This window comes from Myxococcales bacterium, assembly GCA_012517325.1.
Taxonomy (GTDB): Bacteria; Lernaellota; Lernaellaia; order Lernaellales; family Lernaellaceae; genus JAAYVF01.
Map to the genome: position 1 here is coordinate 1 of JAAYVF010000106.1, position 51,087 is coordinate 51,087.

Annotated in this window: 42 protein-coding genes, 1 tRNA gene and 2 pseudogenes; 26 read left to right on the forward strand and 19 right to left on the reverse strand. The window is 61.6% G+C overall.

Features of this window, described 5'->3' with window-relative positions; genetic code table 11:
* Both GX444_18130 and GX444_18135 read right to left on the reverse strand, forming a co-directional pair.
* The coding region (locus GX444_18130) for a hypothetical protein (protein NLH50499.1) at nucleotides 1-177 on the reverse strand (177 nt) is incomplete at its 3' end.
* A 574-nt stretch (nucleotides 178-751) separates the two neighbouring features.
* Entirely contained in the window at nucleotides 752-1,834 is a 1,083-nt protein-coding gene (locus GX444_18135) for an EamA family transporter (GenBank protein ID NLH50500.1), read from the reverse strand.
* A 191-nt stretch (nucleotides 1,835-2,025) separates the two neighbouring features.
* Here GX444_18135 and GX444_18140 point away from each other — a divergent pair, with 191 nt between their 5' ends.
* On the forward strand, nucleotides 2,026-3,747 hold the full coding sequence (locus GX444_18140; protein ID NLH50501.1) for a hypothetical protein: 1,722 nt from the start codon (nucleotides 2,026-2,028) through the stop codon (nucleotides 3,745-3,747).
* Nucleotides 3,748-3,805: 58 nt separating this feature from the next.
* Here the strand turns inward: GX444_18140 and GX444_18145 are convergent, their stop codons facing one another.
* Complete coding sequence (locus GX444_18145) at nucleotides 3,806-4,741, reverse strand: radical SAM protein (protein NLH50502.1); 936 nt, start codon at nucleotides 4,739-4,741, stop codon at nucleotides 3,806-3,808.
* A 188-nt stretch (nucleotides 4,742-4,929) separates the two neighbouring features.
* Between GX444_18145 and GX444_18150 the strand changes: the two genes are divergently transcribed.
* Entirely contained in the window at nucleotides 4,930-6,237 is a 1,308-nt protein-coding gene (locus tag GX444_18150) for a hypothetical protein (protein ID NLH50503.1), read from the forward strand.
* Nucleotides 6,238-6,244: 7 nt separating this feature from the next.
* Here GX444_18150 and GX444_18155 read toward each other — a convergent pair whose 3' ends face one another.
* The 3 genes and pseudogenes from GX444_18155 to GX444_18165 form a co-directional block, all read right to left on the reverse strand.
* Nucleotides 6,245-7,579, reverse strand: coding sequence for a hypothetical protein (locus GX444_18155; GenBank protein NLH50504.1), 1,335 nt, complete (start codon nucleotides 7,577-7,579; stop codon nucleotides 6,245-6,247).
* 1,646 nt (nucleotides 7,580-9,225) lie between these two features.
* A pseudogene (locus GX444_18160) lies at nucleotides 9,226-9,405 on the reverse strand (hypothetical protein).
* A 715-nt stretch (nucleotides 9,406-10,120) separates the two neighbouring features.
* Nucleotides 10,121-10,279: pseudogene (locus GX444_18165) on the reverse strand (peptidase).
* A 221-nt stretch (nucleotides 10,280-10,500) separates the two neighbouring features.
* Between GX444_18165 and GX444_18170 the strand changes: the two are divergent.
* On the forward strand, nucleotides 10,501-11,037 hold the full coding sequence (locus GX444_18170; protein ID NLH50505.1) for a hypothetical protein: 537 nt from the start codon (nucleotides 10,501-10,503) through the stop codon (nucleotides 11,035-11,037).
* 144 nt (nucleotides 11,038-11,181) lie between these two features.
* Nucleotides 11,182-12,117 carry a hypothetical protein gene (locus GX444_18175; GenBank protein ID NLH50506.1) on the forward strand — a complete coding sequence of 312 codons (936 nt, stop codon included), beginning with the start codon at nucleotides 11,182-11,184 and terminating at the stop codon, nucleotides 12,115-12,117.
* A 39-nt stretch (nucleotides 12,118-12,156) separates the two neighbouring features.
* Here GX444_18175 and GX444_18180 read toward each other — a convergent pair whose 3' ends face one another.
* The 4 genes from GX444_18180 to GX444_18195 form a co-directional block, all read right to left on the reverse strand.
* Nucleotides 12,157-13,092 (reverse strand): TIGR01777 family protein, encoded by a 936-nt coding sequence (locus GX444_18180; GenBank protein NLH50507.1) that lies wholly within the window; start codon nucleotides 13,090-13,092, stop codon nucleotides 12,157-12,159.
* Between the two features lie 197 nt (nucleotides 13,093-13,289).
* Nucleotides 13,290-13,838: a lipocalin family protein gene (locus tag GX444_18185; GenBank protein ID NLH50508.1), complete on the reverse strand. Its 549-nt coding sequence runs from the start codon at nucleotides 13,836-13,838 to the stop codon at nucleotides 13,290-13,292.
* Nucleotides 13,839-14,435: 597 nt separating this feature from the next.
* Complete coding sequence (locus tag GX444_18190) at nucleotides 14,436-14,615, reverse strand: hypothetical protein (GenBank protein ID NLH50509.1); 180 nt, start codon at nucleotides 14,613-14,615, stop codon at nucleotides 14,436-14,438.
* 53 nt (nucleotides 14,616-14,668) lie between these two features.
* Entirely contained in the window at nucleotides 14,669-16,213 is a 1,545-nt protein-coding gene (locus GX444_18195; protein NLH50510.1) for a sigma 54-interacting transcriptional regulator, read from the reverse strand.
* A gap of 240 nt (nucleotides 16,214-16,453) precedes the next feature.
* On the opposite strand from GX444_18195, the gene GX444_18200 reads away from it, so the two are divergent.
* From GX444_18200 to GX444_18210, 3 genes are all read left to right on the forward strand, one after another.
* Complete coding sequence (locus GX444_18200; protein NLH50511.1) at nucleotides 16,454-17,779, forward strand: ammonium transporter; 1,326 nt, start codon at nucleotides 16,454-16,456, stop codon at nucleotides 17,777-17,779.
* 18 nt (nucleotides 17,780-17,797) lie between these two features.
* Entirely contained in the window at nucleotides 17,798-18,193 is a 396-nt protein-coding gene (locus GX444_18205) for a P-II family nitrogen regulator (GenBank protein NLH50512.1), read from the forward strand.
* Between the two features lie 149 nt (nucleotides 18,194-18,342).
* On the forward strand, nucleotides 18,343-18,684 hold the full coding sequence (locus tag GX444_18210) for a tyrosine-type recombinase/integrase (GenBank protein ID NLH50513.1): 342 nt from the start codon (nucleotides 18,343-18,345) through the stop codon (nucleotides 18,682-18,684).
* Between the two features lie 24 nt (nucleotides 18,685-18,708).
* Here GX444_18210 and GX444_18215 read toward each other — a convergent pair.
* Nucleotides 18,709-18,806: transfer RNA gene (locus GX444_18215), tRNA-Sec, on the reverse strand.
* A 200-nt stretch (nucleotides 18,807-19,006) separates the two neighbouring features.
* Between GX444_18215 and GX444_18220 the strand changes: the two genes are divergently transcribed.
* The gene (locus tag GX444_18220; GenBank protein ID NLH50514.1) at nucleotides 19,007-20,239 is read left to right on the forward strand and encodes a hypothetical protein; all 1,233 of its coding nucleotides are present in this window, start codon (nucleotides 19,007-19,009) and stop codon (nucleotides 20,237-20,239) included.
* Nucleotides 20,240-20,334: 95 nt separating this feature from the next.
* Here GX444_18220 and GX444_18225 read toward each other — a convergent pair whose 3' ends face one another.
* Genes GX444_18225 through GX444_18235 form a run of 3 tightly spaced genes read right to left on the reverse strand, consistent with a single transcriptional unit; the run spans nucleotide 20,335 to nucleotide 25,274 of the window.
* Entirely contained in the window at nucleotides 20,335-21,159 is an 825-nt protein-coding gene (locus GX444_18225) for a M23 family metallopeptidase (GenBank protein ID NLH50515.1), read from the reverse strand.
* A 27-nt stretch (nucleotides 21,160-21,186) separates the two neighbouring features.
* Nucleotides 21,187-23,274 (reverse strand): PKD domain-containing protein, encoded by a 2,088-nt coding sequence (locus tag GX444_18230; GenBank protein ID NLH50516.1) that lies wholly within the window; start codon nucleotides 23,272-23,274, stop codon nucleotides 21,187-21,189.
* A gap of 26 nt (nucleotides 23,275-23,300) precedes the next feature.
* On the reverse strand, nucleotides 23,301-25,274 hold the full coding sequence (locus GX444_18235) for a hypothetical protein (GenBank protein ID NLH50517.1): 1,974 nt from the start codon (nucleotides 25,272-25,274) through the stop codon (nucleotides 23,301-23,303).
* Between the two features lie 168 nt (nucleotides 25,275-25,442).
* Here GX444_18235 and GX444_18240 point away from each other — a divergent pair, with 168 nt between their 5' ends.
* The 15 genes from GX444_18240 (at nucleotide 25,443) to GX444_18310 (ending at nucleotide 40,458) form a co-directional block, all read left to right on the forward strand.
* Nucleotides 25,443-26,114, forward strand: coding sequence for an MBL fold metallo-hydrolase (locus GX444_18240; GenBank protein ID NLH50518.1), 672 nt, complete (start codon nucleotides 25,443-25,445; stop codon nucleotides 26,112-26,114).
* Between the two features lie 51 nt (nucleotides 26,115-26,165).
* Nucleotides 26,166-27,440, forward strand: a complete 1,275-nt coding sequence (gene purD / locus GX444_18245) for a phosphoribosylamine--glycine ligase (protein ID NLH50519.1) — start codon at nucleotides 26,166-26,168, stop codon at nucleotides 27,438-27,440.
* Complete coding sequence (gene purE, locus GX444_18250; protein ID NLH50520.1) at nucleotides 27,441-27,938, forward strand: 5-(carboxyamino)imidazole ribonucleotide mutase; 498 nt, start codon at nucleotides 27,441-27,443, stop codon at nucleotides 27,936-27,938. It begins immediately after the preceding gene.
* Nucleotides 27,939-27,992: 54 nt separating this feature from the next.
* Nucleotides 27,993-28,631, forward strand: a complete 639-nt coding sequence (locus GX444_18255) for a Sua5/YciO/YrdC/YwlC family protein (protein ID NLH50521.1) — start codon at nucleotides 27,993-27,995, stop codon at nucleotides 28,629-28,631.
* Nucleotides 28,632-28,633: 2 nt separating this feature from the next.
* Entirely contained in the window at nucleotides 28,634-29,977 is a 1,344-nt protein-coding gene (locus GX444_18260; protein NLH50522.1) for a DUF1015 domain-containing protein, read from the forward strand.
* Nucleotides 29,961-30,758, forward strand: coding sequence for a tRNA1(Val) (adenine(37)-N6)-methyltransferase (locus tag GX444_18265; protein NLH50523.1), 798 nt, complete (start codon nucleotides 29,961-29,963; stop codon nucleotides 30,756-30,758). Before GX444_18260 ends, GX444_18265 begins: the two co-directional genes overlap by 17 nt.
* 10 nt (nucleotides 30,759-30,768) lie before the next feature.
* Nucleotides 30,769-31,620: a dTDP-4-dehydrorhamnose reductase gene (gene rfbD, locus GX444_18270; GenBank protein ID NLH50524.1), complete on the forward strand. Its 852-nt coding sequence runs from the start codon at nucleotides 30,769-30,771 to the stop codon at nucleotides 31,618-31,620.
* 78 nt (nucleotides 31,621-31,698) lie between these two features.
* Nucleotides 31,699-33,009 (forward strand): DUF1624 domain-containing protein, encoded by a 1,311-nt coding sequence (locus GX444_18275; protein ID NLH50525.1) that lies wholly within the window; start codon nucleotides 31,699-31,701, stop codon nucleotides 33,007-33,009.
* Nucleotides 33,010-33,115: 106 nt separating this feature from the next.
* On the forward strand, nucleotides 33,116-34,405 hold the full coding sequence (locus GX444_18280) for a hypothetical protein (protein NLH50526.1): 1,290 nt from the start codon (nucleotides 33,116-33,118) through the stop codon (nucleotides 34,403-34,405).
* A 30-nt stretch (nucleotides 34,406-34,435) separates the two neighbouring features.
* On the forward strand, nucleotides 34,436-35,866 hold the full coding sequence (locus GX444_18285; GenBank protein ID NLH50527.1) for a sulfatase: 1,431 nt from the start codon (nucleotides 34,436-34,438) through the stop codon (nucleotides 35,864-35,866).
* A gap of 9 nt (nucleotides 35,867-35,875) precedes the next feature.
* On the forward strand, nucleotides 35,876-36,628 hold the full coding sequence (locus tag GX444_18290; protein ID NLH50528.1) for a tRNA 2-thiocytidine biosynthesis protein TtcA: 753 nt from the start codon (nucleotides 35,876-35,878) through the stop codon (nucleotides 36,626-36,628).
* Nucleotides 36,629-36,719: 91 nt separating this feature from the next.
* Nucleotides 36,720-38,720 carry a PAS domain S-box protein gene (locus GX444_18295; GenBank protein ID NLH50529.1) on the forward strand — a complete coding sequence of 667 codons (2,001 nt, stop codon included), beginning with the start codon at nucleotides 36,720-36,722 and terminating at the stop codon, nucleotides 38,718-38,720.
* Nucleotides 38,717-38,977, forward strand: a complete 261-nt coding sequence (locus GX444_18300) for a GlsB/YeaQ/YmgE family stress response membrane protein (protein ID NLH50530.1) — start codon at nucleotides 38,717-38,719, stop codon at nucleotides 38,975-38,977. Before GX444_18295 ends, GX444_18300 begins: the two co-directional genes overlap by 4 nt.
* Before the next feature lie 100 nt (nucleotides 38,978-39,077).
* The gene (locus GX444_18305; protein ID NLH50531.1) at nucleotides 39,078-39,569 is read left to right on the forward strand and encodes a GNAT family N-acetyltransferase; all 492 of its coding nucleotides are present in this window, start codon (nucleotides 39,078-39,080) and stop codon (nucleotides 39,567-39,569) included.
* A gap of 52 nt (nucleotides 39,570-39,621) precedes the next feature.
* A complete protein-coding gene (locus GX444_18310; GenBank protein NLH50532.1) occupies nucleotides 39,622-40,458 on the forward strand; it encodes a deoxyribonuclease IV in 837 nt (278 codons plus the stop codon).
* Here the strand turns inward: GX444_18310 and recN are convergent.
* The 5 genes from recN to GX444_18335 all read right to left on the reverse strand — a co-directional run bounded on the left by recN (nucleotide 40,429) and on the right by GX444_18335 (nucleotide 46,086).
* Complete coding sequence (recN, locus tag GX444_18315; protein ID NLH50533.1) at nucleotides 40,429-42,141, reverse strand: DNA repair protein RecN; 1,713 nt, start codon at nucleotides 42,139-42,141, stop codon at nucleotides 40,429-40,431. The two genes, GX444_18310 and recN, sit on opposite strands and share 30 nt — an antisense overlap.
* A gap of 3 nt (nucleotides 42,142-42,144) precedes the next feature.
* The gene (locus GX444_18320; GenBank protein ID NLH50534.1) at nucleotides 42,145-42,993 is read right to left on the reverse strand and encodes an NAD(+)/NADH kinase; all 849 of its coding nucleotides are present in this window, start codon (nucleotides 42,991-42,993) and stop codon (nucleotides 42,145-42,147) included.
* Complete coding sequence (locus GX444_18325; protein ID NLH50535.1) at nucleotides 42,993-44,705, reverse strand: hypothetical protein; 1,713 nt, start codon at nucleotides 44,703-44,705, stop codon at nucleotides 42,993-42,995. Before GX444_18325 ends, GX444_18320 begins: the two co-directional genes overlap by 1 nt.
* Before the next feature lie 135 nt (nucleotides 44,706-44,840).
* The gene (locus GX444_18330; GenBank protein NLH50536.1) at nucleotides 44,841-45,356 is read right to left on the reverse strand and encodes a hypothetical protein; all 516 of its coding nucleotides are present in this window, start codon (nucleotides 45,354-45,356) and stop codon (nucleotides 44,841-44,843) included.
* A 49-nt stretch (nucleotides 45,357-45,405) separates the two neighbouring features.
* Nucleotides 45,406-46,086 carry a hypothetical protein gene (locus tag GX444_18335; protein NLH50537.1) on the reverse strand — a complete coding sequence of 227 codons (681 nt, stop codon included), beginning with the start codon at nucleotides 46,084-46,086 and terminating at the stop codon, nucleotides 45,406-45,408.
* 308 nt (nucleotides 46,087-46,394) lie between these two features.
* On the opposite strand from GX444_18335, the gene GX444_18340 reads away from it, so the two are divergent.
* From GX444_18340 to GX444_18350, 3 genes are all read left to right on the forward strand, one after another.
* Nucleotides 46,395-47,741: a replication-associated recombination protein A gene (locus GX444_18340; GenBank protein ID NLH50538.1), complete on the forward strand. Its 1,347-nt coding sequence runs from the start codon at nucleotides 46,395-46,397 to the stop codon at nucleotides 47,739-47,741.
* A gap of 71 nt (nucleotides 47,742-47,812) precedes the next feature.
* On the forward strand, nucleotides 47,813-50,140 hold the full coding sequence (locus GX444_18345; GenBank protein NLH50539.1) for a hypothetical protein: 2,328 nt from the start codon (nucleotides 47,813-47,815) through the stop codon (nucleotides 50,138-50,140).
* A 206-nt stretch (nucleotides 50,141-50,346) separates the two neighbouring features.
* A partial coding sequence (locus GX444_18350; GenBank protein ID NLH50540.1) for a hypothetical protein occupies nucleotides 50,347-51,087 on the forward strand: 741 nt, incomplete at its 3' end.

The window sequence follows — 51,087 nt, forward strand, 5'->3', positions numbered from 1 at the left end:
GTCAGACCCGGTGGAGATGTCGGCCCATAGATCAATGCCTAATTGCGTGACGGGCATACCGGCCAGCGGATAGGTCAGCGCCTGAATCATCGCATTGAGATGTTTTTTCGCGGTGGCCCAGCTTTCGCCGGCGCCGGAATCGTCGGACTGGTCGGGATCGACGTACCAATTGGGCATGAGCGCTCTCCAAACGCCTTCACCGCCGCCCTCACCTCATCCAACCACGCTGCTCCACCCGGAAGGCGAATAGAAAGATACATCTTTGAATAAAAAAAACAAGGAAAAAATATGAATCATTTTTAATACTTACGAATGGCCTCCCATTGGCGATCATAGTTAAATCGGAAGTCACGGATAAATAAGCGAAAATTATTCGTTCCGGCAAATCCGGCGGAGGGTTTGGCGGAAAGGTGAAATCGCGGCTGCTAAGCCGCTCTTACACCAGTCAAGTCGCTGGCGCTCCCCGCGTGGGTTCCGGCTGGCGAACGGAAAGACGGCGAGGATTTTTTCAGGGTTGGGCTTTGAGATGCCGAAACAAGTTCGGCATGACCGGTTGGTGGGCGGCGGCATGACGGAGTGGATTCCGGCTTTCGCATGGAAAGACGATGAGGATTTGTATCGCGGCTGCTAAGTCGCTTACAGTGGACAAGCGGTCGGCGCTTCCAGGTTCATGACGGCGCTAAATAATGACCAGGTTTTTGGACCGAGGCGATCGCGAAAGGTCAAGGCCGTTTGGGTAAGAGGCATCCCATCACGAATGATCGTGCCGGTGATGAATATCCGGATAGTGACCGTGGGAGTGGACGATCGGCTGGTGAACATGCCGGTGCTCGTGCGATTCGCCGGCTTCGATCGTCGCTTCATGCGTGTGCCGGTGATGCTCGTCGTGGACGTGCGAATGCGCGTGCTCCAATAAAGAGTGGCGATGCTCATGCCGGTGCACTTCGGTCAGATGCAACAGCCCCCCCGAACCCATCAGGCAGGCCGCGACGAACAGCGGTATCGTCGGCGGCTCGCCCAGCAGCGGCACCGCGACGGCCGCGCCGATGAACGGCGCCAGCGAAAAATACGCCCCGGTCCGCGCCGTGCCCAGGTGCCGCAAGCCGAGCACGAACAGACTCAGACTGAAGCCGTAACCCAAGAGACCGACGACCGCCGCGCCGAGCGCCAACCGCAACGGCGGCAACGTCGCGCCCGCCAGCCGCGCGATCAGCAGGTTGACCCCGCCGGCGACGATCCCCTTGACGGCGGCGACGAGTAGCGGGTCGGCCGCCGACACCTTTTGCGTCAGATTGTTGTCGATTCCCCAGCAAAGGCAGGCGCCCGCCACGGCCAGCGAGGCCAGCGGCAACCCCAGGCCGGACCCGCCCTCCGGCCACGCAAGCACCACGCCGCCGGTCACGATCAGCGCCATGCCGACGGCGATCCGGCGATCGAAATTTTCGCGGAAGGCGAACCAGGCCAGTAGTGCGGTGAAAACGCCTTCCAGGTTGAGCAGCAGTGAGGCGGTCGCTCCCGGCGTCGCGGCGAGACCGGTCAGCAGCAGGATCGGCGCGACGATGCCGCCGAACAGGATCGCCCCGGCCAGCCACGGCCAATCGGCGCGCGACAGGGGAGCCGCGTCCTGAACGCGGCGCCGCCGGGCCAGATAGATGATCGACAATCCCGTTCCGGATCCGAGGTACAGCAAACCGGCGAGTAAAACCGGTGAAAGATCGCCGACCAGCAATTTCGCGAACGGCGTGCTGGCGCCGAACAGCGCCGCCGCGCCCAGCGCGTAAAGGACTCCGCCGCGGAGGGGGAATCTTTCGGCTGGCCGGTGATCTTGCTTCATTCGTTTCCGGTTTTAACACGTTCCCGACGGCCGCGCGAGCAAAACTTGCCTCGTACTACAAAAATGGGGTTGACGAATGGATAACTCCGGGAAGATAATTCCCACCGGCGTGAGCTGAATTTCATTCCGTTCTTTCAATGGAGAAGACGATCCGGAGCGTTTCCGGATTTTTTCATGGAAAGGAATTGGCGATGGATCAGATCAAACGTCTTTTCTTCATGGTTGCGGCCCTCCTCGGAATTTGCTTTTTACAACCCGCCCTGTTCGCCGATCAATTCCAGGAACTCTGGCAAACGACCGAAGCCGTACACGACGACGCGGCGAACGAACCGTTCGACCTGGTGGTGACCGCCGACGGGATGATTTACCTGTCGTACGGCTACGAAGGTTCGACCTATTTCACCGCCGCCGGGAAACTGGCCAAAATCAACGACGCCGGCCATTTTCTCTGGCGCAAAACGGTGGCCAGCGACGGCATTTCCGGCATCCAGATCCGGGTCGACGCGAACGAAAACATCTACACGGCGTCGGCGATCATTCCCGACATCATCGGCGCGCCTTGCCAGTCCTATTTCAGCAAATACAAGACCGGCGGCGCGCTCGCCTGGCGGCACGCGAACTCCTCCCAGGCCACCTGCTTCGCAATGGGCGCGATCACCGCGGACGATCGTTTCGCGTTCGCGCTGACCAAGGCGGTTTACCTCGGCCCCTGGCTCGGCTACGCCAACCAATTGTGGCTGGGCGCCTACTCGCCGGACGGCACCCAGGAATGGTTGAGCCGTTGGGATCAGGACATCACGGACGGCGACGAAGTCCCCGCCGCCTTGCTGCCGGATCGGGAAGGAAATTTCTACATCTTCGGCGAAAATCTCGATTCGGATTACAAGACGATCCTCGCCGGGAAATACACCTCCGCCGGGAAAAATCTCTGGAAATATTCGGTCAACGATTCCAGTTACAACAATTTCGTCGCGGGCGCCGTCGACGAACAAGGCAACACCTACGTCACGGGCTACTTCGACAGCGTCAGCGACTATCTCTTCGTTTTCTCGGCAGACCCCCAAGGGCAGATCCGGTGGGAAAACTTTTACGGGCATTACCTCGCCGGCGACCATCGACCGTCCGCCTTCGCGTTGACGCCGGCCGGCGACGTGCTGGTCGCCGGTTACACCACCAACGAAAACGGCGACAAAGATTTGTTGCTGCTGTGCTTTTCGGCCGAAGGCGAAGGAAAATGGTTGTGGCAACAGGATGAGAGCCTCGGCGGCGACGATTTGCTTGCCTACGGCGCCCTCGCGGTCGACGCCGGCGGCAACGCCTATCTCGTGGGTGTGGTCGATTCGGGCTCGGTTTGGAACCGGAAGCTTTACAAGATCGACTCCCAAGGCGAACTCGTCGCGGCGATCGAATGCGGCGCGCAGGATCAATCCTATCGTCCGGCGGAAATCGGCCTGGACGCCGCGGGCAACGTTTACCTCGCCGCCACCGAAAACGACGCGGTTTGGATCGGGAAATACGGGCAGATCTGCGATGGTTGCCGGATCGACGGACTGTGCCGCGCCGCGGGCGAGGCCAACCCGGACAATCCGTGCGAGGTGTGCGACCCGCCGCAAAACGAAGACGCCTGGTCCGCGGCGGCCGACGACACGGTCTGCGACGACGGCCTCTTCTGCAACGGCGCCGATCGCTGTCTCGCCGGCGCCTGCTCCGGGCATGAAGGCGACCCTTGCGAGGCCGCGGATTCCTGCGACGAGACGGCGGATCAGTGCGTCCCGGCCGCAACGGACGACGACGACACCGGCGGCGACGACGCGGCCGACGACGATGCCCCGGATGACGATGACGGCGGTGCGGCCGATGACGATGCCCCGGATGACGACGACGACAACGACGACCTGACCTGCTGCGGTTGAAAAGCGGGCGCGCGCCAAGCGGCACATTCGCGACAGGGAGAGATCGTCAAAACGTTCTTCAGAGCGCCGCGCTGGCGCAATTGACGCGGCGATGGCAGGGCCGGCGGCATTCGCGCATGCGCCGGATCGTCGGCGCGCGTCGCTCCTCCGCCAGGATCGTTGCCAGCGGTTCGCGCGCGATGTTGCCCAGCGGGGCGAAGAGGCCGCACAGCGAAACGTCGCCGCGCGCATCGACGCAGAAGCCGAATTCCTCGATCGGACAGGAACCCTCGACCGCCCGCGAGGGGTCCGCCAGAACCGCCGCCTGCATCGCCAAAGCCGCCGCCGGATTGTTGATTTTGGCGCCTTGCGCCCGGCGCTCCTGGAGATGCCGCATCACGCGCCGCCGCAGTTCCGCATCGGGATGAAAGAGGTCCGGGTCCGCGAGCCAGGCGTCGCCGCCGTCGACTCCCGCCGGGTTGGCGAGAATCTGAAAATAAACGCCGTCCACGCGGTCGTCCGCGAACAGCGCGTCGGCGAAATCCGCCATTCCCGGCAGATTGGCGCCCATCACCACCGTGACGATGTTCCGGCGCACGTCGGGCGCGTTGCCCACCAGGTTGTCCAGCGCCTCGTTCGCCCGGCGATAGGCGCCCGGCCGCCCGCGCAGAAAATCATGCAGCGGCGGCGGTCCGTCCAGCGAAAGGTTGACGTGCCGCACGCCCGCCTGCGCGAGTTCCCGCGCCTGTTCCGGGCCCAGGCCGTCGCCGCTCGAATTGAAATGCACGATCGCGCCGGCCCGCGCGGCGGCGCGGACGATGGCGTCGACGTCGTCGAACAACAGCGGCTCGCCGCCGGTGAGCACGATCTCGACGCCGGGAAAGAGCGTCGCGAGCGCGGCCGCCGCGTCGCTCCAGATTCGGGCGGGCAGTTCGCGCGGGTCGCGGTGCGGCCGCACGAAGCAGAATTTGCACTCGTTGCGGCAGCGATCGGTAAGGTGAAACGTGACGCGCATTCGGCAACTCCCCCTGAACCTTTCGGCAGCGTAGATCATTCCCTCCGGCGGGTCAATTTTTCCTCTCGGCGCGATCCGCCGGATTCCCGATTCGCGCTTTACGTTGACGCCGGGTCAACGCCGGGAGTACCTTGCCGCGAAACCCCAGGCCCAAGCCGGCCCGAAAAGCCGAAACAAGGTCGGATCGAATGACAAAACGAACGTTCTTCATTTTTCTGCTGCTCGCCGCGTTGTTCTCGGCGGGCGATGCCGCCGCCAAAACACTCCAGCGCACCGTCGACGCGGTCGTTCTGAACGCCCGGGGTTGCGGGCCGCTGTTGGGCCGGCCGATTTCCTCGCTGCGCGCTTACGCCAAAACCGCGTCGGACTTCGTGCCGATTCCGTTTCAAATCGACGAGCGCAACGCCAAGGGCCAACTCGTCTTCCCCTTCGGTTCCAAGGCAAGCAAGGACGAGGACGGCGGGCGGCTGGACGCGAACGACGAAATCGTCTTCATGGCCCGGGACGCCGGCGATCCGGCCGAGAAAACGTCCTTCCCGGCCGGCTGGCAGGCCGCCGTTTCGCTCGAAATCACCGATCCCGTCGACGGCGGCAAGGCTTGGATCTACCTGCTGGCTTTCGATCAACCGCCCCCGCCCGCCCGCGCGGATTACGTGCGCTACGACCCGGCGAACAACATGATTTACGCGACGAACTACACCATGGGGTTCGATAAAAAGGCGCCGATCGGCATCGGGTATCTCGCCCTGACTCCGCAGGGCGGCGGCGACGGGAAGAATTATGTCGACCGGCTCAAGATCCGCTTCACGGCGAACATGTTCGGCGGCCGGCTGAAGTTCGCGCGAAACGAGGAGGAATTCACCTGCAAGGTCGTCGCCTGGATCGACGGGCCGGTGCGGGTCATCCGGCACACGCAAAACCGCGTCATCGTCTTGCTGAACATCCCCTCGCCGTCCGCGATGCTCGACAACGTCTACTATGCGAACCAGTTCGAGTTCCCCACCGAGGTGAGCGTGCCCTTCGACCCGCGAACGGTGATTTCCGACCCGCGATTTACCGTCACGACCGACGCGCTGTGCGGCTTCCCCGGCGGCACCTACCGCAACGAAAAAAATCCGCGGCCGGTGACCATCGACGGGGTGATGAGCCCGGAAGAGAAGGCGCTCGACCGTTCGCCCTACAAATGGATGGTCGCGACGATGATGCCGCCCTACCGGGGCGCCTGGCTCAACCGCGTCGCCTTCGATCCGCGGTTCGGCGTCTCGCCCAACCTGTTCTACCTGGACGATCGAAACGCGCTGGACCCGCCGGAAAACGATCCGGGCCAGTGCGGCAACGTGGGCTATACGATCGACGTCATGATCGACCCGAAAAAAGGCGATCTGCGCGGCAACTCCGTCATGTACAACATCCCGGATTTTTCCGACGAGAAAATCCCGGGGATCCTGAACATTCTGGACCGGCCGCTGGTCGTGACGCCCGCCGGCCTGCGATAGCCGCGCCCTATTCGGGCAGGTTCTCGATGTCGGCGGCCGTGCAGAATTCGGGCGCCGTCAGCGGGTTGCAGCGGGACGGGTTCCCCGCGGGAATCTCCACAAAATATTCGTACTCGTTGTCCGGCGACGGGAAATCGGTGCTGATGAAATGCGCCCCCGACGCCAGCGCGGCCTCGACGCGCGTGTAATCGTTCTGTTCCGGCTCGTCGCAGCAATCACCCGCCATCGTCCGCACCAGGAAGCCTTGCGTCACCGCGTCGCGGATCGCCGCTTCGTCGCCGATCGGGTCGTTCAGCGGCATGATGCCGGCGTAGGAATCGTCGGGCGTCGAATCGGTGAACATCAGCGCCCCTTCCAGATCGGGATACAGCGCGTGGTAGTTGGCGAGGAATTCATCCAGGCTGTGGGCGTGAAAAATGATCTTGTTGCGCGTCGCCCCCAGCGTCGGCCAGCCGGCGGTCAGGATCGCCTCGCGCAGCGTGTCGTACTCGCCCCGCACGTCGTCCGGCGTCAGGATGCGGTCCCGCGGCCAGACCGAGAGGATATCGGCCTCGACATCCTCGGCGTGCGCGGCGATGTCGCTGATGTTCAGGTCGTTCTTCGGTTCCAAAAACACCAGGATCGGGTGGTGGCCCGGATGGCCGTCGGACCATTCCTTCAGGGCCGCCAGGCAATCGGTGAAAACCTCGCACGTCGACAGCGGGTCGATGATCGGCGCGTGGAAGACGCGCAAGCCTTGGTTCGGAATCCAGTGCAAGTCCAGTTCGAACTGGCGCACGCCGATTGCCGCCTGCTCGTCGAGCAGTTTGTGCGTGTAGTTGTAATCGGGCCAGATCAGCAGCGGCGGCTCGATGTGGTAGCTGTTGTGCGTGCCCAGTCCCTGCAAATCGTTGACGCGCAACAGGTCGTCGTTCGGGTAATCCGGGCTCTCCGGCGTGGTGTCGTCGTCATCGCCGGCGTCGCAATCCGCGGGGCAGCGGCATTTGTTTTCTTCCGGGCCGCAGATTCCGTCGCCGCAGTTCGTGCAATAGGTGAACCCATCGCAGGCCGTACACTCGCCGGTCTCCTCGTTCACCGTATCGCAGCCGACCGAGTCGAGACCGGCGCAGCATTCTAGGTGATCCGGCACGATCGCATAGCCGCTCCCCTCGCCGACGCAGTTGTCGTCATCGTCGCCCGTATCGTTGTCGTCATTGTCGTTATCGTTGTCGTCGTTATCGTCGTCGTCATCTTGAGCCTGCCCCGGACTTGATCCGGGGTCGTCATCGTCGCCGCACGCGGCGCCGAGAGCCGTCAGACAAAACAAGGCGAAAAAAACGGCCCAGCATGATTTCGCGCTCATCGGTCCCTCCGGGTTTTCACGGAACATTTAATGATATCAAACGAAACGGAAATGAAAAACTGACTTTCTCCTGACGGTTTCAACATCGTGGCCCCGCTTTACCGCCGGTGAAAGCGACCCGCCGGGCGGATAATTCCTGCTTGTGGCCGGCTCTCGAATATGGGTATGATTTTCAGCAACCAAACCAACCATCGGCTCGAAGCAATGAGAAAACTTGCTTGTCTATCAGTTTTATTGCTTCTTTTGTCTGTTTTCCCGGCCGGGGCGACGGAGGTGCCGGCCGCTGATCCGCTTCCGGCGGATGGCCGGGAATGGATCGAGCCGTCAGCCGTGCTGTTGCATTGGGCGGCGCCCGTCGGCAATCCCTCGCCGGTGGAACATTACCGCGTTCTGCTCGACACGGATCAAGCGGTGATCCTCGATCCCCTGGGGCTACCGGACCTTGAAGGCACTGTTGACGGCGACGCCGAGTTGTCGTTCGCCGTCGCCGACCTGGATTTCGACCAAACCTATTACTGGCGCGTCGATACGGTGCTGGAAGATACGACGGTCGTGGTGGGCCCGGCGTGGTCTTTCCGCACCGAAGCCGTGGACCTGCCCGGCGTCGCGGTCGATTACAGTGCCGACCCGGCGAACATCTACCTGATGTCGCCGTCCGTTGCCAGGCTGCCCGACGGCGTCTGGGTGGTTTCACACGACCAGGGAGGCCCCGGCATGCCGGCCGGGACGCGCACGATGGTGCTGGAATCCCGGGACGACGGAATCAACTGGACGCTCCTCGCCGTGGTAGAGCCGTTGCATTGGGCTTCGCTGTTTTATCATCAAGGCTCGTTATATCTCCTGGGCGACACCGGCGGCGGCGCCGGCAGCCGATGCGTCATTCATCGCTCGGATGACGGCGGCCTCACCTGGACCGAAGCCCTGGACGAAAACACCGGCGTTCTTTTTGCGGACACGGGTTACCATACCGCGCCCGTGCCGGTGGCGATTCACGACGGCCGCTTGTGGCGCGCCATGGAAGACATTCACGATCCGGGGGAATGGGGCTATTACTTCCGCGCCTTCGTAATGTCGGCGCCCGTCGATGCCGATCTGCTCGTGGCCGCCAACTGGACGGCCACCAACCGCCTGTCGTTCGACGAGGATGCCTGGCCGGGCATCGGCTGGTTGGAAGGCAACGCGGTGGTGACCCCGGAGGGCGAAGTCGTGAACCTGCTCCGGGTCGCCGACGTCGTCGCTTCCCTGGGCCTGATTGAAACGGCGGCGATGGTTCACGTGAGCGCGGACGGCACGACGGCCACATTCGATCCCACAACCGATCTCGTTGATTTCCCCGGCGGCGGCGTCAAATTCACCATCCGTTACGACGAGACCTCGGGGTTGTACTGGTCGCTCGTGAACAAACAACGCCATCCTTATGCCATGCGCAATCGCCTGAGCCTTACTTCCTCGCCCGATTTGCGTCATTGGAACGTGGTCGCCGATATTCTCTGGAGTTGGGATCCGGTTTTTCACGCCTGGCAATACGTCGATTGGCTGATCGACGGCAGCGATATCGTCTTCGTCTCGCGCACGGCGCACCCGATGGGCGGTGGTATCATGCCCCACGGCTATCACGACGCCAATTTCACGACCTTTCACCGCATCCCCGATTTCAGGGACCTCGCCGACGATGACGATGATGACGACGATGACGATGACGACGACGATGACGATGACACAACCGATGACGATTCCGGCGATGATGATCTGGTCGATGATGATGACGACGACAATGACGATAACGATAACGATAACGACAACGACGATGCCGATGACGATAACGACTCGACGGACAGCAACTCGACCGCTGATGACGACGATTCGTCCGATAGCGGGTGCGGGTGCGGTTCGTAATCGGCTGAATTAAATCTTTCTTAATGTAGGCGTACAGAATCCGTAATCATAAAAAAACACTATTCCGGAGGTAAATATGCCGACTCGAAAAACAATGATGTTATTCCTGGTTTTATCGGCCGCCGTGGTTTTTCCCGCCGCGTGGGTGTTGGCGGAAACCGAGGATCTGATTGAAGACGACGGCGGTTACGAGACGTCCGCGGGATTCCAAGGCAATCCGATCTACTTGTTAAGTTGCATCGCCCCCGAACACTATCCTTCGACCCTGATCGAAATCCGCGCTTACGGCGACACTTATCTGACTCCCGGCAGGTTGGCGAGCTTTACGGTTTGGACAGACCCGGATAGCGCCGGCGGACCCGAAGGCGCGGCTTTCTACACCGGCGAAACTTTCGGTGTGGTCGTCGGCGATTGGATGGTTTTGAACCTTACCGGCATTCCTGCGTTTGATACTCCCCTCGCGGCCGGATCCTGGTGTATCGGCTTGTATTTCCCCAGTGATCCCGGTTATTGGCATACCTGCCCCATCGATCAGACCACGCACCATCAACACACCTACTATTCCAGTGACGCAACGACCTGGACCCTGGTCGATTCGGGCGGTATCCCGGGCAATGGGGCGTTCCGCGGGGTCTCGGAATATATGGATGATGATGACGACGACGATGACGATGATGACAACGACACCGCGGATGACGACGACGACGATGATGACGATGACGACGACGATGATGACGACAATGATGATAACGACACCGCGGATGACGACGATGACGACAACGATGACGCCGCCGATGACGATGACGACAACAATGACAATGACGACGGCGCGGACGACGACGCGACGGACGGCGGTACGGATTCCGAGGACGACGATTCGTCCGACAGCGGGTGCGGATGTTGAGCGGGGAGGCCGACCGATAACGGCAAAAGCAAAGGGCCGCGCTTTCAGCGACCCTTTTTATCGAACTTGCTTTCGGCGAGGTGAGGTGTTTCCTTAAAGGGAGAAAAAAAGGAGCAGCCGGATGACAACTTCGAAAATCGCTTTGTGGGCAATCAATATGCTGGGAGGAATCGCGGTAATCGGCAGCTACGTTCTCGGCATTCAAGCGCATCCCGGCCAGGGGGATCGGTTGTGGGGAGGCGTGCCGGAAGGTATCCGTGGCATCTACACCGTCTCGATGCTGCTTTCGGCGGTCGGATATCTGCTGTTTTTCTACCATATCGCGCTGCGCATGGACCCAGCCAAGGTGAATCTGCCCTGGAGCGTTCCCTTCGGTTCGTTCGCGGTTCCCTTTCTCCTGATTCTGGTCCCGTCCGCCTTATGGATGTCCTTGACGTTCTCCTATCTCGAGTCGCCATCGATCGGGTCGTGGATCGCCGTCCGGGTTGTTCTGGGGTTGGCGGCGCTGGGCTCATTGGTGATGCTGGTCATGCTGGCCGGATTGAAAAGCTGGTCGCCGGATCAATTCTGGTGGCCTTCGACCATCGGCGCGGGCATCTTCGCTTTTCACCTGCTCTGTCTCGACGCGCTTCTTTGGCCGGTGCTTTTTCGGTCGTAAACAAACCGGGGTTTGTTCAAGGGTTTCCTCGGTCGGATGGGCTTGGGGGTGGACGTGAACCGCGCTGACCTTCCCGAATTCATTCGCCGGTGGGCAAGGCGCTGGATCAGCATTCCGTTGGTGTTTTTCGCTTTCGCCGTCGTCGTGGCGACGCTGCCCCTGACGATTCCACTCGCCGCGGTCCATGACCTGATCGGACGGTCCCGCTGGGCGGTCGTTCGCTGCCTGCTCTATCTCTTTCTGTACCTGTGGTGTGAATCCGTCGGCATCCTGGCCTGCTTCGTCATCTGGCTGTTCAGCGGGCGATGGCTCGGCATCGGCAAAACCGGTTTTGTCGAAGCGAACTACGCCTTGCAAAGATGGTGGGCCAGGACGTTGTATCATGGCGCCTTACGGATCTTTCGAATCGAGGTTTCCGTCGAGGCGCCGGAGGACGTGAACGAGGGGCCGTTCATCCTTTTTATCCGCCACGCCAGTCTTCCCGATGTGATCCTTCCTTCCGCCCTGTTCATCATCCCGCACGCGATGAGAATCCGTCATATCATGAAAAGCGAACTTCTCTGGGATCCGTGCCTGGATATCGTCGGTCATCGGGTGCCGAACTGCTTCGTGCGACGCGGTTCGGGCGAAAGCACCCGCGAAATCGAGAAAATCCAACGGCTGATGGAAGATCTGAGCCCCCGGGACGGCGTCATGATCTACCCCGAAGGCACTCGTTTCACGATGCAAAAACTGCAACGGGCGCTCCAGCGGCTGAAGAGCAAAAACGACGCCGATCTTTTTAAACGGGCTTCCTCGTTCCGGCACGTGCTCCCTCCCCGGCTGGGAGGATCGCTCGCGTTACTGGAAGCCAACCGCGGAGCCGCGGCGGTTTTCTGCGCCCAAGTGGGATTCGAGTCCGCCGGTAAAGCGAGCCATTTGCTATCCGGTTCGCTCATCGGCAGTACGATCCGGGTCCATCTCTGGAAAGTGCCGTTTGCGGAAATTCCCACGGATCGAGAAAAACGGATCGGGTGGTTGTATAGCCAATGGCTTAAAGTGGACGATTGGATAGATGCTCACCCGCCAAGCCGTGATTAATCATCGCCACACCCGATTCCGGCGCGGCCAATTCACTCGTCACGCCGAATTCCCTTGCCGGCGCGCCAAGAGATCGGCCAACGCGGCGGAAAGTTCCGGAAAACGAAACACGAAACCCGCCTCCTGCAAACGTTGCGGTTTCGCTCGTTGTCCGGCTAACAGTAGCTCGTCGGCCATTTCCCCAAGCAGCATCCGCAGGGCGAAAGACGGCGCCGGCACCCACGCCGGGCGGCCGATCGCCTTGCCGAGCGCCTTGGCGAACTCGCGTTGCCGCGTCTCGCCCGGCGCCGCCAGATTGAACGGGCCTTTGAGGTCGGCGCGCTCCAGCAAAAAGAGGATGGCGTTCACCTCGTCTTGAACATGAATCCAGGGGAACCATTGTTTGCCGGAGCCGACCGGCCCACCGGCGAAAAACCGAAACGGTAAAAGCATCTTGGGCAGCGCCCCTTCTTTGTCGTCCAACACTGCACTGGTGCGGAGGAACACGAGTCGCACGCCTGCTTGCTCAACCGGCCGGACGCCGTCCTCCCAACGAAGCGCGAGCTCGGCCAGAAAACCCTGGCCCGGCGCGGCGGTTTCATCGACGATGGCGTCGCCCGCGTTGCCGTAAATGCCGATTCCCGACGCTTGAATGAGAACCGATGGCTTCCGTTTGGCTTTCCGAACGGCGTCCACGACGGCCCGACCGCTGTCGAGCCGGCTGGAAAGAAGCGCTTCCCGGCGCGACTGGGTCCAGCGTGCCGCGCCGATGTTTTCACCGGCGAGATTGACGATCGCGTCCGCCCCGTCCGCCTGATCCGACCAAGATTCGGCGGATCTGCCGTCCCATTCCGCGACCTGTACCTGGGGGCCCAATTTGACTTCGGCGCTCTTCCGACTTCTGGACAGCGCCACGACTTCATGTCCGCGTTCCAATAGCGCGCGACACAGCCGACCGCCGATAAAACCCGTCGCACCCGTCACGATGATTTTCATGTCGTTGCCTCCCCTTGCCGGTGATGGTCGATTGGCACCCATTCTACCGGTTGCTGGCGTCCCCCACACGTTCCCGCCGGACTTTCAGTCCCCACCCGACGCGAAAACCGTTGCGCGATTGAGGGCTGTGCCGGCGCTAAAAATTACCCCCGTTCGGGGATGTCACGGCTGCCGGGGCCCCATGCGCCTCACGCCGCCTAGCGATCGCCGGACGGTTGCAGTGTCCGGTTCAATCTCTCTGTCTCGTATCCCTGCGCCTTGAGCCGCGAGACAATTCCCTCATAGACGCCGGATTCCATCGTGGGTGTGCGGCTGAGTATCCAGAGATAATCCCGGCTCGGATGCCCGACGACGGCGTACTCGTAGTTGGCGCCGAGGTCGATGATCCAATAGTCGCCCCAGAACGGGCGGAAGAAACTGACCCGCAGCTTGGCGTTGGTCGTTCGATCCGCCACTTGCGCCAAACCCGCGGCCACTTTTTCCTTGCCGTCCAGCGAGCCGATCCGGCAACGGTTGACCACGTCGATATCCCCGTCGTTCCGCAGTGAATAAGTCGCGGTCGAGCCGGTGCATCCTCGCTGGAAACTCTGCGGAAAACTGGCAATCTCGTACCAGAGGCCAAGGTAGCGATCGAGGTCCACCTGGGACACCGTCCGCAACTCGGGCAGATGCAGCCGAGCCGTGGTCGTCGTCGCACAGCCGGCGATTGCCAACAATCCCACCAGCAACGAGCCCATTTTTTTCATCGCGATCTCCTTTTATGGCACCCCAGAATACTTGGTCTTCACCGACCGAGGTAGACTGACGTCAACTACTTTACCAAACCAAAGTTGATCGACAAACAGCGCAAGGAAGTGTTGTAACAGTCCGACATCTCGACGACGGAGATCTATTCGCCCGCGAAACAGGAAGTCCTCGCCACGGCCGTCAACGCGCTGGAGTTCGACGACACCGAGCAACCAGGGGGAATGCCTGCCAAGAAGTTATTTACAGTTTCGAGCGGTTGCACTTCTGGTTGCAGTGGGCAAAAAGAAGGGGTTACAAACGCCTAGGTGCTTGTAACCCCTAAGAAAGTCTGGCGGAAGTGGATGGGAATCGAACCAAGAATCTGAGAAAACCGTAAAGCGACGTAGTTCCGGCACCTTACCGAACCCCTTGATTTCACGTGTTGTTGTTATTCTGGTGTGACCTACGTCTCGATACGGCAAAGTACGTCTTAAGCGCTGTTTTGGTTGCACTGCAACCACGTTTTGGATCACCTCAGGCGTCAACTAGATGGGTTTTGTTCCCCACCACGCAGGGCAGGGTACGCCGCTGATTGCAGCGCGCCTTTTTGCTGGCTGTCAGCCCTCCTCGGCCGGGCTATCGTCGTCGTCACCTTCGTTCTCGTCGCCTTCGTCATCCTTGTCTTCGTCGTTGTCGTCGTCGCACTTCAATAGCTCCTCTTCATCGTCGGAGATCTTGAAGTAGGTTTCCACCGCTTCCTTCTCAATTCGGTCGGCGTAGCGCTGAATCCACGTCAACCATCGGCGCGCGCCGGTCCCCTCGCGGACATCCCAAAGCGAAGGCGCAATGATTAATCCTCCGATCTATCCAGTCTCGGTTTTTGGCGGAACTTGCGATAGTCGAGGCCGTATTTATTTACCTTGTATTGGATGATGCGTTTGGTGGTACCTAAAAGATAGGCTGCGCGAGTCTGGCTGCCCTCGGCGTCTTTCAGCGCATCAACGATCAACTCCATTTCGTAAGCGGCGACCAGTTGCTCGAACTTGCCGCGCCGCTTGGTGCGCCCTTCGACGGCCTTCATTTGCAGCGATGGCGGCAGTAGATGACCGTGAATGACACCGTCGGTCGACATCAGCACCGCGCGTTCGATGACGTTCTCCAGTTCGCGCACGTTGCCCGGCCAATGATAAGCCATCAGCATATCGATTGCCGGCGTGTCGATGCGGTTGACCTCCTTGCCCAATTCCTCAGCGTATAGTTTGGTGAAGCGATCAGCGAGCATCATCACGTCGGCCCCGCGCTCATGCAGCGGCGGCACGTGAATCGGGAAGACGTGCAAACGGTAGAACAGGTCGGTGCGGAACTTGCCCGCCGCAACTTCTTGTTCCAGATCCCGGTTGGTTGCGGAAATCAGACGCGTGTTCACTTTGATCGTTCGCTGCCCGCCGACGCGTTCGAACTCCCGCTCCTGCAGGACACGCAACAGCTTGACCTGCGACTGCGCTGGCAGTTCGCCGACCTCGTCGAGAAAGATCGTGCCGCCGTCCGCCGACTCGAAGCGGCCGATGCGCGTTTGCGTCGCGCCCGTGAACGCGCCTTTTTCGTGGCCGAATAGTTCACTCTCGATCAGGTTTTCGGGAATCGCGCCGCAGTTGACCTTAACGAACGGCTGGTCACGCCGCGGGCTGCTCAGGTGAATCGCCCGCGCGACGAGGCCCTTCCCGACGCCTGTTTCGCCAGTAAGGAGCACGGTCGTCTTACTGTCGGCAACCTGCGCGACCAGCGCGCGCACCTGGCGAATCGCCGGCGACGCGCCGTAGATCAACCCTGACGCGCCCGACAACCCCGCGCCCTCGCGCAGCCAGCGGTTTTCTTCGGCCACGCGACGGCTTTCAACGCGCGAGGCGATCAGCTCGACCACGCTTTCCAGAAATCGGATCTCATCGGCGAGTTCCGTTTCGTCGGTCGCTACGCGATCGACCGACAGCGAGCCGACGACTTCCTTGCCGTACTTGATCGGCACACAGAGAAACGCGAGGTCGGCACGATTTAGCTGGCGCCGCGAGCCGGAGCGGTCGAGAAACAGCGGTTCGCGGTCAAGTCGCGGCACGGCGATGGGCTTACCGTATTTTACGACGCGGCCGGTGATCCCCTCACCGAGGCGCAGTACGACGGGATCTTGGCGCTCGTCCTCCATGCCGACGCGCGCCAGCGTATGAATCTCCTGCAAGTCGCGGCGCAGAATCGCGACGGCGCCACGCTTCATACCGAGCTGTTCGGCGAGTATGTGCAGGGTGTCGTGCAACACGGTTTCAACCTCGCCGGGTTTGGCCAGCACCGTAGCGATGGCGTGCAGCGTGCGGAGTTGCGCCAGGGTGAAGGATTGGTTTTCCATTTTGATAATTTGGCACAAATTTGTATCAAATACAATAAAAGAAACAAATATGTGTCGACCTATTACTCTGCTTCCGCACTGAAAATACGTAACTTGCTTACTTTTCAATGGGTTGAAAGCCCCGGATGCCTCTGGCACGAAACTTGATTTACTCAGCGCGGCACAATACTGAAGGCGCACCCACTCGCGAGGAAGCGGTGCGCCGTCGTCAACCCACTCTTTTTTAGGGAGAATTACACGATGAAAAGAACCGCCATCCCGTTGATTATATTGGCCGCGATTGGACTGTTCGCGGCGTTTGTACCGCTGGCCGGTCCCTCGGTGAGCGGCGGCCCGATCAATTCGGGTGACGTGGCCTGGATGTTGTGCTCCAGCGCCCTCGTGTTGTTGATGACTCCCGGCCTGTCCTTTTTTTATGGCGGAATGGTGCGGCCAAAGAACGTCATTTCGACAATGCTGCAGAGCTTCATTTCCATGGGATTGATCAGCATTGTCTGGTTTGTGGTGGGGTTCAGTCTCGCGTATGGCGACAGCATCGGCGGCGTGATCGGCAATCCGTTCACCTTTTTCATGTTCCGTCAGGTCGGCGGCGCCACCCATCCGACGCTTTCGCCGACTATACCGCTCGTGCTTTTCGCGTTCTTCCAACTCAAATTCGCTATCATTACGCCGGCGTTGATCACCGGCTCGTTTGCTGAACGCGTGCGATTCAATAGTTACATGTTGTACCTGGTTTTGTGGGCGCTGGTTATTTATAGCCCGTTAGCGCATTGGACTTGGCACCCCGACGGCTTCCTGCGCAAGATGGGCGTGCTCGATTTTGCCGGCGGCACTGTCGTGCACATGTCGGCTGGATTCGCCGCGCTGGCCGGCGCAATCATGCTGGGGAGCCGCAACGGCAGCGGGAAAAAGCACGCGCCGATGCTGCCGGCCAATATTCCGTTCGTTATCCTCGGCGCGGCGATGTTGTGGTTCGGTTGGTTCGGCTTCAATGCCGGTTCGGCGCTGGCGGCCAACGAAACGGCGGCCATGGCCTTTGCCACGACAAATACGGCATCCGCTTCGGCGGCACTGGCCTGGATTTTCTTCGATGTGGCGCGCGGGCGGAAACCGACGGCGATCGGCACGAGCATCGGCGCGGTGGTCGGTCTGGTCGCGATTACCCCGGGCGCGGGCTATGTTTCGATCGGGGTGAGCGTTTTCATCGGTGCCGTCGCCGCGATAATCAGCAACACATTGGTGGCCCTGAAAACGTGGACCGAGATCGACGACACGCTGGACGTATTCCCCTGTCACGGCGTGGGCGGCACGGTCGGCATGCTGTTGACGGCGGTGTTCGCCAAGGACGTGGGTCTTGTATATGGTCATCTGACGACATTTTTGCACCACTTGCTGGCATTGCTGATCGTGACAGTCTTCGCCTTCGGCGGTTCGTATCTGTTGTATCTTATAACCGACCTGATCATCCCCTTGCGTGTGACGCGTGAGCAGGAATTGGTCGGCCTTGATATCAGTCAGCACGGCGAATCGCTCACGTTGCTGCGCGCCGGCGTCGAATCCCATTGAAAACCCGAGGAGTTGGCGATGAAGAAGATTGAGGCCTTTCTTCGCGAAGAGTCCCTGCAAGACGTTAAAGACGCACTGCGCGCCATCGGCATCGTCGGGATGAATGTCCATCAGGTACACGGGCATGGGCGCCAGGGCGGCATCACACTGGCTTGGCGCGGCTCATCTTACCAGATGGACCTCTTGCCGAAGATGCAGCTCAATATTTTCTTGAGCGAACACAACGTCGAGCGAACGATTCAGACCATTATCCAGGCCGCACGCACCGACTCGGAAGGCGAGGAGGGCGACGGGGTCATCTTTGTCTTGCCTGCCGACGACGTGATTCGCATCAGCACGGGCGAGCGCGGACGCGATGCGCTGCAATACCGCGGCGATATCGACGATCCATCCGGCCGCAAAAAAGAAGGATAAAAAGCGGTCCATACCCGATCGAGCCATTCCAATCGGAGATCAAGGCGCGGTCGGCAAAATCACGGCGCTACACTGGTCCGACATCGGCTTCGTCGGAAACGAGATCCTCGTTAGCCGGGCGCAATATCAGGGTGTCGAGAGCACAATGCTTGTCGGACCTCGACCTGAAGAAGGCGTGGGATAACGTTTTGGCCAGGGCTGAAACGGCCCGCCGGACATTCCACGAAGCGCGACACAGCTTCGCCTCGATGTTTCTGAACGACGGCAGACAGTCTCAGTATCTGCTCAAGGAACTGCTGGGGCAGAGCGACATTTCGACGACGGAGATCTATTCGCACGCGAAACAGGAAGCGCTCGCCGCGGCCGTCAACGCGCTGGAGTTCGACGACACCGAGCAACCAGGGGGAATGCCTGCCATGAAGTTATTTACATGGTCGAGTGGTTGCACTTCTGGTTGCAGTGGGCAAAAAGAAGGGGTTACAAACGCCTAGGTGCTTGTAACCCCTAAGAAAGTCTGGCGGAAGTGGATGGGAATCGAACCCACCCGAGCCGGGATTAGCGACTCACACCGGGTTTGAAGCCCGGGCGGCACACCAGTTACCGTGCCACTTCCATCACTTTTCGTTTTTAACCGTTGCCGGCGCGGGAATCAAGCGCCCGCGCGGGCCGGCGGCCGACATTTCCGCCGCCTCATCCGGGCAACCCGCCGCCAAGAATGATTATCTTGATGAAAATAATATTTTCGTTTATCCTTAACGCTTACTGGATTTTTTGGTCGGGCAATTTCGATCGGCAAGTCGTCGGGAGATGGTCATGAAACGTTTGATCGCGCTGATTGGTTCGGTGGCCGTGCTTTTATTTATCGGCGCCTCATTAAGTTGCGACGATGATGACGACCCCGGCTCAAGTCCGGGACAGGCTCAGGATGATGACGACAACGATGACAATGACAACGATGACAACGACAACGATGACAACGACAACGATGACAACGACAACGATGACAACGACGACGACAATGATGATGTTTCGCCGGCCGAAGCGTGGGCCGTCGGCGTCGACGGCGTTTACGGGGGAAGCGGCGCGGGACTGTTTCTGCATTACCGGGATGGCGCGTGGACGCTGGACGAATCCGCGCCAGCCACGGTGAATCTCGCCGCGATTTCCTGTTTCGCCGCCGATCGCTGTCTGGCGGTTTCCGATACGCAAGTATTGGGCTACGACGACGCGCAATGGACGATCGATGATACCTTTCCGACCGCGGCCGACCTGACGTTGTGGGATGTGCTTTGCCTGGACGATGACGCCTGGGTCGTCGGCCGTGACGACGACGCATCGCGACCGTTGGCCTGGCGGCGGCAAGCCGGAGTCTGGTTCGCGATCGATACGGCGACCCTGCCCGACGGGTCGTTGCTAAAGATAAAGAAAATCGCCGACCGGATTCTCGCGCTCGGTTATACCTATGACTTGGTGTATTACACCACCACGACTTATCTCCTCGCGTACGACTCCGATTCCGGCGAGTGGCAGGAGGAACACGTCTTCAACCAGGCCGACCGAAGCGATTTCGACTTCGCCGGCGCGGACTGGGGCCTCGCCGTCGGTTCGGCCGCGAATGCGCCGCTGTACTGGGGCATGACGACAATTTACGAGCAAGGCACCTGGACCAACGTTCCGCCGGATGATTATCCCGTCTCTTACGACACTTCCGGTTCGGCGTTTACGGGCGTGACCGCCGTGGCGCCCGGCGAAGCCTGGGTGATCGGCTACTACGGTTCCAAGGTTTTTTTGGAAGGCGCCTATATTTATCATCTGCAAGACGGCGCCTGGACGGACGCCGCCAAGCCCTGGTTGACGGGAATCGTCTTGAATTCCATCGACCGGCGCGACGACACCGGCTGGGCCGTCGGCTATGTAATCGATGAAAACTACTATCCGCGGAAAGGCGCGGCGGCTATCTACCAGAACGGCGACTGGCATTGGCTGGATCTGCCGGACGGACCGAGCAACCACTGGGAACTGGTAGACGTGGCGATCATCCCGTAGCGCATCGCCTCCCCACCGATATCGGCTCGCTATTGGTGGTCAAAATACCGGCGAATACCGCCAGACGGGCGGAGCCTGTTGCGCCCCAGTTTTTTTCAGTTGTCGCTTTGACCGGTCCTGAACCGCTCCATTGGTCCCGGCACGCCGATTTCGACGGATTGCCAATCATCACCCACGCGGCGTTCATAGGCATGGAACGCGCACAAAACTCCCCGAGCCGTCAACGGATCGGGGTTGTCCATCACGTGAAAATGAAGATGTGGCATCGAGGAATTGCCTGAATTGCCGAGGCTACCCAGCGGTTGACCTGTTTCGACACGAGATCCGGTCCGGACCCGGATGCTGCCGCGTCTAAGATGTGCATAGAGCGCCACCCCCGGAGTGCCGGCGATTAAAATATAGTTGCCGGTCAAGGGACGATAATCGCGGCCCGCGGGGCGTCGTTGAAAAAGTTTCCCGCGCGCCATTTCCCACAAAACATTGATTTTTATTTGGTCCGGCCACCCCTCGCCGACCGCAATGACCTCTCCCGGGAACGCGGCCAAAATCGGTTGGTTCCAAGCGAGAAAATCCTCGGCGGGAACAGCGCCCACGATCTGCTTCCAATTGTCCTGTTTGGAAAAGCTTTGACCGGAGTCATTCAGACGCGCGAAATCGTATGCAAAACGTTGACCGAAGTAATTGGTGCCATGGCTGGGTACTTGTTTGGCCGGCGTGTTCACGGCGACCCACTCACCCACAAACGGAAGATCGACCACCACCGCCGAGGATAGATCGAGATCGCGGGCCGTGTTCGTCGCAGCGGCCGGCTGACGCCGCACCACTTCCCGGTTATTGTCCTGAACGTTCGTTGCGATGAAGACCGTCAAAACCGCCGCCGCCAAGCCGCAAATCAAAAAGACAACGGTTTTGGTACGCATCGCCTTGTCTTCTTCGCTAAACAGTGATCAGCAGCCGCAGCCTCCGCTATCGTTATCGTCATCGTCATCGCCGCTGTCGTTGTCGTCGTCGGTCGCGTCGTCGTCGGCCGCGTCGTCGTCGGCGCTGTCGTCGTCATCGGTGCCGCCGGAGACGGTGATGAAGTCCGCTTTGATTTCCTGGTCATCGCCGCCCGGGCCGGACGCGGTCAAGGTCACGGTGTACACGCCGGGTTGGGTGTAAGTGTGCGTGGGCGAGGTTTCGGCGGATGAACCGCCGTCGCCGAAATCCCACGTCACGGCGGAGAGGCAACCCTGATCCGCGCTCACCAGGCCTTGAAAATCGACGATCAACGGCGCGTCGCCCTGCAGCGGCGTCGCGGTGAAATCGGCGGCCGGCGCGTCGCAAACCGGATACGCCTCGATGGCGTCGATGTCGGCGCCGGGATCGGCGGTGGTGTTGCTGCCATCGCCGTCGTCGGTAAGCAGAATGAAGCGCGCCTCGCTCAGGCCGGAACCCGACAGATCGAATTCCTGCGTACCCGTGCCGGTGCCGAGGCTCTGCCACGGGCCGGTCCATTGCGCGGCCGCCATCACGGTGTAGCCTTCGTCGTTGCCTTTTTCATAGATTTTCAGGTCGGCGCCCTCGCCGTCGCGCACCGGCGTGTTTTCACCCATGTCGAAAGCCGCGTAACCGCCGACGCCCAGCGAGAAGGCGGCGCCGTCGTTGCCGCCCAGTGCGGCGGTCGGCAGGCTGACGTTGGCGGGGTTGTCGGCGGCGTCCTTGCGTAGGTTGAGCACGCAACGGATCGCGGCGTTGACTCCGTCGGCGGCCGGTTCGAGTTCGATATCCTTTTGGGCGCCGCCGGCGGTGGCGGTGACGGGCACGTCGGTCCAGCCGAAGCCGTTGGCCCAAACGTGGAGCGTGTGCGCGCCGGCCGGCAGCAGGCGGTAGTAATCGCCCAGGTCGGGATCGGAAGTGACCGCGAGGCGCTGATCGGCGATGATCGTCGCTTCGAGCGGCAGGCCGTCGGCGGCGCTGGTCACCGTGCCGCGCACCAGCCGGGCGGTTTGCGCGGTCCAATCGAGCATCGCCGGCACGTTCCGGTCGATGTAGGTTTGGATGTTCCCGGCGGCCGGCATTTTGACATTACTGATCTCCACAATCACCGACAGCGTGCCGTTCGTGGCGTGATACCAGTCCTCGGTGGTGCCGTCGGCGATGTACCAATCGGCGCCGTTGGTGATGTCATAGCTCGATTCCTGCTGGTAGACCTGACTGATCGCAATCTCGAGATCGTTTTCCGGGCTGCGCGTATAAATGCCGTCCCAGGTGTAGTTGATCACCTCGGCGCCGCCGTGGTAACTGACCGACAACACCGGCCGGATGTCGCGGGCCAGTTCCATGATCGCCCGGGTTTCGGGCTGGCCGGACCACTTCGTATAGCCCTCCCAGAACGACGGGTAGTTGCGGTTCATGTCGACGCCGTTGGCGTTGCCGCGCATCAGGTTCAAGCCGTCCGGATTGACCGCCGGCACGACCCAGATTTCGTTTTCGTCCACCAAATCGGCGATCGTGGCGTCCGAATCGTAGTTTTCCAGCAGCTCGTAAATGAAGCCGAAGGCCACGCAGGTGCCGATCGATTCATCGCCGTGGATGGCCGCGTCGAACAGCACCGCGGGTTCGGCTTCGTCGGCGGCGACGTTGTCGCTGATCTTCAGGGCGTACATGGTTTTGCCGCCCGCCGACTGGCCGATTTCGAACCGCTTGGCCAGATCGGGATACTGCTGGGCGATCGTCTGCAATTCGGCCACGACTTCCGGGTAGGTGCGATAGCCGGTCGCTTTTTCCGCCGGTTCCACCCGCGAGAGCACTTTCACCCGGTAACCGTGCGCCGTCAGCCAGGCGACCTCCGCCGCGCTGGCCAGCAGGCGATAATCGTCGCCCCGCCGATCCTCGACGGTGAGTTGCAGGTCTTTCAACACCGCGCGGGCCGCCGCGGTCGGCAAGGTCAAAACCGCTTCCAGGTTCTTCTCGTTGACGTTGACGGTGAGCGGAGCCGCCGCGGCCGTCGCCGCCAGGCCGAAAATCAACAAAGCAACGATCCAGTTACGCATCGCTTTTTCCTTTGGTTCAAATGTGATCAGCAGCCACAGCCGCCGCTGTCGTCGTTGTCGTCATCATCGCCGGCCGGCGTGGCGTCGTCGTTGTCGTCATCGTCGGTCGCGTCGTTGTCGTCGTTGTCGTCATCGTCATCGTCGTCGTCATCGGTATCATTGTCGTCGTTATCATCGTTGTCGTCGTTGTCGTCATTGTCGTCGTTGTCGTCATTGTCGTCGTTATCGTCGTTGTCATCGTTGTCGTCATCGTCATCGTCATCGTCGTCCGGGCTGTAGGCGGCGGTGATAGCGTCGATGTCCGCGCCGGGGGTCGCGCCTGTATTGACGCCGTTGCCGTCATCCTCGATGCGGACGTAGCGGATATCGGCGGCGGCGACGCTCGCCAGCGAGAAGGACGCCGAACCGGTTCCGGTGCCCAGGGTGGTCCAGGGGCCGTTCCAATCCTCGCCGACTTTCACCGTGTACCCGTCGGCGCCGTCGTTCGTTTTTTCGGTGACGAACACGCGCCAGCCGTCGTCGGTGGGCACGGGGGTATTGGCTCCGAAATCGAAGACCGCCCAGCCGCCGACGCCCAGCGAGAAGGCGTCGTCGTTGGCTTCGCCGATCACCGCGTCGGGCAGACTGACGTTCGCCGGGTTGTCGCTGATGTCCTTGCGGAGGTTGATGACACACCGCACGACGGAAATTTCGCCGTCGTCGGTCGCCGTCAGTTCGATGGGCAGATCGAGATGGCCGGTGGCCGGCACGACCACGTCGTTGATGGCGGTCCAGCCGTAGCCGTTGGCCCAGATCGCCAGATCGTAGGTGCCGGCTTCGAGCACCCGGTAATAGTCGCCGGCGGCCGGATCGCTGCACACCGGCAGGCGGGAATCGACGATAATGGCCGCTTCGATCGGCTCGTCGGTGCTGTCGTCGGTCACCGTGCCCCAGATGCCCCGGTAGGCGCGCTGGGCGTGATCAACCATCGCCGGCACGTTCAGACCGACGAAATAGGAAATCTGGCTGACGTCGGGTTTTTTCACTTCGCTGATTTCGACAATCAATGCCAGAGCGCCGAGGCTGCCATGGAACCAATCCTCGACGGAACCGTCGGCGATGTACCACTGGGCGCCGTTGGTCACCCAGTAATCGTTGAAGGTTGCGTATTGGGTGGCGATCGCCAATTCCAGATCGTTGTCGGGGCTCAGGGTGTAGATGCCGTCCCAATTGTAGTTGACGACTTCGGCGCCGGAGTGAAAGTCGATGTGCAGCGTCGGGTTGTGCGCCAGGCCGAGGTTCATCAGACCGGCGGTTTCCGGTTCCGGCGACCAGGACGAGCCTTCCCACCAGAAGGGGAAGTTGCGGTTCATGTCCTCGCCGTTGCCGTTGTAACGCGAGTTGTTGACCACGCCGTCGGGATTCTGCATGGGGATCACGAAGAATTCGAAATCGTCGACCAGCGCCGTGATCGTCGTGTCGGTGCCGTAATTTTCGAGCAGCTCGTGGATGAACGCCAGCGCCACCTCGAAGCCGATCTGCTCGTCGCCGTGGATCGTGGCGTCGTACACGATCGCCGGTTCGGCCTCGTCGGTCGTCACATTGTCGGAAATTTTCAAACCGTACAGCGCGCGGCCGCCGGCGGAAGTCGCCATGACGAACCGCGAGGCGAGATCCGGGTAGGTCGTCGCCAGGCTTTGCAATTCGGCCGCGCAGGTGTCGTAGGTATGGTAACCCGCCTTGTCGTCCGGCCCGTCGTTGCGGCCGACCACGCGGACCCCGTAGCCCGCCGCGCGCAGATAGGCGATCTCCGCTTCGCTGGCCATGATGGTCAGGTCCAAGCCGTCGCGGTCGGTGATCGTCAGAGAAAGCGGTTTTAACGAGTCCATGTCGCCCAGCGCATGCAACCGGACCACGGCATCAAAAACCCGGAGGGTATTGTCGGTGGTAATGGGTGCGGCAAAGGAGACGGACGCCAGCAGCAACATGAGGAACAAAGCAAGTACGCCACGATGAATCATGATCGAGTCGTTCCTTTCGCAAAAATCACCAAGAGCCGGCCGACTAAAAGCTTTCCGACGCGCCCTTATAGCACTTAACGGGTAGGCTGGCTACCGGCCGGCCGGGACGTTGATCGCCGTATATTTTCTGCTAACATTCAGTTTCAAAATATGCGAGGGAAGCTCTCCATGCCGTTCCGAAGGGTCGCCTCCGGAGTGTATTTGGTCGGCGGTGAAGGCCTGACTTATCCCAATGATTGCCTCGTTTATCTGGTTGCCGGGCCGCCGGTGGTACTCATCGACACCGGCGCCAATCGCGCGGCGCGCCGGCTTCTGGACAACGTGGCCGAAACGGGCCTGGACCCGCTGGACATCACCTATTGCGTCCTGACTCATTGCCACGTGGATCACATCGGCGGCGCGAAATCCGTGCGCGACATCACCAGTTGCGCCCTGGCCGCCCACGAGGACGACGCCGAAGCGATCGCCGCCGGCGATCCGGTGCTGACGGCCGCCAATTGGTACAACCTCAAGCTCCCGAAATTGCCGCTGGACGAAATCCTCACGGGCGCGGAAGGCGAATTCGGCGGGCTGGCCTGGCTGCACACACCCGGCCATACGCCCGGTTCGCTGGCGTTGTACCTGGACACCGAAGACGGGCGCATCCTTTTCGCCCAGGATGTGCACGGACCGTTTTCGCCGGAATTCAAATCCGATCTTGACGCCTGGCGGTCCAGTATGGAAAAGCTGTTGGCGCTGGAGGCCGACATTTTGTGCGAAGGGCACTTCGGGGTCTATCGCGGCAAGGACGAGGTAGCCCGGTACATTCGTTCGCAATTGGCGGCGCACGCCCAGGAATAACACCCGGTTCGAACATGCCGAGCGCGCCGGTGCGCGCCGCGGGAGGAAAGTATGAAGATTCTGGTGGTCGGCGGCGGCGGCCGCGAACACGCCCTGGTATGGAAAATCGCCCAATCGCCGCTCGTCTCCCGCGTCTACTGCGCGCCCGGCAACGCGGGAACGGCGGCCCTGGCGACCAACGTGCCGCTCGACGCCGAGAACGTCGACGCGCTCTTCGACTTCGCCAGCCGGGAAGCGATCGACCTGACCGTCGTCGGCCCGGAAGCGGCCCTGGTCAAAGGATTGGTCGACCGCTTTCGCGCCGCCGGCCTCAAGGCGTTCGGCCCGACCGCCGCGGCGGCCCGGCTCGAAGGCAGCAAGGCCTTCTGCAAGCAAGTGCTCGACGCCGCCGGGGTTCCCACGGCCGCCTATCGCCGCTTTACCGATGCCGCCGCCGCCAAGGCCTACGTGCGGGAAACCGGCGTGCCGATCGTCGTCAAAGCCGACGGCCTCGCGGCCGGCAAGGGCGCCATCGTTTGCCGAACCCGGGTCGATGCCGAAGCAGCCATCGATCAAATCCTGGTGACCCGGGTTTTCGGGTCGGCGGGGAATCAACTGGTCGTCGAGGAATTCCTCGAGGGCGAGGAAGCCAGCTTTCTCGCGTTCACCGACGGCCAGTCGCTACTGCCGCTGGCCAGCAGCCAGGATCACAAAGCGGTCGGCGACGGCGACACCGGCCCCAATACCGGCGGCATGGGCGCGTACAGCCCGGCGCCGGTGGTGACCGAGGCGATTCATCGCCAGGTGATGAACGAGGTGATGGTGCCGGTCGTCCGGCAGATGGCCGCGCTGGGCCACCCCTATCAAGGCGTACTGTACGCCGGGTTGATGATCAAGGACGGCTACGCCAAGGTGCTCGAATTCAACGCGCGTTTCGGCGACCCGGAATGCCAGCCGCTGTTGTACCGCATGAAGAGCGACATCGTGCCCTTGCTGCTGGCATGCGGCGACGGTACCCTCGGCCGGATGGCCATCGAGTGGGATCAGCGGCCGGCGGTCTGTGTCGTCATGGCCAGTGGCGGCTATCCCGGTTCGTACGAAAAAGGCAAGGAAATCAGCGGGTTGGACAACATGCCGCCCGACAGTTACGTTTTTCATGCCGGAACCAAGGCGGATGGCGGGCGAGTCCTGTCCAGCGGCGGCCGGGTTCTGGGGGTGACCGCCAAGGGCGCCGGAATCCGGGAGTCGATCGATTTGGCCTATCGCGCGGTCAAACAGATTTCTTTTGAAAAAGCCTATTACCGGAACGATATCGGTCAAAAAGCGCTACGGCGTCCGGAGGAATAAATGAGCAAAATCTTGATTCTGATGGGATCCGATTCGGATTGGCAGGTGATGAAGGGCGCGGCGGAAGTGCTCGCCCAATTCGGCGTCCAATACGAAGTCCATGTTTCCAGCGCTCACCGGACGCCGGCCCGGACCGCCAAACTGGTCGGCGAGGCGCGCGAAAACGGCTTTGCCGCGATCATTTGCGGCGCCGGGGCCGCTGCCCACCTAGCTGGCGTGGCCGCCGCCGAAACCACCCTGCCCGTGCTGGGAGTGCCGCTGGCGGCGACCAGCCTGGGCGGGCTCGACGCGCTGTTGGCGACCGTGCAGATGCCGGCCGGAGTGCCCGTCGCCACTTTCGCCATCGGCGAGGCCGGCGCGCGCAACGCCGCTCTCTTCGCGGTGCAGATTCTCGGCACGGCGAAAAAAACGCTCGCGGCCAAACTGGCCGCCTACAAGGCCGAAATGGCCGAAAAAGTAGCCGAGAAAGACCGTAAATTGCAGGAAAAGGTCAAATAAACCGGCCTTGCGCCACGTGCGCCGGTCGGGTAACTTACGCCCGTTATGCAACCCATGGAACCGGACATAGAACAACCTCCGCCGTTGCTCGCCAGTTTCGCGAAACGGTTGAACGACGGCGAGGTAATCGCGTTTCCCACGGAAACATACTACGGTTTGTTGGCCCGCATCGACCGGCCGCAAGCGCTACGGCGAATCTTCATTCTCAAGGGTCGCTCCGCCCAGGTCGCATTGCCGGTGATCGTCGCCGACGCCGGAACCGCGTTCTCGTTATGGCGCGATCCGCCCCCCGCCGCCCGTTTGCTGACCGACCGCTTCTGGCCGGGACCGTTGACGCTGGTGTCGCCGGCCGCGACGGATAAAGTGGATCCGCTGATCACCGGCGATACCGGCCAGGTGGGCGTGCGCCTGCCCGGCAGCGCGGCGGCGCGCGGCATCGCCGCGATGGCCGGCGGTGCGCTGGTCGCCACCAGCGCCAACCCCAGCCGCCAGCCGCCGGCGACCAGCGCCGCCGAGGTCGCGGCCTATTTCGGCGACCAGGTGGCCGTTGCGGACGGCCCGCAATTGCCGCCGAGCCGGGGGAGCACCGTCTTGTCCCTGGCCGAATGGCCGCCGCGCCTGTTGCGCGACGGCGACTTGGATTATCGACATATCGAAACGCTACTGGAAGTGGCGCTGACGTTAGGGAATTAAAGTTGGCAAAAATTCAACCGTTTACGGCATGGCGATACAATCTGGCGAAAGTCGGCGACCCGGGCGATCTGCTGGCGCCGCCCTACGACCGCATCGATCCGTTCCTGGCCGAGCAACTGACCGATCGCCACGAATACAACGTCGTCCGGCTGATGCCCGGCCGCATCGCCCTGAACGAACAAAACAGCGAGGAGACGGCCTCGAACCTCGGCGCGACCGCCGCGCGGTGGCGACAGGAAGCCGTCGTGATTCCGGACCGGGAACCGGGGCTGTATTTTTACCGGCAGGGCTGGCTGGATCGCGAGGGTCGGCACCGGCTGTCGAAGGGCTTTTTCGCCTTGCTCCACCTCGAAACCGAGCGCGAGCGGGTCGTGTTGCACCACGAAGCCGACTGGATGTCGCCCCGGGTCAATCGCCAACCACTGCTCGCCGCCACACGCCTGCACCCGGCGCCGATTTTAATCCTGTTCGCCGATCCCGAGCGCGAGGTGATGTCCTGGCTGACCGGCGCCGCCGGCCAAACGAACCCGTGCCTGGATACCGAATGCCGCGACGGCTCGACCCACACGCTCTATCGCCTGACCGACCGCGACCTGATCGACCGCGTCGCCCGGACGCTGGCCGAACAAAAAGTATTGTTGGCCGACGGGCATGACCGCTACCGGACCGCCCAGGCCTACGCCGCCGCCAATCCGCGCAACCCGGCGGCCCAGAGCATCCTGGCCTGCTTCATGCCGATCGAAGAAGACGGGCTGGACCTGCAGCCGATCCATCGCGCGATCACCGGCCTGGCGACCTTGCGGCCGGACGACCTGCTGTTCGAGATGTCCAAAATTTTCTACCTGCGGGAACTCGAGAAAAAAGCCTCGCCGGCCGAGCGGATCGAATGCGCACTGCGCGAACTGGCCGCGGCGGGCGCCGCGGGCAAGACGGCGTTCATCATGGGTATCGCCGGCGCGGCCGAGTTGCTGTTGCTCGAGGTCAAGAACGACGCCGCGCAACTGATCCTGCCCGAGGGCCTGGCCGAACCGATCCGCGATCTGGACATCGCCCTATTGCACCGGTTGGTGCTCGAGGGCCCGCTCGGGCTCGACCCGCGGCGGCGCGAACTGGGCAGCCTGCTCTTCTTCGAAAATCCCTACGATTTGCCGAGCCTGCTGGAAAGCGGGAAAGCGCAGATCGCCTTCCTCCTCAACTCGTTGGAGGTTCCCCAATTGGAGGCGGTGGCCCAAGCCAACTTGAAGCTGCCGCACAAGGCGGTGCGTTTCTTCCCGGATATTCCGGCGGGCGTTGTGTTCCAAAATATCGATCCAACCGCTGGAGGAATTGATGGTTCAGCAAGATAATCAGCCGACCAGAAAGCCGTTCGTCACGGTTCCCGTTCATGACGATGAGGATCAACAGGAATTGCTGCGCGGCGCCTTGGTCATCCTGCAGAAAAAAGAAGGGTATCGTTTCAGCGTCGACCCGATCCTGTTGACCGCCTTCATGGAGATCAACCAAGGCGATCGGGTGCTCGATCTGGGCACGGGCACGGGCGTCATGCCGATCATCCTGGCCAACCGGAACGCGGCCAAGGATGCCGCCTATACCGGATTGGAAATCATGGAAACGATGGCCGACATGGCGCGGCGCAGCGTCCAGGCCAATCGGTTCGAGAACCGCATCCAGATCCAGCTCGGCGACATCCGTGAAATCAAGCAATTCATGGCTCCCGACAGCTACGACGTGGTGATCAGCAATCCGCCCTACATTCCGTTCGACGCCGGCAACGTCAATCCGGACGATCTCAAGGCCATCGCGCGACACGAGGTGCTGGTCACGCTGCCCGACATCGTCGGGGCGGCGCGTCACGTATTGAAAAGCCGGGGTCGCGCGTATTTCGTTTATCCGGTTTACCGCCTGATCGATCTGGTCGCCTTGTGCCGCGAACACAATCTGGAGCCGCGGCAGATCCAGTTCGTCCACGCCAACCAGGCCAGCAGCGCCAAGCTGGTGCTGGTCGAGGCCGTCCGCGACGCCGGCACCGAACTCAAGGTACTGCGGCCGATCATCGTCTACAATATGGAAGGCGGATACACCGAGGAAGTAGCCGAGATTCTCAACGAACACGACACGCTCGAGTAGACCAGACCCGATGAAAATCCTCGTGACCGGCGCGGCGGGCATGCTGGGGCGCGATCTGACGCCCTGTCTGGCCGAGCGCCACGAGACGATCGGCGTCGACCTCGCCGACTTCGATCTGACCGACCAAACGGCCGTTTGCGCGGCGTTGGACCGCCTGGGCCCGGCGTGGGTCGTCAACTGCGCCGCCTACACCGCCGTCGACCGCGCCGAATCCGAACCGGAAAAAGCCGCGGCGATCAACGAAACCGCCGCGCGGGTGCTCGCCGCAGCCTGCGCGGCGCGACAAATCCGCCTATTGCACCTTTCGACCGACTACGTTTTCGACGGCAGGAATCCGGCGCCGTATCCGCCGGACGCGCCGGCCAACCCGCTGAGCGTTTACGGCCGCACCAAGCGCGGCGGCGAAACGGCCGTGCTGGCCGCAATGCCGCAGGCGACCATTTTACGCACGGCCTGGCTGTACGGCCCGCATGGTCCGAATTTCGTCGCCGCCATCCTGCGGCAACTCGATGCGGGCCAACCCTTGCGGGTCGTCGCCGATCAGGTCGGCTCGCCCACCTATACGGTTCACCTGGCCGCGGCGATCCGCGCCGTCGTCGAACACGACGCGACCGGCATCCATCACGCGACGAACGCCGGCTTTTGCAGTTGGCGCGAATTCGCCCGGGCGATCGCCGAAGAGACCGGCCGGCCGGACACCCCGATCGAGCCCCTCACCACCGCGCAACTGAACCGGCCCGCGCCGCGCCCGGCCAACAGCCGCCTGGACACCTCCTCGCTGACCCGAGCGACGGGCTATTCTTTTCCCGATTGGCGCGCCGGCTTGCGGGAGTATTTGCGGCGCGTCGGCCGGCTGGCCTGACGCCGCCGGGTATTTTCCCGGCAAGGCTTTTTCCGCCGACCGAAAAAGAATATTCTGGATCGCAACCAAGGAGTGGCGATGCAGGCTGGCTACTCTTCCGGCGATCGGGTCGACTATATCGATTTTCTCAAAGGCGTGGCATGCATTGTCATGTTGATGTCGCACGCCATGCGGCTGCAAATCGGCAACCCCGACCTCGTCGCCAAATACATTCTGATGTCCCAACCGCCCGCCGCGCAGGTGTTCTTCTTCGTTTCGGGCATGAACATCATCCTGGTGCTCGAACGCTACCGGAACCGGCCCAATTTCAACCTGACCGCCTATTACCTCTGGGGCGCCGTGCTGCTGTTCTTCATGGGGTACCTGTACAATCTGGCGCGGATGTCGCTGGGCACGTGGCAGATCTTTCAAGGCATCGCCGCCTCCACCGCGGTGGCGTTTCTGCTGCTGAAAACCCGGCTTTCTAATCTTTCACTGGTTCTGTTGTCGATTCTCTTTTACCTGATCTACTTCCAGTTCCGGCTGACGGTCGAACCGGTGCTGGCGTGGTACCGTTATTCGTTGCCGGTGGGGGCCGCGCCGCAGCATCCGGAATCGCTGTTGGCCGTGCGGACCCTGCTGACCGGCATCAAGCCGGTGCCGAAAATGCTGTTCACGAATTTCGGCTTGTTGCCCTGGCTGAGTTACGTGTTGCTCGGCGGCGCGGCGTTTCGTTCGGTGCGCACGAGTCCGGCGCGGGCTCGGGCCTGGGGCATCGGCTTCGCCATTACCTTCGTCCTCGGCCTGGCGGCGATCTACCTGCCGCTGGGTATCGAGTGGGGCTTGTGGTTCGTGGACGACACAACCGACGTCTTCTTCCGCCACGTGCCCTACCACGCACTGACCGCGACCGGCGCGGCCGGGTTGTTGTGGCTGGCCTGCCATCGCTGGTATCGCGGCGCGGCGGCTATTCAAAACCCCTGGCGGCGCGGGGTGGCGGGCTATCTGGAATATCTCGGACGCTTTTCGTTCGCCTTTTTCTGCTATCACTGGATCGGCCTGATCGCCCTGACCGCAAGCTGGTCCTGGATGGCCAAGCAGGGTTGGGTGCCGGCGGCGATGAACATCCACCTGCGGTGGATCCTGACTTTCGTGATCGTCCTGCCGCTGTTGATGCCGGTGGCCTGGATGAACATTCACTGGTCGCGACGCCCGCACTCGCTGGGCGAACAGTTACTGTTCATCGTCCTGACGCTGGTCGGTTGGTTTACCCTGCACCAACTCGGCGAACATCACCTGGCCACAATCGTCATCTTTTTCGGCTGCACCGCCATGGCCTTCGCCTATCCGACCTGGCGCGGCCGCTTGAAGGTCCTTTACACGCGCCGGCTGCCCGCGCCCGCCCAATGAAGTCAATGTGAAATGCCGACCGTGGAATGCGGAATGATGTCTCGCTTGTCGCGTTGCCGCCCGATCGTTAGACTTCGACCGGGGAGATCAAAAAGGACCGGAAAAAATGACGCCGCGCGCGGATGACCGGATCGGTTACATCGACCTGCTCAAGGGCCTGGCGTGCCTGATCATTTTGTACGTCCATGCGGTGACGCCGCGCGTCGATCTGATGAAACTGCCCGATCTGGCGGTTTTCACCCTGCTGTTTTTTTCGGCCGGCCTGTTCTTTTTCGCCTCCGGAATGAACATCGTCAATTTTCTGAATCGCCATCGCGATGACCCGCCGCGGCAAGTGGGCCGCTTTTTCCTGGCGGCCGCGGCCATGCTCTTCGGGCTGAGCATCTGCTATTCGGTCAACCATTCAAGCCTGCGGTTACCGCAAATTTTCCAGGGCATCGCCCTGTGCACCGCGGTCACGTTTCTCCTGCTGCGCACGCGCCTGCCCAACTGGGCGTTGATTCTCGTCGCCCTCGCGCTGTATGCCTTATGGTTGCCTTACTGGGTCCGGGTCGAGCCGCTGGTGGCGCCATTGCGGTCGCTGAGCTTCAACGAGGAAGTGCGGCTTTTTCTGCCGTGGGCGAACGGGCGCGGGCCGTTCGAACGATTTTTCCTGCTGCATTTTTCCCTCCTGCCCTGGGTCAGCTACACGCTGGCCGGCGCCGCAACCTATCGCAGCATCCGTCAAAACCCGGCGGCGGCCGATCGCTGGTGGTTGTTTTATGCCTTGTTGCCGTTGGTCGGGCTGCTGAGCTATCTGTTTTTACCCTGGCGACAGCCGCTGTTTTTGCGCAGCTATCCCGACATGATTCTGCGCAACTACCCGCTGCCGTTTTTCGTCTGGCTCGGCCTGACCGGCCTGGCTTTGCTGACCGCGGCGCGGTGGTACGCCGGCGGCGAGGAAATCCGCTCGGCGATCGGCCGGCGGCTCGTCGGTTATCTGGAATTTCTCGGCCGCGAGTCCTTTCTCTTTCTCGTCTGGCACTGGTTCGTGCTGACCGTCCTGTCGCTTTTCCTGGCCGTTCTGTTGCGCAACCCGGGATACGCCGCCTCGCGCTGGTCGATCTATTTCCCCTGGTTCGTGACCACCGTCGTCGTCGTCGCGACCATGCCGTGGGCTCAGCGGCTGGGCGATCGCTGGCGGCGGCATCGGCATTTCGTTCTGGAAGCCTCGCTGGTTCTCGCGTTGGGAACCACCCCGGGCCTGATCTCCTTCGCGTTACGCGGCACGGTCCGGTTGCCCGCCATCTTTTCTTCCTTCGCCGCGTGTCTGGCGTTCGCCTATTTGTATCCGGTATTGCGCGAAAAACTGCGCCGGCGACTCCGGCAATCGGTTGACCGGCAACCCCCGGCTTGATACCTTGCCGACACTTGCGGGGGCGCCGGAATGAAGAAAGTCTTATTAATCGTCGCCATGCTGCTGACGGTCATCGCCCTGGCCGCCGCCGGCGCCGTTTATTGGTCGCAACGCCAGGCCGCCGGCCCGCCGGCCGACGACCGGCACCCCAATATCCTGATGGTCAGCATCGACACGTTGCGGGCCGATCACGTCGGCGCCTACGGTTACCCGAAACCGACGACGCCGCACCTCGACCAAATGGCGGCCGAAGGGGCGCGATTCGCGCGGGCCATTTCGAATTGTCCCTGGACCCTGCCCAGCCACATCACCATGTTCACCGGCCAGGAAGTCGGGGTGCACGGCGTCCGCACCACCAACAGCGCCCTGTCGCCGTCGGCGCTGACCATCGCGAAGCTGCTGAAGACCAGCGGCTACCGGACCATGGGCATCGGCAGCGCGCCGTACCTCAAGGCGATTTACGGCAATGCGGTCGGTTTCGACTCGTGGGACGACGAACTGGCCCAGGTCAGTTACAAAAACAGCCACGAAGCGGTCACCGCGGAAAAAGCGGTCGACAAGGCGTTGCATGACATCAAGGCGAACAAGGACCGGCGCTGGTTCGTCTTCCTGCATCTCTGGGACGTTCACTACGATTACGTGCCGCCGCCGCCCTACAACAAAAAATTCGTCGATCCGAGCTATTCCGGTTCGTTCCCGATGCACAACTGGGAAAAGAATCGCGCCTTCCACGTCGGCATGGACCCGGCGGATTTCGCCTATACCCTCGCGCAGTACGACGGCGAGATCGCCTGGGTCGACAGCCAATTGGGGCGGTTGCTCGGTCGCCTGCGGGAATGGGGTCTGGATCAACGCACGATCGTCCTGGTCACCGCGGACCACGGCGAGGAGTTTCTGGAACACGGGCAAAAAGGGCACGGCCACAGCTTGTACGACGAGCTGATCCGCGTTCCCTTGATCGTCAAAGGGCCGCGGATCCCGGCCGGCCGGGTCGTGGAATGCCCCGTCAGCCTGGTCGATCTGCTGCCGACGATCGCGGAATTGGGCGGTGTGAAAAAGTCCCCCTACGACGGGCCGGGCCGTAGCGTGCTGCCCCTGTTGGGACAACCCGACGCCTGCGACGCGCAGCGGAACCTGTTCGCCGAAACCAACATGTCGAACCTCGACAAACTCCACAATTACAAGCGCGGCTTCGAAATGATGCTGGAAAAGGGAACGGTCAAATTCCACAACCGCGTCACCGATCCGTTGCGCGAACTTTTGTTCGACGTCGCCAGCGACCCGGGCGAGCTCAACGACCTGCTTGCGGTGGAGCCGGAGCAAGGCGAGGCCTTCAAGACCGAGATGGGCCGCTACCATCACCGCAACAACAATCTGCGGCAGAAAATGCGGCTGTTGAGCAAGATCCAGATCGACGGCAAGACCCAACAGCAATTGAAAGACCTCGGGTATATCCAATAAGGCACCACCGTGGCTTTGGCGCGTGACACCTCCCTGCTGGACGAATTGGCCGCCGATGCGGCGGAGGGCCTGACGCGCTACCGGATGTGCGGGCCGGGCGCCCGGGTGGGCGTGGCGTTGAGCGGCGGAATGGATTCGTGGTCCTTGTTGGCTTTACTGGACCACTTGCGCCGGACCGATCGCTTCCCCTATCCCCTGACCGCGCTCCACATCGACCTGGGCTATCCGGGCGCGGCGCGCCGCCTGCAAACCCTGACCGCAGGCTGCCATCGGGCGGAGATTCCGTTGATCGTCCGGCATACCGCCATCGGCCCCGAATCGCTGGCCGCCGAAAAAGTCCGGCCGTGCTTTCTGTGCGCTCGTCGAAGGCGGCAGGCGCTATACGAAATCGCGGCGCGCGAAAATCTGACTCACCTGGCCACCGGCCACCATCGCGACGATGTCCTGGCGTCCTTTTTCATGAACCTGATCGAAAACCGGGAATTGAGCACTCTCCTGCCGCGTCAGGAAGCGTTTCAAGGGCGTTTCCAGTTGATCCGCCCGCTCTACCTCGTGCCCAAGAAAAGGCTGATCAAACTGCAGCGCCAACAAAATTTCCCTGTTTTTTCATCGGGATGTCCCGTCGACGGCCAGACCCGGCGACGCGCCGCCGAGGAACTCGTGGTCGAGATCGAACGCCGTTTCCCCGGTTCGAGCGAGGCGATTTTTCAAGCGTTGCATCGGCCGAAAACCGATTTCCTGCCGGTTCGCGATCCTTCCTGACCGGTTTCCTTTTCCCAACCATCTATTGGCATGCGCCCTAAGAAGTGGATATGTTATATTCACGCACGCGGGATAAGGGAGACGGGAACCTATGGGCGAGGACAACCATTCGCGTAAGAATGAGTCTAACTCCTGGTTTCGGGCGTTGTTCGACGCGCAACCGGATTGCATTTTCCAGATGGACGAGCGCGGCGTCATCCTCGATGTCAATTCCTCGGCCTGCCAGCTTTTGGAGTATTCCCATAGGGAATTGGTTGGCGCCAACCTGGCCTTGATCGTACCCCGCGAAAACCTGGCCGACAGTTACGAAAAAATCGCCCTTCTCCGGCAAGGCGGACAGATCGAACCCTATCGCAAATCGTTGCGCACGCGCGACGGCCGGTTGATCCCGTTTGAAATCCGCCTCACCACCACGACCGACGAAAGCGGCCGGCTGATCATTCAAAGCACGGCTCGCGATCTGCGGGAACAGATGGAAACGCAACGGCGCCTGGAGACCAACGAGCAATTCGTCCAGACGCTGATGCAATCGACCCTCGATATCATCCTGGTCAAGGACGCCGACGGCCGCCTGATCATGGTCAATCAGGCCTTTCTGGATTTGACGGAACGGCAACTCGAGGAATTGCTCGGCAACACCGAACTGGATTTGTTCAACAACGATCAAAGCCAATGGATCATGGAAGAAGACCGCGAAGTCTTGCTGCACGGCAAAACGATGCGGGCGGAAAACCAATTCACGCTGCATAACGGCAAGACGCTGATCATCGACTACACCAAGGCGCCGATTCGCGACAAGCAAGGGCATATCATCGGCCTGTTGGCGGTCGGCCGCGACATCACGGCGGAACGATCCATCGCCCAGCAGTTGATCCAAGCCCAAAAAATGGAAGCGGTCGGCACGATGGCCGGTGAGATCGCGAACGATTTCAATAAATTTCTGACGAGCATCCAGGACAATCTGACCCTGGCCGAAAAAAACGCCCAACAGGGTGAATCGGCCCTGCCGCAAATCGAAACGGCGCTCGACGCCGTTAGAACCACCGTGGAACTGACCAACCGCCTGTTGAATCTGTCGCGCGCCCAACCGAGTGATTTCACGCGCGTCAACCTGGCGGAAGTAGTCAACGAAATCGTCGGCCTGCTGCGTTCGACGCTGGATCGAAAAGTGCGAATCTCCGCGACGTTGGATCCGAATCTCTGGCCGGTTCATGCCGACCGGAGTCAGATCTACCAGACCTTGATGAATCTCTGCCTGAACGCCCGCGACGCCTTGGAAGAGCGATCAGCCTTAGCGGAAAGGGCATCGTACTCGCCGTGGATCGAAATCGCCGTGGAAAACGTCTCCATCCGGCAAGGTTGGGCGAACGAATCGCCACGCGGCAAACCGGGCGATTACGTGCGTATCACCGTCTCGGACAACGGCATCGGGATCGACCCGGCGATCACGGAACGGGTATTCGAGCCGTTTTTCAGCACCAAAACCCGCGAAAACAGCTCCGGATTGGGATTGTCGATGGTCTACGCGATCGTCACCAATCACCACGGTTGGGTAACGGTGGAAAGCGAGCCGGGCATGGGCTCGGATTTCATCGTGTATTTCCCGCGCGACGAATCGGTAATCGCCAAGGCCGATCCCGCCTTTACCAATCGGCCGACCACCCGGCGTTTCCAGAAGGTTCTGGTGATCGACGATGAAATCATGGTGCGCGGCGTCATCAAGAGCGTCTTGCTGGAAAACGGCTTCCAGGTCTTCACCGCCGAAAACGGCGCCAAGGGCTGGGAGACACTACAACGATATAAGGATGAGTTGAATTTGATCATTCTCGACCTGATCATGCCCGAAATGTCGGGCAAGCATTTCGTCGAGATGATGCAAAAAGCCGGGCATCGGATTCCGGTGCTCGTCTGCACCGGTTATCCCGGCGACATGGTCATCGACGACTTGCGTTCCCTGGGCGTGACGGAATACCTGGGCAAGCCCTTTGCGCCGGTTCAATTATTGGATAAAGTACGGCAAATCCTGAAGCTAAATCCGCCGCCCGCGACGGTCGATTTTTCCTCGGCGGCGGAAGGAGGAGCGGCGATATGAGTCTGTTGGGATGGATCATCCTGGGTGGATTGGCCGGCGCGTTGGCCTCGCATCTTTCCGGCCGCGATCAGGGCTGCCTGATGAACGTCATTCTCGGGATCATCGGCGCGTTGGTCGGCGGCTTCGTTTTTTCCTTTCTCGGCGGTTCGGGCGTGACCGGCTGCAATTTCTGGAGCCTGGCGGTGGCGACCGTCGGCGCGTTGATCGTTCTGGCCATCGGCCGGGCGTTCGGCGGCGGCGACCGGTACCATCGTTAAGATATTTTGGGCGTTCAGGAACTGCTTGCAAGGCGCCGGTGATTCCCTTATCCTTCGCGCGATGATCGACCATACCATCATATATCGTCCGGCTCGGCCCGTGGACGCCGACCAGATTCACCGGCTATTGACCGTCATGGCCGAGGAGGAAGGCGCCTTGCTGCTGGCGCCGGACGAAATCAGCCCGGAGGATATCCGGGATCGCATCCGCAACGCCACGAACCGCCGCAACCGGTTCTTCCACGTCGCCACCAAGGATGAGATCGTGCTGGGAATGGTCGCCCTCGAATCGGGCCCCTACCGGTCGATGGGGCACGTCCGCTTCATGAACCTCGCCGTCGATCCGCACCACCGCCGGAAGGGGATCGGCCGCGAACTGACGCGGGTGGCCATGGAATGGGCCTATCAAACGCCGAGCGTCGCGAAAATCGAAATCCAATTGCGCGAAGCCAACACCGCCGCCTTCAAATTGATGCAATCCTTCGGCTTTATCCTGGAAGGCCGCCTGAAGAAACACGGCCGCACTCCCAGCGGCAAGGACATCAACGAACTGATCCTGGCCTTGTTCGTGGATGAGCGCCAAAACTCCTGATCGAAAATCCGCACCGCGGCCGGCGAAACGTTATTCCGGTCCCGCCGGACCTTTGGGTTTTCACGTCGGCATCGCCGGCGGCCTGGACCTGGCGCCCGAACGAGCCCACCGCCTCGGCGCCCGGGCGATGCAACTGTTCACCCGCAGTCCACGCTCCTGGCAGGCGCCGCCCCTGAACGGCGAAACGGCCGTCGCCTTCCGCCAGGAAACGCTCGCGCACGGACTGTTGCCGGTGGCGCACGCCATCTACCTGATCAACCTGGCCAGCCCCGACGAGGAACTGCGCGCCCGGAGCGTGGCGGCGTTCAGCGACGAAATCGAACGGTGCGCGCGGCTGGGCATCGACCGGGTGGTGATCCACCCGGGTTCGCACGGCCTGCTGACCCGGGCGCAGGGCTTGCGGCAGGCGTTGCGCTCCTTGAAGGAATGCACCCGGCGGACGCGCACCGCCGCGGTGACGATCCTGCTGGAGACCACCAGCGGCGCGGGACGCCAACTGGGAGGCGAACTGGCCGACCTGGCCTGGATGATCGATCATCACCCCGAGCCCGAGCGCCTTGGCGTCTGTTTCGACAGTTGCCACCTGTTCGCGGCCGGCCGGGCGCTGCACGAACCCGACGGCCTGGACCGGCTGCTCGCCGAAACCGAAAAGACCATCGGCCTTGGCAAGCTGGGTTGCTGGCACCTGAACGACAGCCTGGGCGACTGGAACAGCCATCGTGACCGCCACGCCCGGATCGGGCGCGGCAAGCTGGGGCGTGATTTCTTTCGGCGATTGTTGGCGGACGAACGGCTTTTCGGCGTTCCGAAAATCCTGGAAGTGCCCGGTGGCGACGAGGCGTTCGCCGCGGATTTGCGGCTATTGGCGCGCCTGGCGCCGCGCGGATGAAGCGTTCGCCAGCAGATCCGCCGCGGCCGCCCGGGTGGCGTCGGTGATGGTTTCCCCGCCCAGCATGCGCGACAGTTCGGCGAGGCGGTCCGCCTTTTCCAGCGCCGCGATCTCGGTATGCGTCCGCCCTTTGTGAACAGCCTTGGTCACCCGGTAATGCCGGTCGGCCAGCGCCGCGATTTGCGGCAGGTGGGTGATGCACAGCACCTGATGAGCCCCGGCCACCTCGCGCAATTTGCGGCCCAGCCGTTCGGCCTGCGCGCCGCCCACCCCGGCGTCGATTTCGTCGAAAATCAGCGTCGGCACCGGGAAGTGCCGCGACAACACCCGTTTGATGGCCAGCATGATCCGCGACAACTCGCCGCCGCTGGCGATCCGCGCCAGGGGCCGGGGCAGTTCGCCGACGTTCGGGCTGATGAGAAATTCCACCAGATCGCCGCCGGTTTCGTCGACGCGAAGTTCGCCCAGCGGCAGGCCGCCGGCGCTCAGCGGCTCGATCGCCAGCACGAACCGCGTGCCCGGCATGTCCAGGTCGGCCAATTCGCGCTCCGTCTCGTTTTCCATTTTCTTCGCGGCCTTTTCCCGCGCGGCGGTCAACGCCGCGGCGGCCGTGCGCAGGGTTGCGGTCAGGGCCGCCAGCTCCTTTTCTAGGCTTTGAATGTCGCCGGCGAGCCGGGTCAGGGCGGCGCGTTCGGCGGCGGCGGCGGCGCGGTGTTCCGCCACGGCGTCCAGCGAACCGCCGTATTTTTTCTTCAGATCGCGCAGCGCCTGCAGGCGTTCTTCCCAGGCGGCCAGGCGGTCCGGCTCGAATTCCAGCCCCTCGGCGTAGTCGCGGCTTTGCGCGGCGACATCCTCGGCGAGCGCGACCATCTCTCCCAAGCCGTCGGCGATCGGCCGCAACCGCGCGTCGAGTTCCACCCTGGTTTCGGCGTCACGCCGCAACCGGCCCGTCGTTTCGGCCACCGAGCCCGTTTCGCGGTCATAGAGCGCGTCGGAAATTTCCCGCGCCAGGCGCAGCAGGTTTTCGGCATTGGCCAGCACGCGGATGCGCGCCGCCAGTTCCTCGTCCTCGCCCGGCTTGGCCTGGGCCGCGTCGATTTCGTCGATCACGAAACGCAGATAATCCAGCCGCGCCTCGCGCTCGGCTTCCCGGCGGCGTAAATCGTCCAGGCGGGAATCCAACTCCTTCCAACGGCCGACATTCTCGGCGAACCGGCGGCGGTCGGCGGTAAGCCCGGCGTAATCATCGAGGTACCACAGATGGGTTTCCGGCCGCATCAGGCCCTGGGCCTCGTGCTGGCCGTAAAGGTTGAGCAGGGTTTCGCCCAGCCGGCGCAAACCGGCGAGCGGCACGTTCGCGTCGTTGATCGTCACGCGATTGCGCCCGGCCGCTTGAATCCACCGCCGGACGCGAATGGCGCCGTCCGCCGGGATTTCCAGTTCCCGCAACACGGCCGCGGCTTCGGCGGTGATTTCGTCGAAAAACGCGGTGACCTCGGCGTCATCGCAACCGGTGCGGATCAGATCGCCGCTGGCCCGCCAACCGAGCGCCAGGCCGATCGCGGTGACCAGGATCGATTTCCCGGCGCCGGTTTCGCCGGACAGGACGTTCAATCCCGGGCCGAAGGCGACTTGTACGTCCTCGATGACGGCCAGCCGTCGCACGATCAATTCGCGCAACATGAATCAGCGTTCTCCGTAGTGCAATTTCTGCCGCAGCACCTCGAAATAGGATCGCTTGGGGCTTTTCACGACCAGGAGCGGCTGCGGGCAGACCTCGACGATCACGCGATCGCCCTGGTGCATCGGCCGGCCTTCCTGGCCGTCGCAGGTGACGAACACCTCGGCTTCGTCGGTCAGTTCCAATTCGATTTTCATGTGTCCCGGCACGACGACCGGCCGGTTGGTCAGCATGTGCGGATTGATCGGCGCAATGACCAGACACTTGGTCGCCGGGTGGATGATCGGCCCGCCGACCGCCAGGTTGTAGGCGGTGGAGCCGGTGGGCGTGGAGACGATCAGGCCATCGGCCCGCGTGGTATTCATGAAATTGCCGCCGACGGTGATCTTCAGGTCGAAGATGCGGGAGATCGCGCTTTTCGTCACGACCACGTCGTTGAGCACGACGTAGGAAAAAACCTGCTGGCCTTCCCACACCTCCACCTTGAGCCGGATCCGTTCGACGATGCGCACGTGACCGGCCAGCACCAGTTCCAGGGTCGGGTAAAGCTCTTCCTTGCGCACCTCGGTCAGGAAACCCATGCTGCCCAGGTTGACGCCCAGCACCGGCACCTGCCGGCCGCGCAGCATCCGCGCCGCCGCAAGCAGCGTGCCGTCGCCGCCCAGCACGATCATCAATTCGCATTCGTCGAACACCTGTTCGAGCGGATATCCCTCGCCCAGGCCGTTCGACTTCGCGTCGGACTCGGGAATCAGCGGGGTCAGGTCGCGCGCTTCCAACCAGGCGATCAGTTCGCGGGCGATGGTCACCGCCTCCGGCTTGGAACGCTTGAGCATCATCCCGATTTTTTTCATCACCAGACCTCCCATCCTTTGGGAACCTTGAAATCCTTGTTTCCGGCGGCGTCCGCGCCCATCACGCCGGCCGCGTTGATCCGCACCGGTTCGACGGCGGGCACCGGACAATGCGCGCCCTCGACCGGATACGTCCCCGGATTGACGCTCGGATCCTCGAAATCGCGCCGGCTCCAATAATGGAAATAGCCGTTGGGCAACACCAGGCGATGAAAGGCGTAATCGGCGTTGAAAAATTTATTGCGCAGCAAATCGACCGTCGCCAGATGCGTTGCCTTGCGAATCGCCCATTCGGGCAAAGGCATGGAAAACTGGCGGATCTGCACCAGAATCAGTTTCGGCTTTTTCGTCTTGAGTACGTATCGGTTGTTGTAGCGGCCATGGCCCGGCATGCTCTTGGTCAGATCCGTCGGCGTGCGGGCGATCTCCCGGTCGGTCAGCCCGACGAAATCCACGATCGGCAACTTGCTGCAATAGCCGATCGCGCCGATCGGGATCAGGCCGACCGTCGTGTCGGGCGGGTAGAGCCTGGCGAGATTCTTGCCGAGGTCGCACCAGGACAAGGCCATGCGCCCTTCCCGGATGAAGGTGATGCCGTCGTTGTGATAAAACATCGCGGTCGCCAGACTCGCCAGTAGCAAGGCGCCGCAGGACAGGTAACCGGCGACGATCAGGCTTGTTTGGGCCATGGTCGCGAACCGCCGGTTCAGCGCCTGCCGCGCTTCACGCCACCCTTGCGCCAGTACGAGCAACAACACCGGCGTGATCGGCACGAAAAACCGTGACAATGGAAAGTGGTCGCCGCCGACCCAGATGACCGAGCCGATCTGCACCACCGCCACGCCCAACAGGCACCACCACCAGCCGGGCATCCGGGTGCGCAGCAATCCTTGCAGCGCCAGCAGCGCGAGCAACGCGAACGGAAACAGCGCGCCGATCAGGTAAACGGCGAAATACCGCAACCCCGCGGGCATCATGCGCCAGCCGACGCCGGCCGCCTTCGCGTAATAGGTGTTGGGTTGCCAATCGCCGAAATACCAGTGCCGCCAGAGCAGAAACGAGCCGTAGGCGACCGCAAAGACCGCGCCGAAGGCAATCGCCCGCGGCCAGCGGCCTTCCTTGTTGCCCAGCAACAGATAAAGCCCGATCGGCGCGGCGAGCGCCAGCATCTCCGGCCGGGTCAACGCCAACAGGAAGGTCCCCACGGCGGCGGCCGCAGCCAGCCCCGCCGAACGTCCCTTTTCAACCGCCGCGCCGGCCAGGTAAAGGGTCAGCAACAGCAGAAAGGAAGCCAGGCTCGTTTCCATGCCCGATTCGGCATAGGCCACTCCCGTCGGGTGCAGCGCGGTGAAAAGCAGCGCGAAGAGCGGCAGCGGCCGATACCATTTGTCCGTCAGGAACCGGCGCAGGAAGGCCAGCAGCATCGCTACGGTCGCGGCGTGAAAAAACAGGCCGACGAACAGCGCGCCGATCGGTATCTTGACGCCGAACAGATGGATCAGCGCCAGCAGCAGAACCAAGGTGGTCGTCGAATAACCCTCGACGCGCTCGCCAGGGTTGAACACCAACCCATGACCCTCGGCGAGGTTTTCGGCGTAGCGGAACGAGATATAGGCGTCGTCGATAAAATAGAACGGACTGATGCCGTTCAGGCCGATCAACACCCCCGCCAGCACGAACAACACGATCCATGGCGCCAGTTTGCCGAACAACGGTTTTTCTCCCTCGATTGGAAACGCTCGGATTGTACAATCGCGGCGGCCCAGCGTAAACCGGAGCGGCGCCTCGCGAGTGGCCCCGGTGGCGTCGCGGGGTGACGTGAGGCGTCAGTCACTGGCGGATGTCGTTTAACGAGGCAGGCGATCTTCGAAGAGTTCGATCCTCGCTCCGGCCCGTAGTTCGGCAACAAGTGCGTTGTAACGCGCCCGCTCCTTCTCCAAGACGATCTGCTTGCGGACAATGAGCCGGTACTGATCCGGGCCGAGGTTCGTCTTCCCTTTCAAGTTCCGGTCGAAATAGGCGGCGATTTCCTCATCCGAAACCTCAATCCCTTGGTGAACGCGAGCCGCAAGCACTCGGCGAACCACGTCGCGTTTATCCGTCGCATCGGAGTACTCGCCGGCGAACCGTTGGTTGATCAGTTCCGCATCGATCAGATCGTTTGCGACTTTCCTTACAATCCGGTCAAACGGCTCGCCCGTGCGCATGGCCCCGGCCTCCGCCAACGCCGTTCTCAACTCCGCCAGCGGCAAGGGACGTTCATTGACCGTCGCGAAGGCCATGGTCGCCGTGACCGCAGGGGCATTTATCTGTATGACTACAATGGCAATGCCGATCGCGGACACCGCAACCAATCCGGTCATCGCGAGAATCCGGACCCACCGCAGCGTTTGATCACCCCGCAGTGAATTGTCACATGACTTTGTATTTATGTTCATAAATTTCAAAGATGATTGGGAGGTTGGCGCGGTTCACTTTGACCAGGTGGCAAACATCAATCTCCACTTCTGCACCACCGAAACAATTAAAGTAATACACAAGAGCTGACAGTATCCCCTCTTTCTCGTAAATCCCACAAAAGGTTGTCGATGCACAATCTCCTGATAGCGAGGTTGTTCCCACCAATAAAACGAGTTCCTGCTCGAAATCGACTTCACATTCGTGGCCACTGATGAATACCTCCAATTCTTCCTGAGATTGGATTATTGTTGTGGAAAGATACGGTTGGTAAGCCAGGTGAGAAATTCCTCCTCCCTGCTCTATGTACATGGGAACACCGTCGCACACGAGGGTTTCAAACCCCACCGGTTCACCATAGCCGGCATTCGGCACTTCGTCGCATGAGTCGATCGTATCGTCGCGATGCCAAAGGATGTTTTTCGCCTCGCTTTGAACCAGCGTCAAATTTTCACCGCTTTGATCATCATTGTCGTTGTCATCATTGTTGTCATCGTTATCGTCGTCATCATCGTCGTTAGCCGGCGATTCGTTCTGTCCGTCTTCACTGTCTTTGTTCGAAGAGGAATCGCACGCGGGAAAGAAAAAAAACAGAACCGCCAGCAATGCGGCGATGGTCGGAAAAACCCATTTCATGGCGCACCTCCTTTACCGATAAAAAAGGAGTTGATCGGGCTCGCCTGAAATGTCCGCGTTGACGAGATCGCCGTCCTGAAGCTCGGCCGAGGAGATGGCGGGTAGGATGAAGAAACACATCACGAGTGATGATAACCATATCTTCATGACCATCCTCCAAAATACCTAATCCATGATATAACAAAGCATGAGCATCTCCTGGCGTCAAGGGCGGAAACGAAAGCCCGGAGCGACGCCTCGCGGCCGGGCGTCTGGTCGGACGGACGGCGGCCGTGTTATGGTAGGCCGATCACGAGCGGACGGTATCGATGACCCAGGATTTGTTTGCCACCCCCGAGGATCTCGGCCCGAATACGCCCCTGGCGGAGCGAATGCGCCCCCGCCGGCTGGACGAGGTCGTCGGCCAGGAAAAGGCGATCGGCCCCGGCAGCATGTTGCGCCAGGCGATTCAGGCCGGCGAGGTGCCGTCGCTGATTTTCTGGGGCCCGCCCGGCAGCGGCAAGACGACCATCGCCCGCCTGCTCGCCCAGCACACCGACACCGTGTTCACCGCCTTTTCCGCGGTGCTGTCGGGCGTCAAGGAAGTTCGCACGGTCGTCGAGGAAGCCCGGCAGCGGCAACGTTCCAGCGGCAAGAAAACCATCCTGTTCGTCGACGAAATCCACCGCTTCAACAAAAGCCAGCAGGACAGCTTTCTGCCGCACATCGAGGCCGGCACCATCGTCCTGATCGGCGCCACGACCGAAAACCCCAGCTTCGAGGTGAACGCCGCGCTGCTCTCCCGTTGCCGGGTGATCACGCTGGAAGGGCTGGCGCCGAAAGACATCGAAACGCTGTTGCGCCGCGCCCTCGAGGACCGGCAGCGCGGTTTGGGCAAACGCGGCCTGACCGCCACCCCCAAGGCGCTTGACCACCTCGCCCGGCTGGCCCACGGCGACGCCCGCGTGGCGCTCAACGCCCTGGAAATCGCCGCCGCCGGCGAGCTACCGCTGATCGACGGCAAGCCGACGATCACGCTGGAAGTCGCCGAAACCGCCATTCAGTCGAAGGCGCTGCTCTACGACAAGGCGGGCGAGCAGCACTACAACGTCATTTCGGCTTTCATCAAAAGCCTGCGCGCCTCCGACCCCGACGCCGCGCTGTACTGGCTGGCGCGGATGCTCGACGCCGGCGAGGACCCGATGTTCATCGCCCGCCGGATGGTCATCCTGTCGTCGGAGGACATCTCCAACGCCGACCCGCGCGCCCTGCCCCTGGCCACCGCGGCCATGCAGGCGGTGCACATGATCGGCCTGCCCGAGGCGCGGATCATCCTCGCCCAGGCGGCTTCCTACCTGGCCTGCGCCCCGAAAAGCAACGCCAGCTACATGGGGCTGGAAAAGGCGGCGCGCGACGTCAAGGAAAAGGGCGCCCTCGAGGTGCCAAAGCACCTGCGCAACGCCCCGACCCGCCTGATGAAGGATTTGGGCTACCACGACGGCTACAAGTACGATCACGATTTCGATCACCATTTTTCCGGCCAGCCCTGCCTGCCGGTGGAACTGGAAGATCGCCGCTATTACGAGCCGAGCGACCAGGGCGTGGAGGAACGAATCCGCGTCCGCCTAGAATGGCTGCGCCAACACCGCGACAAACATTCGAAAAAAGCCCCCTGAATCCCCCGTTTTTCCGCCCCGCCCGTTTTGTAGTAGAATAAATTTTTCAACCTTCCGCTCGGAGATCGACGATGAAACGATTGCTGTCGATGGCGTTTTTCTCGGTCTTACTACTAGCCTTGTCGGTGCTGGTCGGTTGCGCGGGCAACGACGACGACGATAACGAAAATCAAATCGTCGATGACGACACCGTCGTCGACGACGACGACGATGATGACGACGACGACAATGACGACGACAATGACGATAACGATGATAACGACGATAACGACAACGACGACAATGATGATAATGACGACAACGACGATAACGACGACAACGACACCACGCCGCCGCCCGATGTGACCAACGAAGCGCGGGCGGCCGGTTTCAAACTCTATTACCAGGAACGGCTCAGCCGCCTGTTGCTGGCCTGGAACCGCTTCGGACTGGCCGGCGACGCGGTGCCGGCGACCAATATCCGCAAGCATTTCATCGCCAAGGACGGTAATGAATTCGAGGTTCAGGCGGGCGAAACCGACAACAACGACCTGGGCAAGTCGATCTGGACGGCGTGGAACGCCTACCGTCATTTCACCGGCCGCGACCTCGAATTGACGCTGATCCGCATGTTCGAGGGCCTCTCCTACTACGAAGCAATCACCGGGCATACCGGGATCACCTCGCGCGAAGTCCTGCCCGGCTGGACGCGGGTCATGGACGGCGTCAGCGATACCGTCACCCGGACGAAATACGGCGACCCGGTCACCCCGCCCGTCGCGTTCTCGACGGAACTGGAAACGGAAATCCTCGACACGTTCTATGACGGCATCGTGATGACCTACCGCGAGAATCCCGGCGAATATTATTACGCGCTCAAGCCGATCAGCGAACTGACCAGCTTCGCCATCACCTATGTCTTTTCCGAACCCGACAATTTCATGCGCATCTCCAATTGCTGCTCGTCGTGGAAAATCTCGCAACTGGGCATTTGGGAAGGCGCCTATTGGGGCAATCACAACAGCCGCGACAACTTCCCCGACATGGCGATCGGCTATCTGGCCGCGCTGGACGCCGCCACCGAAGCCGGGCTGCCCGCCGACCTGCAAACGGCGGTGAACGACGCCGTCGCGGCCGGCCACCGCATCGGCGACCGCATCATCGCCGACGGCGACATCCAGATGACCGTGGCGGAAACGGGCGATTACGACGAACTGATCCCCGGCGGCCAGGTGCGCCCCGACGGCACCACCGAATGGCAGGATCTGGGATCGTTTTCCTCGTGCCCGATGGTCTATCTGGCCAAGGCCATTTCCACCGCGGGCCTGGACGATCCGGTTCCCGAGATGCCGCTGCCCGGCTCGATCGAAATGAGCGCCCTGCGCGAACTGCTGCGCCTGCTGGGCATCACCGACCCGATCCTTCCGATTTTGAACTGCCGGTCGCTCGACGACGCCTTCTTCGGCCTCACCTGGGCCGATTTCCTCTCCGGCGAGATTTTCGGCCGGCCCTGGTATGAAATCGCCTTCGAGGTCGCCGACCTCTTCCCCGAGCTGTTCCCGACGCTCATCGGTTCCTCGGCCGACGATTTCTCGGAAATGGAAATGGGCGCCATGGCTGTCTGCTATTACGCCAAGATCACCGAAAAAACCGACCTCGAACGGACCGCGCGGCACACGCTTTCCAATCTGGTCGACATGCACCGCATCCTGGCCGAACTGGCTTATTCAGCCGCCGCCAGCCCCAACCGGCAAGGCGACGGCACGGAATTCGACGACCTGATCGCCTCGCTGGAAGACCAGCTCTATTACGCCGCGCTGATGGGCGCGCAATGCGGCGTCGACGCCCCCCGCGAGGATTACAACGGCTTCAGCACCGCCGAGGCGCAAAACGCCTATCTGGAAAGCATCCTCGCCCTGGGCGACACCTCGCCGTGGGCGTTGCTCACCGACGAGGACATCCAGACCGCCATCGACAACCGATTGGCCGAACTGGCCGCCGACGAATACTGGCTCTACGATCGCTATTACGAGCGGTTCGGCGACACCTATCCGGTGCGCCGCGCCGGCGACGGCTACGAGGCGATCGGCGCGGACGGCAATTGGCAGGCGGCGGAAAATCCGCGGCATATCCAATTCTCGGCCAGCAACCTGCTGTACGACCTGCCGCTATGCACCAACGCGCCGTGGGTGTTGTCGTGCGATTGGGCGGCGCTCGGCTGCGCCCGGCCGGACCTGGACGATTCGGGCGGCGTTGACGCCGCCGACCAGGCGCTCTTCGACACGGCGATGTCGACCTATGCGGGCGTGCCGTGCGAGGCGGCCAACAATTGGTGCGACGGTGCGGATCTGAATCGCGACGGCGCCGCCGACGACAACGATACGGCCTTCATGACCGCGGCTCAGGGGTGTGTGCGGTAGGGGCAAATCCTCAACACGCAAATATCTTGAGTGAATGACGAAAAATAAGCCTCTTCCCAAGATCTTGGATCGGACACATCCGGTAACAGTTCAATACAATACATCCACAAACTTCCTCCTTTCGCCGTGCCATACTTTATCGGGTTCCGCTGAATTGTTCACGCCATTTCAGCAATAACAACTCGGATCGGCAAAGGAGAACAACAATGGCAAAGGCAAGTTGGATGACGGTTTTCTGCTTACTCATCGGTCTGTTGATGACGGTCGCCGCGATCGGTTGCTCGTCGGATGACGACGACGACAACGACGACAACGACACGGTAGACGACGATAACGACACGACCGATGACGACGACAACGATGACAACGACACGGCCGACGACGACGACAACGACGACAACGACACGGCCGACGACGACGATGACGATGACGATGACGATGACGATGACGACAATGACGATAACGATGACAACGACGACAACGACGATGACGCCTTTTATACCGAGGACTTCGAGTCCTACACTCCGCCGGACCTGAGCGGCAACTGGGAAACCGACACGACCGGCGGTACGGTGAGTGTCGTGGCGCTGGATTCCGGCTCCGGCCAGGTACTGGAAATCAACGATAGCTCCACCAGCGGCGACTACGCCTTGGCCTTCTGGTCCTTCGACGATTATTCGGAATTGCAGACCGCCTTTACCACCTCCTTTGACTACTCCGGCAGTTCCGGCGTGCTCGCCGTGAACATGATGCAGGTCTACGGCGGCAGCTATTACGCCGAAACCGAGTTTTATCTGTATGTCGACGGATCGGCCCTCCAGGCTTACGATCCCACCGCCGGTGAGATAATCGATTGCGGCGTCACCCTCAGTGCCGATACCTGGTACAACATTTCGTTGGACATCATTCCGACGATCGGCTCGGGCAATTACACTCTATCCGTCGAC

Coding starts and splice junctions, on each gene's coding strand:
- GX444_18200 (NLH50511.1), top strand. CDS start 16,454: ATGAAAAGAACCGCCATCCCGTTGATTATATTGGCCGCGATTGGACTG.
- GX444_18265 (NLH50523.1), top strand. CDS start 29,961: ATGGTTCAGCAAGATAATCAGCCGACCAGAAAGCCGTTCGTCACGGTT.
- GX444_18340 (NLH50538.1), top strand. CDS start 46,395: ATGACCCAGGATTTGTTTGCCACCCCCGAGGATCTCGGCCCGAATACG.
- GX444_18220 (NLH50514.1), top strand. CDS start 19,007: ATGAAACGTTTGATCGCGCTGATTGGTTCGGTGGCCGTGCTTTTATTT.
- GX444_18240 (NLH50518.1), top strand. CDS start 25,443: ATGCCGTTCCGAAGGGTCGCCTCCGGAGTGTATTTGGTCGGCGGTGAA.
- GX444_18275 (NLH50525.1), top strand. CDS start 31,699: ATGCAGGCTGGCTACTCTTCCGGCGATCGGGTCGACTATATCGATTTT.
- GX444_18185 (NLH50508.1), bottom strand. CDS start 13,838: ATGAAAAAAATGGGCTCGTTGCTGGTGGGATTGTTGGCAATCGCCGGC.
- GX444_18170 (NLH50505.1), top strand. CDS start 10,501: ATGACAACTTCGAAAATCGCTTTGTGGGCAATCAATATGCTGGGAGGA.
- GX444_18225 (NLH50515.1), bottom strand. CDS start 21,159: ATGCGTACCAAAACCGTTGTCTTTTTGATTTGCGGCTTGGCGGCGGCG.
- GX444_18145 (NLH50502.1), bottom strand. CDS start 4,741: ATGCGCGTCACGTTTCACCTTACCGATCGCTGCCGCAACGAGTGCAAA.
- recN (NLH50533.1), bottom strand. CDS start 42,141: ATGTTGCGCGAATTGATCGTGCGACGGCTGGCCGTCATCGAGGACGTA.
- GX444_18150 (NLH50503.1), top strand. CDS start 4,930: ATGACAAAACGAACGTTCTTCATTTTTCTGCTGCTCGCCGCGTTGTTC.
- GX444_18300 (NLH50530.1), top strand. CDS start 38,717: ATGAGTCTGTTGGGATGGATCATCCTGGGTGGATTGGCCGGCGCGTTG.
- purD (NLH50519.1), top strand. CDS start 26,166: ATGAAGATTCTGGTGGTCGGCGGCGGCGGCCGCGAACACGCCCTGGTA.
- GX444_18285 (NLH50527.1), top strand. CDS start 34,436: ATGAAGAAAGTCTTATTAATCGTCGCCATGCTGCTGACGGTCATCGCC.
- GX444_18255 (NLH50521.1), top strand. CDS start 27,993: ATGGAACCGGACATAGAACAACCTCCGCCGTTGCTCGCCAGTTTCGCG.
- GX444_18205 (NLH50512.1), top strand. CDS start 17,798: ATGAAGAAGATTGAGGCCTTTCTTCGCGAAGAGTCCCTGCAAGACGTT.
- GX444_18295 (NLH50529.1), top strand. CDS start 36,720: ATGGGCGAGGACAACCATTCGCGTAAGAATGAGTCTAACTCCTGGTTT.
- GX444_18345 (NLH50539.1), top strand. CDS start 47,813: ATGAAACGATTGCTGTCGATGGCGTTTTTCTCGGTCTTACTACTAGCC.
- GX444_18140 (NLH50501.1), top strand. CDS start 2,026: ATGGATCAGATCAAACGTCTTTTCTTCATGGTTGCGGCCCTCCTCGGA.
- purE (NLH50520.1), top strand. CDS start 27,441: ATGAGCAAAATCTTGATTCTGATGGGATCCGATTCGGATTGGCAGGTG.
- GX444_18230 (NLH50516.1), bottom strand. CDS start 23,274: ATGCGTAACTGGATCGTTGCTTTGTTGATTTTCGGCCTGGCGGCGACG.
- GX444_18320 (NLH50534.1), bottom strand. CDS start 42,993: ATGAAAAAAATCGGGATGATGCTCAAGCGTTCCAAGCCGGAGGCGGTG.
- GX444_18235 (NLH50517.1), bottom strand. CDS start 25,274: ATGATTCATCGTGGCGTACTTGCTTTGTTCCTCATGTTGCTGCTGGCG.
- GX444_18180 (NLH50507.1), bottom strand. CDS start 13,092: ATGAAAATCATCGTGACGGGTGCGACGGGTTTTATCGGCGGTCGGCTG.
- GX444_18135 (NLH50500.1), bottom strand. CDS start 1,834: ATGAAGCAAGATCACCGGCCAGCCGAAAGATTCCCCCTCCGCGGCGGA.
- rfbD (NLH50524.1), top strand. CDS start 30,769: ATGAAAATCCTCGTGACCGGCGCGGCGGGCATGCTGGGGCGCGATCTG.
- GX444_18330 (NLH50536.1), bottom strand. CDS start 45,356: ATGACCGGATTGGTTGCGGTGTCCGCGATCGGCATTGCCATTGTAGTC.
- GX444_18155 (NLH50504.1), bottom strand. CDS start 7,579: ATGAGCGCGAAATCATGCTGGGCCGTTTTTTTCGCCTTGTTTTGTCTG.
- GX444_18195 (NLH50510.1), bottom strand. CDS start 16,213: ATGGAAAACCAATCCTTCACCCTGGCGCAACTCCGCACGCTGCACGCC.
- GX444_18280 (NLH50526.1), top strand. CDS start 33,116: ATGACGCCGCGCGCGGATGACCGGATCGGTTACATCGACCTGCTCAAG.
- GX444_18335 (NLH50537.1), bottom strand. CDS start 46,086: ATGAAATGGGTTTTTCCGACCATCGCCGCATTGCTGGCGGTTCTGTTT.